This window comes from Micromonospora ureilytica (assembly GCF_015751765.1).
Classification (GTDB): Bacteria; Actinomycetota; Actinomycetes; order Mycobacteriales; family Micromonosporaceae; genus Micromonospora; species Micromonospora ureilytica.
Map to the genome: position 1 here is coordinate 4,300,541 of NZ_JADOTX010000001.1, position 57,671 is coordinate 4,358,211.

At 71.0% G+C, this 57,671-nt stretch carries 48 protein-coding genes (2 of these 48 running past the window's edge); 16 read left to right on the forward strand and 32 right to left on the reverse strand.

Annotated features, from left to right (window positions below; translation table 11 throughout):
* Positions 1-723, reverse strand: partial view of a class I SAM-dependent methyltransferase gene (locus IW248_RS19365; protein ID WP_196928119.1) — the 5' portion only. 111 nt of this gene lie to the left of the window's left edge; only the first 723 of its 834 coding nucleotides appear in the window; its start codon is at positions 721-723; the stop codon falls past the left edge of the window.
* 140 nt (positions 724-863) lie between these two features.
* Here IW248_RS19365 and IW248_RS19370 point away from each other — a divergent pair, with 140 nt between their 5' ends.
* On the forward strand, positions 864-1,943 hold the full coding sequence (locus tag IW248_RS19370) for an LCP family protein (protein WP_196928120.1): 1,080 nt from the start codon (positions 864-866) through the stop codon (positions 1,941-1,943).
* Between the two features lie 119 nt (positions 1,944-2,062).
* On the opposite strand, the gene IW248_RS19375 is transcribed toward IW248_RS19370, so the two are convergent.
* From IW248_RS19375 to IW248_RS19385, 3 genes are all read right to left on the reverse strand, one after another.
* Positions 2,063-3,520: a sugar transferase gene (locus IW248_RS19375; RefSeq protein WP_196930270.1), complete on the reverse strand. Its 1,458-nt coding sequence runs from the start codon at positions 3,518-3,520 to the stop codon at positions 2,063-2,065.
* 236 nt (positions 3,521-3,756) lie between these two features.
* A complete protein-coding gene (locus IW248_RS19380) occupies positions 3,757-4,710 on the reverse strand; it encodes a glycosyltransferase family 2 protein (RefSeq protein ID WP_196928121.1) in 954 nt (317 codons plus the stop codon).
* A gap of 502 nt (positions 4,711-5,212) precedes the next feature.
* Positions 5,213-7,189, reverse strand: coding sequence for a trypsin-like peptidase domain-containing protein (locus IW248_RS19385; RefSeq protein ID WP_196928122.1), 1,977 nt, complete (start codon positions 7,187-7,189; stop codon positions 5,213-5,215).
* Positions 7,190-7,337: 148 nt separating this feature from the next.
* Here IW248_RS19385 and IW248_RS19390 point away from each other — a divergent pair, with 148 nt between their 5' ends.
* The 6 genes from IW248_RS19390 to hutH all read left to right on the forward strand — a co-directional run bounded on the left by IW248_RS19390 (position 7,338) and on the right by hutH (position 15,386).
* Positions 7,338-8,189, forward strand: a complete 852-nt coding sequence (locus IW248_RS19390; RefSeq protein WP_124820611.1) for a MurR/RpiR family transcriptional regulator — start codon at positions 7,338-7,340, stop codon at positions 8,187-8,189.
* A 17-nt stretch (positions 8,190-8,206) separates the two neighbouring features.
* Positions 8,207-9,865 carry a urocanate hydratase gene (gene hutU, locus IW248_RS19395; RefSeq protein ID WP_196928123.1) on the forward strand — a complete coding sequence of 553 codons (1,659 nt, stop codon included), beginning with the start codon at positions 8,207-8,209 and terminating at the stop codon, positions 9,863-9,865.
* Positions 9,862-11,064, forward strand: a complete 1,203-nt coding sequence (locus tag IW248_RS19400) for an allantoate amidohydrolase (protein WP_196928124.1) — start codon at positions 9,862-9,864, stop codon at positions 11,062-11,064. The genes hutU and IW248_RS19400 overlap by 4 nt, the downstream gene beginning before the upstream one ends.
* 244 nt (positions 11,065-11,308) lie before the next feature.
* Positions 11,309-12,670 (forward strand): formimidoylglutamate deiminase, encoded by a 1,362-nt coding sequence (locus tag IW248_RS19405; RefSeq protein WP_196928125.1) that lies wholly within the window; start codon positions 11,309-11,311, stop codon positions 12,668-12,670.
* Positions 12,667-13,851: an imidazolonepropionase gene (gene hutI / locus IW248_RS19410; protein WP_196928126.1), complete on the forward strand. Its 1,185-nt coding sequence runs from the start codon at positions 12,667-12,669 to the stop codon at positions 13,849-13,851. Before IW248_RS19405 ends, hutI begins: the two co-directional genes overlap by 4 nt.
* Positions 13,848-15,386, forward strand: a complete 1,539-nt coding sequence (hutH, locus tag IW248_RS19415; RefSeq protein ID WP_196928127.1) for a histidine ammonia-lyase — start codon at positions 13,848-13,850, stop codon at positions 15,384-15,386. The genes hutI and hutH overlap by 4 nt, the downstream gene beginning before the upstream one ends.
* A gap of 34 nt (positions 15,387-15,420) precedes the next feature.
* Here the strand turns inward: hutH and IW248_RS19420 are convergent, their stop codons facing one another.
* From IW248_RS19420 to IW248_RS19500, 17 genes are all read right to left on the reverse strand, one after another.
* Positions 15,421-16,785 (reverse strand): oligosaccharide flippase family protein, encoded by a 1,365-nt coding sequence (locus IW248_RS19420; RefSeq protein ID WP_196928128.1) that lies wholly within the window; start codon positions 16,783-16,785, stop codon positions 15,421-15,423.
* Positions 16,786-16,795: 10 nt separating this feature from the next.
* Positions 16,796-17,752, reverse strand: coding sequence for a glycosyltransferase (locus IW248_RS19425; protein ID WP_196928129.1), 957 nt, complete (start codon positions 17,750-17,752; stop codon positions 16,796-16,798).
* The gene (locus tag IW248_RS19430) at positions 17,749-19,167 is read right to left on the reverse strand and encodes an O-antigen ligase family protein (protein ID WP_196928130.1); all 1,419 of its coding nucleotides are present in this window, start codon (positions 19,165-19,167) and stop codon (positions 17,749-17,751) included. The genes IW248_RS19425 and IW248_RS19430 overlap by 4 nt, the downstream gene beginning before the upstream one ends.
* Before the next feature lie 207 nt (positions 19,168-19,374).
* Complete coding sequence (locus tag IW248_RS19435; protein ID WP_196928131.1) at positions 19,375-21,435, reverse strand: acyltransferase family protein; 2,061 nt, start codon at positions 21,433-21,435, stop codon at positions 19,375-19,377.
* Between the two features lie 159 nt (positions 21,436-21,594).
* A complete protein-coding gene (locus tag IW248_RS19440) occupies positions 21,595-23,136 on the reverse strand; it encodes a glycosyltransferase family 39 protein (RefSeq protein WP_196928132.1) in 1,542 nt (513 codons plus the stop codon).
* A gap of 195 nt (positions 23,137-23,331) precedes the next feature.
* Positions 23,332-24,603 (reverse strand): alginate lyase family protein, encoded by a 1,272-nt coding sequence (locus IW248_RS19445; RefSeq protein ID WP_231396357.1) that lies wholly within the window; start codon positions 24,601-24,603, stop codon positions 23,332-23,334.
* Between the two features lie 110 nt (positions 24,604-24,713).
* Positions 24,714-25,334, reverse strand: coding sequence for an RdgB/HAM1 family non-canonical purine NTP pyrophosphatase (gene rdgB / locus IW248_RS19450; RefSeq protein ID WP_196928133.1), 621 nt, complete (start codon positions 25,332-25,334; stop codon positions 24,714-24,716).
* A gap of 106 nt (positions 25,335-25,440) precedes the next feature.
* Positions 25,441-26,169, reverse strand: coding sequence for a ribonuclease PH (gene rph, locus IW248_RS19455; protein WP_124820624.1), 729 nt, complete (start codon positions 26,167-26,169; stop codon positions 25,441-25,443).
* A 9-nt stretch (positions 26,170-26,178) separates the two neighbouring features.
* Complete coding sequence (locus IW248_RS19460; RefSeq protein WP_307788080.1) at positions 26,179-27,348, reverse strand: glycosyltransferase; 1,170 nt, start codon at positions 27,346-27,348, stop codon at positions 26,179-26,181.
* Positions 27,345-28,487 (reverse strand): glycosyltransferase family 4 protein, encoded by a 1,143-nt coding sequence (locus tag IW248_RS19465; protein ID WP_196928134.1) that lies wholly within the window; start codon positions 28,485-28,487, stop codon positions 27,345-27,347. Before IW248_RS19465 ends, IW248_RS19460 begins: the two co-directional genes overlap by 4 nt.
* 109 nt (positions 28,488-28,596) lie before the next feature.
* The gene (locus tag IW248_RS19470) at positions 28,597-29,340 is read right to left on the reverse strand and encodes an MBL fold metallo-hydrolase (protein WP_124820627.1); all 744 of its coding nucleotides are present in this window, start codon (positions 29,338-29,340) and stop codon (positions 28,597-28,599) included.
* Between the two features lie 223 nt (positions 29,341-29,563).
* On the reverse strand, positions 29,564-30,529 hold the full coding sequence (locus tag IW248_RS19475) for a PLP-dependent cysteine synthase family protein (protein WP_196928135.1): 966 nt from the start codon (positions 30,527-30,529) through the stop codon (positions 29,564-29,566).
* Between the two features lie 11 nt (positions 30,530-30,540).
* On the reverse strand, positions 30,541-30,927 hold the full coding sequence (locus tag IW248_RS19480) for a MoaD/ThiS family protein (RefSeq protein ID WP_196928136.1): 387 nt from the start codon (positions 30,925-30,927) through the stop codon (positions 30,541-30,543).
* Between the two features lie 66 nt (positions 30,928-30,993).
* Entirely contained in the window at positions 30,994-31,482 is a 489-nt protein-coding gene (locus IW248_RS19485; RefSeq protein ID WP_030487200.1) for a M67 family metallopeptidase, read from the reverse strand.
* Positions 31,483-31,534: 52 nt separating this feature from the next.
* Positions 31,535-32,035 carry a DUF2017 domain-containing protein gene (locus IW248_RS19490; RefSeq protein ID WP_124820631.1) on the reverse strand — a complete coding sequence of 167 codons (501 nt, stop codon included), beginning with the start codon at positions 32,033-32,035 and terminating at the stop codon, positions 31,535-31,537.
* Positions 32,032-32,322, reverse strand: coding sequence for an ATP-dependent Clp protease adapter ClpS (clpS, locus tag IW248_RS19495; protein WP_030331276.1), 291 nt, complete (start codon positions 32,320-32,322; stop codon positions 32,032-32,034). The genes IW248_RS19490 and clpS overlap by 4 nt, the downstream gene beginning before the upstream one ends.
* A 148-nt stretch (positions 32,323-32,470) precedes the next feature.
* The gene (locus tag IW248_RS19500) at positions 32,471-34,021 is read right to left on the reverse strand and encodes a P-loop NTPase family protein (RefSeq protein ID WP_124820632.1); all 1,551 of its coding nucleotides are present in this window, start codon (positions 34,019-34,021) and stop codon (positions 32,471-32,473) included.
* Positions 34,022-34,214: 193 nt separating this feature from the next.
* On the opposite strand from IW248_RS19500, the gene IW248_RS19505 reads away from it, so the two are divergent.
* From IW248_RS19505 to IW248_RS19520, 4 genes are read left to right on the forward strand one after another with little or no spacing between them, the layout of a single operon-like run.
* Positions 34,215-36,893 (forward strand): LuxR C-terminal-related transcriptional regulator, encoded by a 2,679-nt coding sequence (locus tag IW248_RS19505; protein ID WP_196928137.1) that lies wholly within the window; start codon positions 34,215-34,217, stop codon positions 36,891-36,893.
* A gap of 16 nt (positions 36,894-36,909) precedes the next feature.
* Positions 36,910-38,196: a nicotinate phosphoribosyltransferase gene (locus IW248_RS19510; RefSeq protein WP_124820634.1), complete on the forward strand. Its 1,287-nt coding sequence runs from the start codon at positions 36,910-36,912 to the stop codon at positions 38,194-38,196.
* Positions 38,197-38,223: 27 nt separating this feature from the next.
* Positions 38,224-38,805 (forward strand): isochorismatase family protein, encoded by a 582-nt coding sequence (locus tag IW248_RS19515; protein ID WP_196928138.1) that lies wholly within the window; start codon positions 38,224-38,226, stop codon positions 38,803-38,805.
* A 40-nt stretch (positions 38,806-38,845) separates the two neighbouring features.
* On the forward strand, positions 38,846-40,093 hold the full coding sequence (locus IW248_RS19520; RefSeq protein ID WP_196928139.1) for an MFS transporter: 1,248 nt from the start codon (positions 38,846-38,848) through the stop codon (positions 40,091-40,093).
* Positions 40,094-40,450: 357 nt separating this feature from the next.
* Here IW248_RS19520 and ctaD read toward each other — a convergent pair whose 3' ends face one another.
* A complete protein-coding gene (ctaD, locus tag IW248_RS19525) occupies positions 40,451-42,211 on the reverse strand; it encodes an aa3-type cytochrome oxidase subunit I (protein ID WP_196928140.1) in 1,761 nt (586 codons plus the stop codon).
* 130 nt (positions 42,212-42,341) lie between these two features.
* On the reverse strand, positions 42,342-43,448 hold the full coding sequence (locus IW248_RS19530; protein WP_196928141.1) for an FAD-dependent monooxygenase: 1,107 nt from the start codon (positions 43,446-43,448) through the stop codon (positions 42,342-42,344).
* 298 nt (positions 43,449-43,746) lie between these two features.
* Here IW248_RS19530 and IW248_RS19535 point away from each other — a divergent pair, with 298 nt between their 5' ends.
* A complete protein-coding gene (locus tag IW248_RS19535; protein ID WP_196928142.1) occupies positions 43,747-44,859 on the forward strand; it encodes a glycoside hydrolase family 12 protein in 1,113 nt (370 codons plus the stop codon).
* 56 nt (positions 44,860-44,915) lie between these two features.
* Here the strand turns inward: IW248_RS19535 and IW248_RS19540 are convergent, their stop codons facing one another.
* The 3 genes from IW248_RS19540 to IW248_RS19550 form a co-directional block, all read right to left on the reverse strand.
* A complete protein-coding gene (locus IW248_RS19540) occupies positions 44,916-45,803 on the reverse strand; it encodes a golvesin C-terminal-like domain-containing protein (protein ID WP_231396358.1) in 888 nt (295 codons plus the stop codon).
* Positions 45,804-45,884: 81 nt separating this feature from the next.
* Positions 45,885-46,037: a hypothetical protein gene (locus IW248_RS19545; protein WP_196928143.1), complete on the reverse strand. Its 153-nt coding sequence runs from the start codon at positions 46,035-46,037 to the stop codon at positions 45,885-45,887.
* A gap of 125 nt (positions 46,038-46,162) precedes the next feature.
* A complete protein-coding gene (locus tag IW248_RS19550; protein ID WP_196928144.1) occupies positions 46,163-46,951 on the reverse strand; it encodes an aldo/keto reductase in 789 nt (262 codons plus the stop codon).
* A 128-nt stretch (positions 46,952-47,079) separates the two neighbouring features.
* Here IW248_RS19550 and IW248_RS19555 point away from each other — a divergent pair, with 128 nt between their 5' ends.
* Positions 47,080-48,270, forward strand: coding sequence for a threonine synthase (locus tag IW248_RS19555; RefSeq protein ID WP_196928145.1), 1,191 nt, complete (start codon positions 47,080-47,082; stop codon positions 48,268-48,270).
* A 51-nt stretch (positions 48,271-48,321) separates the two neighbouring features.
* Here the strand turns inward: IW248_RS19555 and IW248_RS19560 are convergent, their stop codons facing one another.
* The 4 genes from IW248_RS19560 to IW248_RS19575 form a co-directional block, all read right to left on the reverse strand.
* Positions 48,322-49,692, reverse strand: a complete 1,371-nt coding sequence (locus tag IW248_RS19560) for a pectate lyase (protein ID WP_196928146.1) — start codon at positions 49,690-49,692, stop codon at positions 48,322-48,324.
* A gap of 257 nt (positions 49,693-49,949) precedes the next feature.
* Positions 49,950-51,749, reverse strand: a complete 1,800-nt coding sequence (locus IW248_RS19565) for a glycoside hydrolase family 15 protein (RefSeq protein ID WP_196928147.1) — start codon at positions 51,747-51,749, stop codon at positions 49,950-49,952.
* Between the two features lie 43 nt (positions 51,750-51,792).
* On the reverse strand, positions 51,793-52,185 hold the full coding sequence (locus IW248_RS19570; protein WP_091397116.1) for a cupin domain-containing protein: 393 nt from the start codon (positions 52,183-52,185) through the stop codon (positions 51,793-51,795).
* A gap of 243 nt (positions 52,186-52,428) precedes the next feature.
* Positions 52,429-53,307, reverse strand: a complete 879-nt coding sequence (locus tag IW248_RS19575) for a sulfotransferase domain-containing protein (protein WP_196928148.1) — start codon at positions 53,305-53,307, stop codon at positions 52,429-52,431.
* A gap of 91 nt (positions 53,308-53,398) precedes the next feature.
* Between IW248_RS19575 and IW248_RS19580 the strand changes: the two genes are divergently transcribed.
* Positions 53,399-54,466 carry a beta family protein gene (locus IW248_RS19580; RefSeq protein WP_196928149.1) on the forward strand — a complete coding sequence of 356 codons (1,068 nt, stop codon included), beginning with the start codon at positions 53,399-53,401 and terminating at the stop codon, positions 54,464-54,466.
* Between the two features lie 9 nt (positions 54,467-54,475).
* Here IW248_RS19580 and IW248_RS19585 read toward each other — a convergent pair whose 3' ends face one another.
* Positions 54,476-54,757 (reverse strand): adhesin, encoded by a 282-nt coding sequence (locus IW248_RS19585; protein ID WP_196928150.1) that lies wholly within the window; start codon positions 54,755-54,757, stop codon positions 54,476-54,478.
* Between the two features lie 192 nt (positions 54,758-54,949).
* Positions 54,950-56,023, reverse strand: a complete 1,074-nt coding sequence (locus IW248_RS19590) for an NAD(P)-binding domain-containing protein (RefSeq protein WP_196928151.1) — start codon at positions 56,021-56,023, stop codon at positions 54,950-54,952.
* A 109-nt stretch (positions 56,024-56,132) separates the two neighbouring features.
* On the opposite strand from IW248_RS19590, the gene IW248_RS19595 reads away from it, so the two are divergent.
* Both IW248_RS19595 and dacB read left to right on the forward strand, forming a co-directional pair.
* The gene (locus IW248_RS19595; protein ID WP_196928152.1) at positions 56,133-56,849 is read left to right on the forward strand and encodes an MIP/aquaporin family protein; all 717 of its coding nucleotides are present in this window, start codon (positions 56,133-56,135) and stop codon (positions 56,847-56,849) included.
* 66 nt (positions 56,850-56,915) lie between these two features.
* Positions 56,916-57,671 carry the beginning of a D-alanyl-D-alanine carboxypeptidase/D-alanyl-D-alanine endopeptidase gene (gene dacB, locus IW248_RS19600; RefSeq protein WP_196928153.1) on the forward strand. 828 nt of this gene lie beyond the right edge of the window, so only the first 756 of its 1,584 coding nucleotides appear in the window; the start codon lies at positions 56,916-56,918; its stop codon lies off the right edge, out of view.

The window sequence follows — 57,671 nt, forward strand, 5'->3', positions numbered from 1 at the left end:
GCTTGTGACGTTGTCGGTGAGCAGGATCGCGCCGGGGGCGAGCTTGGGCTCCACGGCGTCGAACTCGCGCTTCTCGTGGGCGCGACTGTGGTCGCTGTCGTGCAGGAACAGGTCGACCGGGCGATCCAGTGCGCCGATCGAGGCGATCGAGTCGCCGATCACCAGGTCGACGACCTCCGACCAGGGCGCGACCTGGGCGAGGTAGCCGGCCTCGGGGTTGATGTCCAGCGAGGTGACCCGGCCCGGGTGCCCCTCCTGAGCGTTGCGCAGCAGGGCGGACGCCAGAACGCAGGTGCCCAACCCCTTGTCGACGCCGGTCTCCACCACGTGCGCGGGGTGGGTGGCCCGGACGATGGCGTACCAACCGACGCGTCGGGCGTAGTGGACCTTCTTGTCGGCGAGACCACGGCGGGCCGCTGTGGCGGTGGCCTGCTCGATGTGTTGCCGCAGCACGTCGTCGGACTCGATTTCGGCGACGTAGCCACGGACCTGCTTGACCGGGAGGTCGCAGACGATGCTGACGAACCAGGTCAGGTGGTGACGACTGAGCTTGGTCAGTTCGTACGTGTAGTTGTGATGTTCTCGGGAGGTGACCAGCCACCGCGCTGAGACGCGCAGCACCTTGGCGTCGTGGCGGGCGATCCGGGCGAGCCGCTTGGGGAACGCGGCGACGGGCGCGAGCGGGCTACGGGCGATGGCTCGGCGCAGCGGGGTGGCGTCCACGGAAGGTTCATACCACCTCTGCGGGGACACCGGGAGAGAGAAGTCACGGATGGTCCGCCGCCCGATTCGGAACCCGCGTCGCGCGATGGTGGCCGGACGAGGGTACGCGGCAGGAAAGCACGTTCAGTAGCATCGCGCCCATGCCACGTCGTGAACAAACAGCGGAGCACTGGACGGAACCGAGTTACGGCGCCGCCGGCGGGCCTCAACCGACCGAGGAACCGTCGCCGGACGCCGCGCCACCGCGCCGCCGCCGCTGGCGCCGGATCGCCCTGTTCAGCCTGCTGATCGTGCTGGTACTGGGCGGCGGCGGCATGGTGGCCGGCGGTCTCTACCTGCGATCGGTCGAGTCGGGTATCGAGCGGGTCGACGCCTTCGACGGCGTGCCCGAGGAGTCCCGCCCACAGGCGGGCGTCGACGGTGCCATGAACATCATGATTTTGGGCAGCGACTCACGCGACCCGGAGAAGACGGGCGGCTCGCGTACCGACACGATCATCCTGGCCCACCTGCCGAAGGACCGGAAGAGCGCCCAGCTGATCTCGATCCCCCGTGACACCTGGGTTTCGGTGCCGAAGTCGAAGGACGGCAACAACGGTGGCCGGGACGCCAAGGTGAACGCCGCGTACGCCTGGGGTGGGGTGCCCCTGATGGTGCAGACGGTGGAGAAGTTCACGGGTGTCCGGGTGGACCACGTGACGCTGATCGACTTTGCCGGCTTCAAGGAGATCATCGACGCGCTGGATGGCATCGACATCAACTCGGAGAAGAGCTTCACCTCGATCCACGAGCCGTTCCGCAAATTCCACCAGGGCGTGCAGCGGATGGACGGCGAGGCGGCTCTGGACTACTCCCGCCAGCGCAAGCAGTTCGCCGACGGTGACTTCGCCCGGATCCGCCACCAGCAGCAGGTGATCCGCGCCATCATCGACAAGGCCTCCTCGGGGGGCATCCTCACCAACCCCGGCAAGTTGAACAGTTTCCTCAAGGCCACCTCGAACTCGGTCTCGGTGGACAAGGAGCTGTCGCTGTTCGACATGGCGAACCAGATGCGCGGCGTTCGCGGCGGGAACATGACCTTCGTGACCAGCCCCACCAAGGGCACCGGCCGGATCGGCTCGGAGAGCGTGGTGTTGGCCGACAACGCCCGAGCCAAGACGTTCTACGACGCGGTCCGTCGGGACTCCGTCGGCGAGATCGTCAGCCTCGGCAAGAAGTGACCTGGGGCCGGCGCGGGAACCGCCGGCAGTCGAAACACCAGACGGGCGGCGGCCTCACGGCCGCCGCCCGTCGTTGTAGGTAGGTGGCCCTGCCGGGGACCACCAGTGGATCGGGTCGGTCAGTACGCCCCGCGCCGGGCCAGCACCACGCTGGCCGTCTTCCAGAGGATGGCGAGGTCGTACACCAGCGACCAGTTGTCCACGTAGTGCAGGTCCAGTCGGACCGCGTCGTCCCAGGTGAGGTCGGAGCGGCCGGAGATCTGCCACAGGCCGGTGATGCCCGGCCGCACCAGCAGCCGCCGACGGACGTCACCGCGGTAGTCGTCGTCCTCAGTGGGCAGCGGACGCGGGCCGACCAGCGACATCTGCCCGCGCAGCACGTTGATCAGCTGGGGCAGTTCGTCCAGTGAGAGCGCCCGCAGGTGCCGGCCGATCGGGGTGACCCGGGGGTCGTCCTTCATCTTGAAGAGCAGGCCGTCGCTCTCGTTCCGGTGCTGCAGCGCTGCCAGCCGCTGCTCGGCGTCGGTGTACATCGTCCGGAACTTCCAGACCTTGAACGCGCGACCCTCGTGGCCGATCCGGGTCTGCCGGAACATGACCGGCCCGGGGTCGTTGAACTTGATGGCCAGGGCGATGGCGAGCAGCACCGGGCTCAGCAGCACCAACCCGACCAGCGCGGTCGCCCGGTCCAGGACGCTCTTGGCCAACAGCGAGAGACCGGAGATGGTCGGCTCGTCCACATTGAGCAGGGGAAGGCCCTCGATGGGCCGGACGTGGATGCGGGGGCCGGTGACGTCGGTGACCTGGGGGACCACCACCAGGTTCAGGCCGGTGCCCTCCAACTGCCAGGCGAGCTTGCGAAGCTCGTACGACTCCAGGCTGGCCGGGCCGCAGACCGCGATGGTGTCCGCGCCGAGTTGCTGGACCAGCGGCACCAGATCCCAGCCCACGTACACCGGCACCGGGGCGTTCACCCGCTCGCCTGGGCGGGGGTGGTGTGGCAGGTGGATGGCGACCGGGTGCAGCCCGGCCCCGTAGTTACGGGTCACCACCTCGTGCACCGCGAGCGCGTCAGCGAGACGGCCGACCAGCAGCACCTTCTGCGATGCCTGGCCGGTACGCCGGATCCGCCGCAGCACCACACGGGCGGCGAACCGAACCACCAGCGTGTAGAGCAGCAGGCAGATGATGATGGCGGCGACCGTCGCCCGGGACAGGTCCTTCTTGAAGCCGAGCGCCAGGAACGAGACCACGGCGGCCATCGCGAGGCTGGCCCGGGCGACCCGCTTGAGTTCTTCGGTGCCCAACCCGAGCGCACGCTGGTCGTACGCTCCGGCGGCGACGAGCATGATCAGCCAGCCCACCGGGACGCCGACAAAGGCCGCGAGGCTGAAGGAGCTGACGTTCCCGAGCACACGCTGGTCCCAGAAACCTGCGTCGGCGTCGGCCAGCAGGCTGACGACGGTTCGGCTGGCGGCCAGGGCCGCGAGTATGTCGAGCAGGACCAGCCAGGCCACGTAGTGGCGCCGCCAGTTGGCCCGAGGTGCGACCGGACGTGCGAACACCGACCGGGCCATGCCGTTGGAGGGGGGCGTGATCACCCCCAGGTCGGGGTCGAAACTCGGCCGCTGCTGTGACGTGACAACCGCGAGGAACTCGGTATGTGCGGACACGACCTTCCTTTCCCATGTCGCCCCCGTCGGGAGATCGCGACGTGCACCCTATGCGTCGGAAAGGCGTCCTGCCTAGTGGCGGTTCGGGTGCTCCTGCTATGGCCTGGTCAGCCGCTCCGCTGCGACTCGCCGACGGTGGATCACCGACCGGCGGCGGTGACCGCCCATTTGCCGATCTCACTCACCGCACGCACCGTCACGATGCACAGCGCGAGGCCCGGAACACGTGGGCGGACGTACCTCTTGATCATCTTGCGCCAGGCGATGAGGCCGGCGATGCGCCGCCGGCTGATGCTGCCACTGTGCCGGTGGAATCGAACGATCGGATCGTCGAGTCGTTGCAGGTGCACCCCGTTGCTGAGGGCGCGCAGCACCAGCTCGACATCCACCTTGATCGACATCTGCTCGTCGTACCCGCCGAGTTCAAGCAGCAACAGGCGGTCGATGGTCATGCCGGAGTGCTTGAAGGGCAGCCGGGGTCGGGTCAGCACCGACCAGAGCATCCGACGGGCATCGGGGAACGAGGGGAGCCTGATCACCTTCGTCGAATCGCCGACGATCTCCTCGTAGTCGGTGTAGACCCAACGTGCGCCCGTCTGAGCGAGGAACTCGTGCAGCCTGGCCAGGCCGTCGGGTGCCAGCTCGTCGTCCGAGTCGAGCACGGTGACCACTCTGCCGCGGGCGACGCGCAGGGCGGCGTTGCGCGCCGCGCTGATCCCCGTCGGGTCCTGGCGGACGACACGGATCCGACGGTCGGAGAGCAGGCCCGCGGCGGCCAGCCCGTCCCGTACGGCAACCGCCGAGCCGTCATCGACAACGATGAGCTCGAAGTCGCTGAAAGTGCCGGCGAACACACTCCGGATGGACTTGACCAGGAGCTCCGGCCGGTCCCGGACGGCGATGCACACCGAGAATGCGGGGGTCACCTGCTCCACCGCCCGCATCGTCGGGAGCGTCGCGGCGTCGACAGCCGGCATCGCCGGCACCGTCGGCCCGTCGATCATCGGCGGCTTGGTGTCCTGTTCGGACGAGAAGGTGTTGCCAGCGGAGTCATGCCGCAGGGAGGGAAGCGAGTATGCGGGGTGGTTCGTCACGGACGGAAGCCGCCGCATAGCCCGCCAGAACTGCCCAGGCCCTCCAAGAGACCGTCTCCGTCGGTCCACGTGACACGACGATTCAACACGCCCACCTTCGCCACCCCCATGAAAAGCCACCATTCGCAGCGATTTTCAGCGACGCGTTCGCAGGACCGTTCCCTCGATCGACGACAATGAAGATCCATCGCGCAACAAGACGGAGTATAGCGATCGCCGCACCGGGGCACCATCACCTGGCGGCGCCCTCGATGTCGATCGAAAACGCTGACTCAGCAAGCGGATTCGCTGGCCAACGCCTGGATTGACACAGGGTGAACACTCCGTCGAAGCCGGCAAGCCGAGTAGCACCCTCCGGTGAATCGGCTCATCCGAACATCTACTCTTTCCCCCGGTACGGATTGTTTGTTGTGGGTGAATGACCAATGAGGGCAATCACCAACGGGGAAACTTAGCGTTCTATATTCCGATGTGTCCGATCCGCGAAATTGGTGACCAATGGTCACCGGTCGCGCCGACGGATGAGCAGCACGGCGAGGATCACGAGGGCGACGAGCAACACGCCGGCGCATCCGACCAACACGAGTACGAGGGTGCTGGACTGCTGCCGCGACGCGTCCTCCAACCGCTGCCGCTCGGTGGCGTTCTGCCGGTACGCCTGCGCGAGCAGGTTGTCGGGCGTCGCGGCTGCCGCCTTCTGGAGCTGCGTGATGGCACTGGACGAGTCACCGCGGAAGTACGCGTCCAGCCCGCTGCGGTAAACCTTGTCGGCGTCGCCGAGCGTGTTCGCGACACCGGCCTCGCCCAGCAGCGCGCTGATCGTCGACGCCGGCAGGATCGCTCGGTTCGCGCGGTCTGGCGCCGCCTGGTCCTGGTAGATGAGGCCAGCGACCCGGCCGGCGGAATCGAGGGCGACACCCCCGTGCGAGGCGGGCCCCAGGTCCTCGTTGACGAGGTAGATAGAGACCGGCCCGCGCTGACTCGTTCCGGTGATCGTCACCATCGTCGACTGGGGCCGGTACGCGGCGTTACGAAAGACGACGTCGGAGGTCGCATAGGCGAGGATGCGCACCGGGGAACCCTCTGCGAGGCTCGCCGACGGATTGAGCTCCACCGCGGGCAGGTTGCCCCGGGCGAGCTTGATCAGCGCGGTGTTGCCGCTGTCTTCGGGCAGGCTCCGGACGACCTCGGCCTTGATGGCCGGCTCCTCCACCGCGTTTCCCTTGGCCCTGTTGAGCTGACCGTAGACCGCACTCGTCGGCTCGGTACCCGGCTCGACGCCCGTGAAGCGAACCTTCGGAAGGTTGGCCGCGATATACGAGGAGATCTGCGCGGCGGGAAGTTGCTTTCCCTGCACGAGCATCCTGGCCAATGCGTCGACGGCGAGCCACCGGGCGTGCCCCTCGGCGGGCTTGACGCAGGATCCGTTGGTGACGGCGTGGCCGTCCGGAGTCAGCAGGAAACCACTGCACCGACGGATGAACGATACGGGCTGGGGGTGCACCAGGGCGTTCGTCCTGGCGTCCCGGACGTACCCGGTGAAGACGGCTTCGACGAAGACCAGCGACGGCGCGGCGACGGCGAGGGCCTTCTCCTCCGGGCTGTACAGGGAGGCCTGCGCCCACGGCTTCAACGCCGGCTCGATCGGAGCGACGGTGGAGGACCCCGTGGTGGAGGCGCCGGTCGGCGGAACGTACGGATCGGGCTGCTCGTTGCCGGCGATCGCCCAGATGCCCACGCCGCTCGCCACGGCCACCACCAGCACAACCGCGGCGAGCCCTACCCAGAGCCCGGTACGCCGCGGCGGCGGCTCCGACGGCTTGATCCGCCGGACCGGGGCGCGGAACGGATCGTACGGCGGTGGATCCGCCGGAGCGGCGGACACCGGTGCGGGTGACTGGGGTGCGTCGTCGGCGGGCGGCGGCATCGGGGCGGGCGGCACGGTGGGCAGCGCGCCGGAATGCAACGCCCATGGCGCGATCGGCGCTCCGGAGGTTGGCTGCGGCGCACCAGAAACGGGCTGTGGCGCACCGGAGACGGGCTGTGGCGGCGCGGAGACCGGATGCGGCGGGCCGGACACCGACTGTGGAGGCCCGGACGGCTGACGCGGCACCCCGCTGACCGGCTCCGGGGAGTCGCCCTGCTTCGGCGAGCCAGCCTGCTCGGTCGGCACCGGGTGATATTCCTGCCCCAGCGCGCGGAACAACTTCTCGGCACCCGGGCCCGCCTCAGCGGGGTAGGCCGCCCACGGCTCGTCGGCGTAGAAGTCGGCGTACGTGAATGCCTGGCCGTCCGGCCGTTGCGACATGGCGTTGGCAGTTCCAGCGAAGGCTTCCCGCCAGCCGGGTGTGTTCGCCGCCACGGCGTTCAGCACGGCGACGGTCGCGAACCGGCCCTGCTCATCGATGGCGGCCCAGGCTTTGCCCACGGGGCAGGTGCCCAACATGTGGGTGAACCGGTACGGGCCAACCGACTGCATGCGCACTCCTCTGCTCGACCGCCGTGCGGATCCTACAGAGGGGACGCTCGCCTGGTCGCCCGCCGGTCGACCAACCGACCGCTCCGCGGATCGGGTGGCTCGACGCGAACGGTTGCCCTCTGAAAGTTTTCATGCATAGAGTCATCGCGTGAATGAAGGAGCTGTCGGGGCGTCGGTCGAGCAGGTCCTCGACCTGTTCGACGGGGTGCGGCTCACCCCGACCCAGCGCCGGATCGCGCACTGTCTGGTGCAGCACGCCCCCACCGTGGCCTACCTGTCCGCCGCCGAGGTCGCCGAGCTGGCCGGGGTCAGCCAACCGTCGGTCACCCGGTTCGCCGTCGCGCTCGGCCACGACGGCTACCCGGCGCTGCGCCGCCGCCTGCGCGACCTGACCACCGCGACGCCGGGCGGATCGACGGACGCCGGCAACGAACTCCAGCAGGCGGTACGCGCCGAAATGGGCAACCTGGACCGACTGGCCGGTCAGCTCGCCGACCGGGACCGGATCGCCGAGACCGGGCGAATACTCGCCGAGAGTCGCCCACTGCCGGTGCTCGGCCTGCGCGCCGCCGCGCCGCTGGCCGCGTACTTCGCCTACTTCGCCGCCAAGGTGCACCCGGACGTACGGGTCCTCGACGACGGCGGCAGCCTGCTCACCGACCGTTTGGAGCAGGCCGCCGAGGCCGGGGCGTCGGCCGTTCTCGCCTTCGTGCTGCCCCGCTACCCGCGGGAGACCCTGGACGCGCTGCGCGACGCCCGCGACGCCGGGTTGACAGTGGTGGCGATCACCGACTCGCCGGTCAGCCCGGCCACCGAACACGCCCACGTGGTGCTCGCCGCCGCCGTCGGCGCGCAGCTCGTCTTCGACCTGCACACCGCCCCGATGACCCTGGCCATGGTGCTGTTGCAGGCGATCTGCGATGCCGCGCCGGCCGACACCCAGCGCCGACTGGAGGCGTTCGAAGCCTCCGCGGCCCGCCGACAGTTGTTCCTCGGTTGACCGGAGGAGAACCAGAGATGACCCAGTCCATTCGTGCCGCACGGGGCAGCCAGCTCACCACCCGCGGGTGGCAGCAGGAGGGCGCCCTGCGGATGTTGATGAACAACCTCGACCCCGAGGTGGCCGAACGCCCCGACGACCTGGTGGTCTACGGCGGCACCGGCAAGGCGGCGCGGGACTGGCCGTCGTACCACGCGTTGGTCCGCACACTGACCGACCTGCGCGAGGACGAGACGATGCTGGTGCAGTCGGGCCGCCCGGTCGGGGTGATGCGCACCCACGAGTGGGCGCCCCGGGTGCTGCTGGCCAACTCGAACCTGGTCGGTGACTGGGCGACGTGGCCGGAGTTCCGCCGCCTCGAACAGCTCGGCCTGACCATGTACGGGCAGATGACGGCCGGTTCGTGGATCTACATCGGCACGCAGGGCATCCTCCAGGGCACCTACGAGACGTTCTCCGCGGTGGCCGCCAAACGGTTCGACGGCACCCTCGCCGGCACGCTGACCCTCACCGCCGGTTGCGGCGGAATGGGCGGCGCGCAGCCACTCGCTGTCACCATGAACGGCGGCGTCTGCCTGATCGTCGACGTGGACCGCAGCCGGCTCGACCGCCGGGTGCGCGACCGCTACCTGGATGAGGTCGCCGACTCCCTGGACGACGCGATCGCTCGGGTCCGCGCGGCGAAGCGGGATCGCCGGGCGCTGAGCGTGGGCGTGGTCGGCAACGCCGCCGAGGTCTTCCCGGAACTGCTGAACCGGGGCGTCGAGATCGACATCGTGACCGACCAGACCAGCGCGCACGACCCACTGGCGTACCTGCCGGTGGGGGTTGAGCTGGCCGAGGCCCGGGACTACGCCGCCGCGAAGCCGGTCGAGTTCACCGACCGGGCCCGCGCGTCGATGGCAAAGCACGTGGAGGCGATGGTCGGCTTCCTCGACGCCGGCGCAGAGGTGTTCGACTACGGCAACTCGATCCGGGGTGAGGCGCAGCTCGGCGGATACCAGCGCGCCTTCGACTTCCCGGGGTTCGTGCCCGCGTACATCCGGCCGTTGTTCTGTGAGGGTAGGGGCCCGTTCCGGTGGGCGGCGCTCTCCGGCGACCCGGCCGACATCGCGGCCACCGACCGGGCCATCCTCGACCTCTTCCCGGAGAACGAGTCGCTGGCCCGTTGGATCAAGCTGGCCGGTGAGCGGGTCGCCTTCCAGGGTCTGCCGGCCCGGATCTGCTGGCTCGGCCAGGGCGAACGGGACAGGGCTGGCGTGCGGTTCAACGACATGGTCGCCTCCGGCGAGCTCTCCGCCCCGGTGGTGATCGGCCGGGACCACCTGGACACCGGCAGCGTCGCGAGCCCGTACCGGGAGACCGAGGGGATGGCCGACGGCTCCGACGCCATCGCCGACTGGCCGCTGCTCAACGCTCTGGTCAACACGGCCAGCGGGGCTTCCTGGGTGTCCATCCACCACGGCGGAGGGGTGGGCATCGGCAGGTCGATCCACGCCGGGCAGGTGTGTGTGGCCGACGGCACCGCACTCGCCGGTCAGAAGATCGAGCGGGTGCTCACCAACGACCCGGCGATGGGCGTCATCCGGCACGTCGACGCCGGCTACGAGAGCGCCCGCGAGGTAGCCGACCGCACCGGCGTCCGGGTGCCCATGACGGAGGGGGGACCCGCATGAGCGACGAACTTTCCGCCCGGTTCCGGGCGCTGTGGGACGAGATCGCGCCGGTCGGGCGGGACGCCGACAGCGGCGGCTACCTGCGGTACGCGTTGACCGAGCCGGAGCGGGAGCTGCGCGCCTGGTTCCGCGCGCAGGCCGAGCGCCGTGCCCTGCCGGTCACCGAGGACGGCAACGGCAACCTCTTCGCCCACTGGGGCGACCCGGAGGCGTCCGACGCGGTGCTCACCGGCAGTCACTTCGACTCGGTGCCGCACGGCGGGGCGTACGACGGGCCGCTCGGCATCGTGAGCGCGTTACTCGCCGTGGACGAGCTGCGCGCCGCCGGTGTCACCCCGGGCCGGCCACTGGTGCTGGGTGCCTTCGTCGAGGAGGAGGGGGCGCGCTTCGGCGTGCCGTGTCTGGGGTCGCGGCTGCTCACCGGGGCGCTGTCGGCCGAGCGCGCGGCCGGCCTACGCGACGCGGCCGGGGTGAGCTTCGCCGAGGCGCTCGGTGACCGGCCGGCGGGCGCCCGCCCGGAGCTGCTGGGTCGGTTCGGCGCCTTCGTGGAGTTGCACGTCGAGCAGGGCCGCGCGCTCGTCGACACGGACGCGCCGGTCGCGGTGGCCAGCGCGATCTGGCCACACGGGCGGTGGCGCTTCGACGTCGTCGGCGAGGGCAACCACGCGGGCACCACCCGGATGGCCGACCGGCGCGACCCGATGCTGACCTACGCGTTCACGGTGCTGGCGGCCAACAAGGAGGCCCGGCTGCGTGGCGCGCACGCCACAGTGGGCCGGGTCGCCGTCGAGCCCAACGCCACGAACGCGATCCCGTCGAAGGTGACCGGTTGGCTGGACGCGCGGGCCGCCGATCCGGAGACGCTGACCGGGCTGGTCGACGCGGTGCGCGGCAAGCTCGCCGAGCGGGCCCGCCGCGACGGTACGACGGTGACCGTCACCGAGGAGTCGGCCACTCCGGTGGTCGCCTTCGACGACGGGCTGGCCAACCGACTGGCGACGCTGCTCGACGCTCCGGTGCTGCCCACCGGCGCGGGGCACGACGCCGGGGTGCTCGCCGCGTACCTGCCCACCGCGATGCTCTTCGTGCGCAACCCGACAGGCGTCTCGCACTCCCCCGCCGAGGCCGCCACCGACGACGACTGTGCGGCCGGGGTACGGGCGCTGGCCCGGGTGTTGGAGGAGCTGACATGCCGGTGAACGAGGTGGCGAGCCGGTCGCTGGCTGGCCCGGATCTGCGACGTCCGCGGGTGCGAGGGCTCCGGCGCGGGGGTCGACACCTCGTGCTCGCGTCCTTTGGAGCTGATGTCGTAAACGAATCAGCCGGAGCGCCCCAACTCTCGGCGTCGCCCCGACCGCCGTTGTCATCGCGACCGCCGATGTCACCTGGACCGCTGATGTCGCAGACGATTCAGCTCCAAAGGCTCCAAAGGAGGCGAGGAGCATGACCGCCACCCGCTGGCTGGCCGAGTACGCCTGGCTGCCCGAGCACGCCGAACCCACACCCGACGTGCTGATCGAGGTCGAGGGCGGCCGGATCACGGCGGTGACGCCGCTGACCCCCGGCAGCAGGCCACCGGCCGGGGTCGAGGTGTACGCCGACGCGGTCTCGCTGCCCGGCCTGACCCTGCCAGGGTTGTCGAATGTGCACTCGCATACCTTCCACCGGGCGCTGCGCGGGCGTACCCACGGCGGGCGGGGTGACTTCTGGACGTGGCGGGACCAGATGTACGCCGTCGCGGACCGGCTGGACCCGGACACCTACCTCGCCCTGGCCCGGGCCGTCTACGCCGAGATGGCGCTCGCCGGGATCACAGGTGTGGGCGAGTTCCACTACCTGCACCACAGGCCGGACGGCGGCGCGTACGACGACCCGAACGCGATGGGCGCCGCGCTGGTGGAGGCCGCCGCGCACGCCGGGATCCGACTCACACTGCTGGACACCGCCTACCTGACCTCCAGCGTGGACGGTCGGCCCCTCGCCGGGCCACAGCGCCGCTTCGGCGACGGTGACGCGGGCCGCTGGGCCGAGCGGGCGGCGGCGTTCCAGCCGACGGACTCGCACGCCCGGGTCGGCGCGGCAGTGCACTCGGTGCGGGCCGTCCCGGCCGACCAGTTGCGCACTGTCGCCGACTGGGCGCGGGAGCGGCAGGCGCCGCTGCACGTGCACCTCTCCGAGCAGCCCGCCGAGAACGACGAGTGCCGGGCCGTGCACGGGCGCTCGCCCACCGCGCTGCTCGCCGAGCACGGCGTGCTCGGGCCGCACACCACCGCAGTGCACGCCACGCACCCCACCAGCGCGGACCTGACAGTGCTCGCCGACAGCCGGACCGGTGTGTGCCTCTGCCCGACCACCGAGCGGGACCTCGCCGACGGCATCGGGCCGGCCCGGCTGATGGCCGACGCGGGCATCCGGTTGAGCCTCGGCAGCGACAGCCACGCCGTGATCGACCTGTTCGAGGAGGCTCGCGCGGTGGAGCTGGACGAGCGGCTGCGTACCCGCCGGCGCGGCCACTTCGCGCCGCTCGACCTGCTCAACGCGGCCAGCGTCACCGGGCACGCCGCGCTGGGTTGGGCCGACGCCGGCAGGATCGCGGTGGGTGCCCGCGCCGACCTGGTGACGGTACGCCTGGACAGCGCCCGCACCGCCGGGGTGCCGCCGGTGGGCGCGTTCTTCGCGGCGGGCGCGGCGGACGTCGAGCAGGTAGTGGTGGACGGCCGGGTGGTGGTGGCCGAGGGCCGACACCTGACCGTCGACGTGCCGGCCGAGCTGTCGTCCGCGATCGAGGCAGTGATCCCCTCATGAGCAGTCTGCTGGTCGGCAACATCGGGGAGCTGGTCACCAACGGTGTCGGCGAGGGCCCACTCGGCATCCGCCGCAACGCGGCCGTGCTCATCGAGGAGGGCCGGGTGGTCTGGGTCGGGCCCTCCGCGTACGCGCCGGCCGCCGACCATCACGTCGACGCCGGCGGGGCGGCCGTGCTGCCCGGTTTCGTGGACAGCCACGCCCACCTGGTCTTCGCCGGGGACCGGGCCGTCGAGTTCGCCGCCCGGATGGCCGGTCAGCCCTACACCGGCGGCGGCATCCGGACCACTGTCGGCGCCACCCGGGCCGCGACCGACGAGGAGCTGCGGGTCACCGTGCGCCGGCTGCGCGGGGAGGCCCTGCGCCAGGGCACCACGACCATGGAGATCAAGAGTGGGTACGGCCTGACCGTCGCCGACGAGGCCCGCTCACTGCGGATCGCCGCCGAGAGCAGCACCGAGACCACCTTCCTGGGCGCGCACGTGGTGCCCGCCGAGTACGCCGACCGCCCCGACGACTACGTCGGGTTGGTCTGCGGGCCGATGCTGGCCGCCGCCGCTCCGTACGCGAAGTGGATCGACGTGTTCTGCGAGCGGGGCGCCTTCGACGTGGACCACGCCCGCGCCATCCTGGCCTGCGGTCAGGCCGCCGGGCTGGGCGTCCGGTTGCACGCCAACCAGCTCGGTCCCGGCCCCGGGGTGCAGCTGGGTGTGGAGCTGGACGCGGCAAGCGTCGACCACTGCACCCACCTGAGCGACGCCGACGTGGCCGCGCTGGCCGACACGGCCCACAGCGACGGATCGGGCACCCGCACGGTGGCAACCCTGCTGCCCGGCGCCGAGTTCTCCACCCGCTCGCCGTACCCGGACGCCCGCCGGCTGCTCGACGCCGGTGTCACAGTGGCGCTGGCGACGGACTGCAACCCCGGTTCGTCGTACACCTCGTCGATGCCGTTCTGCGTCGCCCTCGCGGTCCGCGAGATGCGGATGACCCCGGCGGAGGCGGTCTGGGCCGCCACCGCCGGTGGCGCGCGGGCGCTGCGCCGCGACGACATCGGTGTCCTCACCCCCGGCGCGCGGGCCGACCTCGTGGTCCTCGACGCGCCGTCGCACCTGCACCTGGCCTACCGGCCCGGTGTCCCCCTGATTCGCCAGGTAATACGCAACGGAGTTCCGCAATGACGAACGTGACCATCCAGCCCACCGGGATCACCGCCGACGACGTTCTCGCGGTGGCCCGCGGCACCGCCACTGTCGTCCTCGCCCCGGCCACCATCGACGCGATGGCGACCAGCCGGGCCATCGTGGACGGCATCGAGTCGTCCGGCCGTCCCGTCTACGGGGTCTCCACCGGGTTCGGCGCGTTGGCCAACACCTTCATCGCCCCGGAGCGGCGGGCCGAGTTGCAACACGCGCTGATCCGTTCGCACGCCGCGGGGGTGGGCGCCCCGATGCCGCGCGAGGTGGTCCGGGCCATGATGCTGCTGCGGGTCCGATCCCTCGCCCTGGGCCGCTCCGGGGTCCGGCCGCTGGTCGCGGAGGCCCTTGTCGACCTGCTCAACCACGACATCACCCCGTGGGTGCCCGAGCACGGCTCGCTGGGCGCCTCCGGCGACCTGGCACCGCTGGCGCACTGCGCGCTGGTGCTGCTCGGCGAGGGCTGGGTGCTCGGCCCGGCCGGTGAGCGGCAGGACGCGTCCGACGCGCTGACCGCCGCCGGGCTCAAGCCGATCGAGCTGGCCGCCAAGGAGGGGCTGGCGCTGATCAACGGCACCGACGGCATGCTCGGCATGCTGCTGCTGGCCATCCACGACGCGGAGCACCTGTTCGCCATGGCCGACGTGACGGCAGCGCTGGCCATCGAGGCGATGCTCGGGTCGGAGCGGCCGTTCCTGCCCGAGCTGCACGCGATCCGGCCGCACCCCGGTCAGGCGGCGTCGGCGGCGAACATCCACCGGTTGTTGCAGGACTCCCGGGTGATGGACTCACACCGCGACGACCTGGCGCACGCCGTGCAGGACGCGTACTCGATGCGCTGCGCGCCGCAGGTGGCCGGCGCGGCCCGCGACACCCTGGACTTCGTCCGCACGGTCGCGGCCCGGGAGTTGGTGTCCGTGGTGGACAACCCGGTGGTGCTGCCGGACGGCCGGGTCGAGTCGACAGGTAACTTCCACGGCGCGCCGCTCGGCTTCGCCGCGGACTTCCTCGCCATCGCCGCCGCCGAGGTGGGCGCGATCGCCGAGCGGCGGGTGGACCGGCTGCTCGACGTCACCCGCTCCCGGGAGTTGCCGGCGTTCCTCTCCCCCGACGCCGGAGTCAACTCCGGGCTGATGATCGCCCAGTACACGGCGGCCGGGATCGTCGCCGAGAACCGTCGGCTGGCCGCCCCCGCCTCGGTGGACTCGTTGCCCACCAGCGGCATGCAGGAGGACCACGTCTCGATGGGCTGGGCGGCAACCAAGAAGCTGCTTACGGTGCTGGACAACCTGACCAGCCTGCTCGCGGTGGAGCTGCTGGCCGGCGTACGCGGCCTGCAACTGAGGGCCCCGCTGGAGCCGTCCCCGGCCGGCCGGGCGGCCGTCGCCGCGCTCGGCGCGGCAGCCGGCGAGCCGGGCCCGGACGTGTTCCTCGCTCCGGTGATGGAGGCGGCCCGCCATACGGTGTCCGACCGTGACCTGCGCACCGCAATCGAACGCGAGATCGGGCCGCTGGCCTGACCATCGGCGGCCCCGGCGCACGGCGTCGGGGCCGCTAGCTCTTGAGGACCATCCGTCGGATCTCCGCCCAGGAGGGGAGGTCGGCGCCCGCGACGACGTCACGCTTCGCTCGGGACCAGAACAGGACGAGGATGATCGCCTCGGACAACACTGTCGCCCATGCGGCGCCAGCCACGCCGAACAGTGGGATCGCGATGGCCAGCCCGGCCAGGTAGGCGAGCGAGCCCAGCCCCTGGTACAGCACCTTCTGCCGCACCAGGCCGCCGCTCATCAGGAGCGACTCGACGCTGGCCGAACCGAAGCGCAGGGGGATGGCCAGCGCGAGGACGGCCATCACCGGAACGGACGTCCGGTACTCCGCGCCGAAGATCAGCGGAATGGCGTAACGGCCGACAATCGCGACGACGGCGCCGAGGAGCAGCCCGAGACTGATCATCCCGACCGTGCCGGCACGGTACGCGATGAGGACCGCGCTGCGGTTGGACCGGGACCACCTGTGCAGTTTCGCCAGGAAGTACTGCTGGTAGACGATGCGCGGCAGAAGGTAGATCGCGGTCAGCAGCGTCATGGGCACGGCGAGCACCGCGGCGGACTCCGCGCTCAGGAACTCCGCCGAGACGACGACGCCCAACTGCATGCCGAGCTGGTAGAACAGGCTGCCCAGTAGGAACAGCCACGTCGCGGCGACGAGATGGCGCGCCCGGGGTGGCCGTGTCGACCGGCGGAGCACCGGCGGGTGACCCTCCAGCGTCGCTCGCCCGTACCAGAACGGCGCGATCACCAGGACACTCATCGCAACCGTGACGGCTGCCACGAGCGCGTACCCCAGCACCACCATGAGCGCCGACAACCCGAAGGCCAGAGTCAGGACGGCCACGAGGAGCCGACCAACCTGCGGTGCCAGCTGCAGCGCCGCGAGCCGCCCGTAGGCGCCCTGCAGTTGGAGAGCGGACCCGGACAGCGCCATGGCGACGAGCGACAGGATGATCGGGGCGAGCCCGATCCGCAGGTCGCCGCCGTGGGGGTCGTGCCGGTCGAGCAATCCCCAGACGACGAGCGCGGCGACCAGCACACCGGACGTGACGACGACCAACGCGATGGACGGGCGTACCCAACGGAACGCCCGTTCCCCCTCGCGCCCGAACCGTTGCAGCCAGAACTCGGCGACCCCGAAGATGGCCAACGGCCCGGCCAGCGTCACCAGGGAGATGACCGCCATGAAGGCGCCGAAGTCGGCCTTGGGCAGGCTACGGGCAAGCAGCACCTGGGTGAGGAACGCGAGCACGGTGACGCCGGCCTGGCTGACCCCGAGCAGTCCCAGCTGACGAAGGCGGCGGGCCATACCGCTGCCGGACCGGCCGGCGGTAGCCGTATCGGCCTGCACCTGGACTCCGGTCATCGTTCGACCGTCACGCTGTCGCTCTGGCCGGCACGTGCGACCGCAACGTCTCCAACTCGGCGTCCGTCCGCCGCATCCACGCCTCGCGGGCCGTCGCGATCCGCCCGGCCGCGGCCGGGTCCTCGGCGATGGCCTGCCGGACGCCCTCGACCAGGGCGTCGCTCTGGTTGGCGACGAGCGTGGCGAAGCTTCCGAACAGGGCCTCGGTCGTCTGGGTGCGGGACAGGACCAGCGGCCGACCCGCGCTCAGGGCCTCACAGGCGCCACTGGGCTGGGTGGCGTCCCGGTCGGTCAGTACGACGACCGCGCGCGCGGCGGCGACAGCCGCCTCGTAGTCGGGGAGGTCGAGGAAGCCCAGGGTGGTGAGGTTGGGCAGGCGCTCCGCGCGCTCACGCAGTGGCGGTGGCAACCGGTGCAGTGGTGCGGTGGTCGCGAAGGGGACGTCTGGCATGGCCTCGATCGCGTCGATGAGGACGTCCATCGGCTCGTCCGGGGCGACGGTCGCCACGACGAACACCCAGCCCCGTGGCGGTGCCGGTGGGATCTCCCGAAGTGGGTCGTGCACGACGAGCGTGCGCAGGCCCGGGAACTCCGCGCGGGCGATGGCGTCGGCCTCCGCGGTGTGGGTCAGGACCAACTGCGCGCCACGCAGGATCGAGGCGGTGCTGGGTACCCGGCGCCACCACGACTGGAACTGCCCGTTGTGCGCGTCGACGATGTACGGAACCCGGCCAAGGTAGGGCGCCAGTGCGGACAGGTGCGGCTGCGCCTGCGCGACCACGAACGATGGCCGACGCGAGCGGATCAGCTTGAGGTCGTTCCTCGTGTGGGCCACGTAGTCGAAGGGCCGGAGGATCTTCGGTGTCGCCTTGGACGGCCGCCAGGCCACCTCCGCGCCCAACGCCTCCGCAAGCACGTCGGAACGACGCTGATAACGCTTCCACGAAATGAAGAGGGGGGAACTCATCTGGGATCACCACTAGCATCGTTGGGCACACCGACCGGCGCGCTCGGAACGGGGAAGAACCTGACCAGAAGCAGGATGGAAAGGAAGAACAACCACATGAAGTACGAGTATGAGGTTGGCTTCTGCGTCAGGGCGGAGATGATCGTCAGAACGTAGAGGACCGTGAGCATCCATCGGGCTTCGACCGCGATGGCCCGCTTCGTCACGCGCCACAGGTTAACGAAGATAATCGCCATCAGGGCGAGCCCGAGCAATCCCCAGACCACGAATATCCGCAACGGGTCGGCGTGGGTGTTCCAGGGTTCGTAGCCGAGTCCGATGAGCCAGACGTCCCACGGCGCGTCCTGCCACACATCCACCACACGGAACCAGATCTGACCGCGACCGTGCAGGAACTCGTCGTTTGTGGGATTGAGCGAACCGACCTGCGTGAGCAGGAACAGCGCACGATCCCACAGATAGGCTCCCCAGCGGATCGCCGCCAGGACCATCAGAACGACGAGGACGCCGGCCCCCCAGACGGCCGTGCGGAACGGCAGGTCGGAGATCTGCCGGAGGAGTTCGGGGAGGCGGCGCAACTCGAACGCGACAATCACCAACGCCACACAGAGGATGGTGATCCGGTGCGTGCTGACGACAGCGGTCGCGGCCAGGAATGCGACGACGCCGTACCGGGCCAGCGCGCTGACCCGTAGCCGGTTACCGGCGGCGTAGAGGATGAACACCGCGAAGAGCAGGAGCCGCCCGAGCGAGGCGGGATGGAAGTAGCCTCCCGACGCGCGCCCGACCTTGCCGCTCATGAGGTTGAAGAAGTAGGTGTACGGAACGACGCCGACGACCTGCAGCCAGGCGATCACCGAGTGCGCGACGGCACCGAGAATCACGAGCAGCAGCACCCACCGCAGCAGATCGAGGGAGAACCAGTTCGGCCTGAAGAACATGACCGCCAACAACGCGATCGGCGCGAACCCGACCGCGAGTTGGGCGCCCTGCGTGATGACCCCACTCTTCGGCGCGACGTGTGGCCCGAAGATCTCGCGTACGTCGGCCGTGGCGAAGACCTGGACGAAGTCCTCCCGTGCAGATATCGCCAGGAGGCCGATGACCGAGAACAGGCCGATAATCAGCACCGCGAGGATCGAGGGCGCCAAAGTGGTCGGAAATCGCTTCGCCGCGATGATCGTGGCGACGAAAGAACCCACCATGAGGAGGGCGCCAATCACCGTCACGATCATTCCGGCGTCCACGGTGTCCGCCGCGACCTTCTCACCGAAAATGTCGAAGAATGACTTGACGCCGATAACCGCCATTGCGAGCGCGGCCATGATTTGGGCAGCGGCCCACGGATAACGCCCGAGTCGCCGGCCACTGCCCTCGGTCGGGGCCGTCGCCGCCTTTCGAGGCATTATGTCCATTTCATGATCCTCTCAGCGCTATCCCTCGGGGCACTATACGCGAGCGTCATAACCGATAGAGGCCGCCTCGGTCGGCGCCGAACCCGCCCGTTGACCTCCGGACACCGCGTCGATTTCCCCTCTTTCGCCCACCCCGCGCGGGCAGTCGCGCGACCGTTCTGGACCGTCGGCACGCGTCGCGCGGTGTGCTGCCTCGCGGGCCGCGCGTCAGGGCGCGAGACGTGCCGCGACACGCTCGACGAGATGGGGTCCAAGGGTCCGCGCGTAGGTCGCCGTCATGTGGTGCGCGTCGCGGTAGACGATGACGTTACCGATCACCAACGGACACTGGGTCTCGGTGCAGAACAGATCGGTCAGGTCGACCATCTGCACCTTGCCGTCGGTCCGCTTCGCGGCCTCCTCGAGGGCGTCCCCTGTGCCGAGCGAGCCCTTCCGGTCGACCGCGCACCGCGTCGGATCCCCGCCGTTGGCCGTGTCGTCCACCAGGCAGCCGAGGTCTGTCGCGCCGAGCGCCGGGTTGTCCACCACCACGACGATCCTGGTTCCCCGCTCCAGCACCGGACGCCACGCCTCGACGTACCTGCGGATCTGGCCGGCCGCCGCCTGGGGGTTGACGCTCATATTGCGCTTGCCGGTCACGATCACGAAGTCGTACTTCGGGCCGCCGCCGAGCCGCTCCATCATCGCCTGCCGTCGCGCATAGCACGAGTCGGACTGATCTGCCGCATCCACCTTCGCCCAGATGCAGCCACGGGCGACGTAGGTGTCGACCGCCCAGTTCCGGGAGTTGAGCTGACCCTCGATGGCGGGGATGAGCATGGCAGCGTGCGAGTCGCCCACGAGCGCGACACGGGTCGCGTCGGCCCGTTGCGAACCGACACGACACGACGTGAGCGTCGCGCCCGGCTCCTGGTCATAGCATCCGTAGGCGGAACCCGTGTCCTTCGTGAGCATCGACATCTCGGGGAACAACTCCTGGCCGAGGGCACCGTCCTCGCAACGCTGCGCCTCGACCATGGCGTTCGCACCGAGGCACGGCGTGCCCATGGCCATCAACTGTTCGAGACGCGACTTGTTCGCCTGACTGCTCTGTTCGAGCAGCTGGTTACCGGCGACGACCACGGACAGCACCAGCACCATCGACGTCGCGGCAGCCGCGTACTGCGGCCACAGCCGCCGCCCACCGCTGAACAGGCCGAACCGCACCGGGTCCTCGACGAGGCGCTTGGTCAGCGCGGCCAACACCACCACACCGGCGATGACGACGAGCTTCACCGGCCAGGTCATCTTGTCGCCGGTCGCCAGTTCGAAGATCACGATTGGCGGCCAGTGCCAGAGGTAGATGGAGTACGACCAGTCGCCGAGCTTCTGCACCGGCGTCGACGCCATCGGCCGCAGCGGAGACCAGCGCGGGCTGGGGGCGCCGGCCCAGATGGCGGCGAGCGTGCCGACGACGGGCAGCGCCGCGGCGTAGCCCGGGAACGGTGTCCCGGAATGGAGGACGAAGGCGGCGACGCCGATCAGGAGCAGCCCCAGCCAGGAGACCGCCGCCCGAGTACTGTCACTCGCCGACCGTCCGAGCCCCGGCAGGGTCGCCAGCATCGCGCCGGCCCCGAACTCCCATGCCCGGGTGGGCGTCACGAAGTAGGCCGCGGCGCTGTTCGCGGACGTCTCGTAGACGGAGTAGGCGAACGAGGCCACGAGGATCAGACCCAGCGTGACCCGGATCGCGCCGATCGGGTCCGTCCGCCGGACCCGGCGGGCGACCAGGACGGCGAGGACGATCAGGAGGGGCCAGACCAGGTAGAACTGCTCCTCCACGGACAGCGACCAGTAGTGCTGTACCGGCGACCGGACGTTCTCCGCGGCGAGGTAGTCCACGGCGTCGTGCGCCAGTTGCCAGTTCTCGACGTAGACCGTCGCTGCCGCGATCTCCCGGAGTATCTGTGGCCAGTAGAGCTGCGGCACCCAGATGAAGACGGCCCCCGCGGTGGCGACGAGCACGAGCAGAGAGGCCGGCAGCAGACGCCGGATCCGGCGCGCCCAGAAGGTACGGAGGCGGACCGAGCCGTTCTTCTCCACCTCCCGTACGAGGTGGGCGGTGATGAGGAAACCACTGATCGCGAAGAAGACGTCGACGCCGACGTATCCGCCCGGGATCCGGTGCGGCCAGAAGTGGAACAGCAGCACCAGCAGCACCGCGAGCGCCCGCAATGCCTGGATCTCCGGTCGCAGAAGCCCACTAGCGGTCTGCTTCGAATCCGTCACTGTGCCTCACCGCGTCGGTAGGGGTAAGGGTGGCGTGCAGCGGCCACACCGCCACGGGTGGTGGCGACGGCGAGGGTATACGGTTGTTGGGCCGTTCCTCTATCCGGGGATCGTCGGTCCGATGTGCGTCCCCTTCGGACACACTGTCCCCGACCGTGGTCAGACGCGTCCCGTGGGCAGCCAGAGCGACACCGTGACCCCGGTGAGCTGAACCACCCGGGCCTGCTCGAAGCCGGCCAAATGCGGCTTCAGTGACGGATGCAGGTCAACCTGGGTCGGCCCGCTGATCAGCCACAGCCGCTTGGCGGAGCTGAGGCACTCCCCGTTTCGGCAGGTCTGGGCGTACGTTGGGACGCCGCCGGGCCAAGCCGTGAAGACGGTGTCCAGTCTCGGACCTGCGGTCCGACGCAGGTAGTAGTTCACGCCGTCCTGTAGTCGGCTGGCGTATGCGGCATGGATTCCGAGCGCGTCGCCGACGGTGGCGTCCGTCGCGAGGACCGCGACCGCGCCCCGCAGATCTGGCTCGCCCGGCACGACGTTGCCTCGGTTCTCCACGTGCGTCGGCAGCGCGAAAGCGGCACACAGCAAGACCAGCATCACCGGCACCACGCGTCGCCGCCAGGGCGCCGTCGCCGCGCCGGGCGCTGCTGACGTCGCCGTATCGGACGCTGGCTGCACGTGCCGGGTCACGGCCACGACGGCCAGCAGGCACCATGCCGGCAGGGTGAACAGCACGTACCGGTGGATGAGTAGCGCCGCCACCGGCGAGATGAGGAGCAGCACGTAGAACGGCGCGACGGCCCAGGTGCCGAGCAGAGCACCGCGACGGCCGAGCGTCACTGCGCCAAGAAGGGCCAGCCCGACGATCAGCGCACTGACCGTGACGCTGCCCGTCACCCGCACGATCTCGTTGCCGGTGCTCTCCCAGGTGGCCTCCGGGATCCACGACACCTGTTGGGCCTGCTCAGACCCCTTCCAGGCGAGGGGAAGAACGGGGATGACACCTGCGGTCGCCCCCAGGAACCAGCGCACGATGACCTTCTTTTGGCGAAGGCTCAGCACGTACACCAGGTGCGCCGGCAACAACAGCAACGCGACCATGTGCAACAACCCGGCCGCGGCCACCACGAGGGCGTACGCGAGCCACCGCAACCACGTCGGCCGCTCCGTCGCGCGCAGCAGCAGCAGGGTCGCCAGCGCCACCGCCGCGGCGGCGAGAGCGTAGGGGCGCGTCTCCTGGGCGTACCGGGAGATGGTTGGCATCACGGCGACGAGCAGACCGGCGAGCAGTCCAGTCGTCGGGTCGAACAGCTTCCGGCCGATGACGGCGGCCAGCGAGGCGGTGAGCGCCACCGCGAGAACGGACGGCATCCGCAGGGACGCCTCCGATTCGCCGAACACGGCGATCCACCCGTGCATCAGAAGGTAGTAGGGGGCGATGACCGCGTCGGTCACCTCCACCAGGCCCCGCAGCCCCTCCAGGGACTTCGTTGACGCCGCCCACGTGGCGATCTCGTCACGCCAGAGCTGCCGGCGGTCGACACCGTAGAGCGCGATGAGGAACGCGGCGAGGGCGGGCACGATCGGCACCATCCAGCGCGCCACCTGATCCTGCCGGGCAGCGGGACGGCGTGCTTCCGCGCGTACCGGGTCTGCGGCGGTCACCTCCGGCGAACTGGCGAGGGGGGCCAACTCGACCATGCGTCCGGGTCCTTCGGATCGGGCTTGCCGGCACGGCGGGCGCCGTCCGGGGTGTGGCTCGCAGCTGCGTAGCCTAGACGCCCTCGGACGGGATCAGCCACGGGGTGCCGCTGGTCGACCCAGGCCGACCAGGGGGCGCGTTGACGGAGTCACAGCGATCCGAGCTGGTCGCGGTGGCGGGGATCCGCGGTGCGGTCAGTTCGGGTTTCCGGCGTGGGTCAACGTCTCCCAGGCGTAGAAGTAGGCGGGCGGTCCGGCCGGTCGGTCCGCCTCCACCACCCGCCTGGTGTTCGGCAGGTCGAGCTTCATCCTGGTGGTGTAGTGGTTCAGGGCGATCTCGGGCGAGGGCGCCAACCCCGTCACGAGCCGACCGCCGCACAGCCAGGGCGGCACCGACTTGCCCAGCTCGAACCCGGTGTGGAACTCCAAAGCACGGGTCAACCGCTCGCGCGCCTCGGCATACAGGTCGCGGCCCTGGATCCACGCCGTCTCGGCGACGTGGGCCGCCGCCGCGAGACCCCAACCGGTGTGCAGGAAGTCTCGGCAAGTCTCCTGTGCGAGCCCGTCGACGAGCGGGGTCTGCCCGCCCCAGTAGTCGGTGAGCTGCGACTTCGTGAAGGCATCACCGGGCGGCGCGTACGGCATGGGTCCGTCGCCACTCAGATAGACATACGCCCGCAGGCGCAGCCGCCACTTTTCAGTCGCCTTGAGGAACGAGGCGCGATCGTCGAGGAAGACCGAGATGCCGACCGCAGCATCGAGCATGATCAGCTCCCAGTTCCCCGCCCTGGTGCCGTTGGTGCCGGCGAGCACGGCCGGCAGGTAGACCGTCCGGAGCATCCGTTGGGCGCGGGCCAACGATGCCGGATCCCAGCCGGTGTAGGTGTGCTTGATCAGCTCTGCGGTTCGTGCGAACGTCGCCCCAGCCCAACCCGCCTGCAGCGGCGCGTTGGAGTTGGTGTGCTTCTTGAGCACGCCCGACCAGGCGTCCACGATGTCGATGGCCTTCTCCGCGTACCTGCGGTCACGGGTGAAGCACCACATCAACGCATGCGTGTACGCGGCCACCGCGTCCTCGGCCTCTGCTGTGCATCCGGCGTCCGGCTGGGAGTAGAAGCCACAGTCCACCGTGGACATGGGTCGCGGGCGCCAGGACAGCTCGGCGTACTGGCTGCGCTGCATGGCGAGCCAGGCCGATCGCCAGGGCTCCTCGCCAGCCCTGACCTTGCGGCTCACGAAGTTCAACTGCTCGCTGCTCACCAACACACCAGGATGGACGAACCCGCTGCGGGGATCGCGCGACTCGGTCAACGGTGGCGCCGGCGGAATGGGATCGACGAGCCAGGCGGCTCGCGCCGCCTCGCTCTCCGGCTCGTCGGCCGAGAAGGCCAGGAGACCACCGCTGACGGCCAGGAGGCCGAGGCCCATCAGTGCCGCCAGCACGCCGCGCCTACCGGCCCATGCCATCCCGTCTCCCCGACAAGCTGCCTACCCGGATGCTCCGGACTCCCGAGATCAGTACATGTCATCGACCGATTGCTTCGCCACCCGTCACTGACAACCGGACAAGCCCGGTCTCAGTCTGTGGACGGCGGCAGCACCTTGGCGACCAGTTTGGCCAACTCGCGCAACGCCTTGCCCCGGTGGCTGATGGCGTCCTTCTCCGCCGGGGTCAGCTCGGCGTTGGTCCGGTCCTGCCCGTCGCCCAGGAAGATCGGGTCGTAGCCGAACCCGCCGTCACCGCGCGGCGCGCGCAGCACCCGCCCGGGCTGCCGGCCGTCGACGAGGTGCTCCTTGCCTCCGGGCAGCACCAACGCCACAGTGCAGACGAACGAGGCCGCCCGCTGCTCGTCCGGCACGTCGGCGATCTGATCCAGCACCAGCTGAAGGTTGGCCCCGTCGTTGCCGTGCTGGCCGGACCAGCGGGCGCTGAACACCCCAGGCATCCCGTTGAGCGCGTCGACCGCGAGCCCGGAGTCGTCGGCTATGGTCGGCAACCCGCTCTGCCGGCAGCCCTCCCGCGCCTTGATCAGCGCGTTCTCGCCGAAGGTCAGGCCGGTCTCCGGCAGCTCGGCGTACTGCTCGACGTCGTCCAGCCCGAGCAGGGCGATCCGGTGCGCGCCGAGCGCGCCGTCCAGGATCCGCTGCAGCTCAACCAGCTTCTTCCGATTACGGGTGGCAAGCAGGACCCTGTTCATGCTAAAACACCTTTGTTCGCGACTGCGGGGCTCGCAAGCTCACTCCTCGCGCTCACCGCGACACCTTTGTTCGCGACTGCGGGGCTCGCAAGCTCACTCCTCGCGCTCACGAGGCGAGAGCCTTTCGCTGGGCTTCGGCCAACTCGGCGCAGCCGGCGACGGCCAGGTCGAGCAGGGCGTCGAGCTGGTCGCGGGCGAACACGCCCGCCTCGCCGGTGCCCTGCACCTCGACGAAGTCGCCCGCGCCGGTGCACACCACGTTCATGTCCACCTCGGCGGCGACGTCCTCCTCGTAGCAGAGGTCGAGCCGGGCCTCCCCCGCGATGATCCCCACGCTGACCGCGGCCACCGAACGGTGCATCACCTTCTCCGGCTTGCCGGCCAACGCCTTCCGGGCGGCGAGCCAGCCCACCGCGTCGTGCAACGCGACGTACGCGCCGGTGATCGCTGCCGTGCGGGTGCCGCCGTCGGCCTGGAGCACGTCGCAGTCGAGGACGACCGAGTTCTCGCCGAGCGCCTTGAGGTCGATGCTGGCCCGCAGGCTGCGGCCGATCAGCCGGGAGATCTCGTGGGTGCGGCCACCGACCCGGCCCTTGACGCTCTCCCGGTCGGAGCGGGTGTTGGTGGCCCGGGGCAGCATCGCGTACTCGGCGGTCACCCAGCCGAGCCCGGAGCCCTTGCGCCAGCGGGGCACCCCCTCGGTGACGCTCGCCGTGCAGAGCACCCGGGTGCCGCCGAACTCGACGAGCACCGAGCCCTCCGGATGGGTGCTCCAGGCACGGGTCAGGGTCACCGGTCGAAGTTGAGAGGGCCCTCGCCCGTCAGGTCGCGCCATGCCTGCACCCTATGCGGTGCGGCGATCCACCTCGCTCGGGGTGCCCCGGAGAACGTCCGCGTCGTGCACACCGAGGAACCCGGCGACCGCGGCCGGCCAGCCGAACTCCTCGGCCCGTGCCCGGGCGGCCCGCCGCCGCCCCGCCTCCGGCCGGGCCGTCAGGCGGGTCACCGCCGCCGCCATCGACACCCCCGAGCCGTACGCCGCCAGGCCGGCCGCGCCGACCACCTCGGGCAGCGCGCTGGCCGCGTTGACCACCACCGGAGTGCCGCAGGCCAGCGCCTCCAGGCCGGCGAGACCGAAGGTCTCCACCGGGCCCGGCGCCAGCACCACGTCCGCGCTGGCCAGCAACGCTGCCACCGCGGCGCGGTCTGGCAGGAAGCCGGTGAACGTGACAGGCAACCCCGCCGCCCGTCGGGCCAGCGCGCCGCGTAGCGGGCCGTCGCCGGCCAACACCAGCACCGCCGGTACGCCCGCCCGGCGCAGTTCGGCGAGGGTCTGCACGGCCAACTCCGGTCGTTTCTCCGGGGAGAGCCGCGCGCAGTGCACCAACAGCAACTCGGTGGAGTCGGCGTACCGCTCGCGGACCCGCGGGTCGGCCCGCTGCGGGGAGAAGGTGTCCAGGTCCACCCCGAGCGGCACGAGGTCCACGTTGTCGGCGCCGATCCGGTCGAACTCCTCGGCAGCCCATCGGGTCGTGCAGACGATCCGGTCGTACGCCCGACTGGTGGCCCGGTTGAGGCGGTCGGCGGTCGGGCGGCGCAGCGGGTCCGGCACGCCCCACTGGCCGAGCAGCCCGGTCAGCGACTCGTGCGACACCATCACCGACGGCACCCCGCGCGTCCGCGCCCACCGGCCCGTCCAGCGCAGCGACGACCGGTCGGAGACCTCCAACCGGTCCGGTGCCAGGTCGGCGAGGAGTCGGGCCAACCGGCGTCGGCCGGCCAGCAGCCGGTAGCCGCCACTGCCCGGCAGTTGCGGCCCGGGCACTGTGACCACCCGTCCCCACGGGTACGTCTCGTCGGCGGCCCGCTGCCCGGGTATCACCAGCACCGGATCGTGCCCGGCCGCCCGGTAGCCCGCACCGAGATGCCGCAGCGCCGTCCGCAGGCCGCCGGAGCGTTCCGTGACGAAGTTGGCGAGCCGCACGATCCGCAGCCCGCCGGCGGTACCGGTCACGACGCGGCCGGCAGGCCGACGGTGGCGGCAACTGCGCGTACCGCGTGGTAGTGCCCGATCAACTCGTCGCCGACGGCCCCCCAGCTGCGGCGACTGACCGCGACCCGGGCGGCCAGCCCGTAGGCCCGCCGCCGGTCGGCGTCGCCGGTCAGTTCGGCCACCGCCGCGGCGAGCGCGTCGCCGTCGTTCGGCGGCACCAGTAGCCCGGTCACGCCGTGGTCGACGAGGTCGACCGGGCCGCCGCTGGCCGGCGCCACGACCGGCACCCCGGAGGCCAGCGCCTCCTGGATGGTCTGGCCGAAGGTCTCGTGCGGTCCGGTGTGCACGAACAGGTCCAGGCTGGCGTAGAGCCGCGCCAGTTCCTCGCCCTGCTGCACGCCCAGGAAGGTCACCCCGGGCAGGTCCCGCGCCAACTGGCGGCGGGTCGGACCGTCGCCGGCCACCACCACCCGTACGCCGGGAAGTCGGGACGTCGCCGCCAGCAACTCCACCCGCTTCTCCGGCGCGAGCCGACCGACGTAGCCGACCAGCAGCTCACCGCCGGGCGCCAGCCGGTCCCGCAGCGCCGCGCACCGCTTGGTCGGATCGAAGCGAACGGCGTCCACGCCGCGCCGCCACAGCCAGATCCGCTGCACTCCGTTGGCGATCAGGTCGGCGGCGGCCCGGGTCGAGGGGGCGAGGGTGCGCTGCGCCGAATTGTGGATCTCGCGGATCCGGCGCCAGGCCGCCGCCTCGCCCCAACTCACCCGGTACGCCCGGGCGTACGCCGCCACATCGGTCTGGTAGACGGCCACCGTGGGCAGCCCGTGCCGGCTGGCCAGCGTGGCCGCCCGAGCACCCAGGACGAACGGACTGGCCAGGTGGACCACGTCCGGCTCGGCCGACAGCAGCGCCCCGGTCAGTCGGGCGTTGGTCGGCAGGCCCAGCCGGAAACCCTGGTAGCGGGGCAGCGGCACGCTCGGAATGCGCACCACCGGGTACGGCAGCCGCTCGATGCCCTGCCGACCGCCGGGCGGGGAGGGCGCGATGACCACCGGCTCATGGCCCCGGTCGAGCAGGTGCTCCGCCGTCCGCACCACGGAGTGCGCGACGCCGTTCACATCCGGTGGGAACGACTCGGTCACGATGGCGATCCGCATGCCCACACCGTGCGGGTGCCACTGGTGCGCCAGACGACGGTCCGCTGACCGGCCGGCGAACAGTACGGCACAACACCGCGGTCCGGCCCCGCGAACCGGACGCGTCGCGTCAGACGTCGTAGCTGGCGCCGGGCCGGACCACCTCGAGCGGGCCGGTGTACGCGGAGGCGGCCGACTCCAGCGTGTGCGCCTCGCTGCCCCAGGCGGGCACCAGGTGGGTGAGCAGCAGTCGGCCCACCGCGGCCTTGGTCGCCGCCTCGCCGGCCTCCCGACCGGTCAGGTGCAGATCCGGCGGATTGTCCATGCCGTCGAGGTAACTGGCCTCGCAGAGGAACACGTCGGCGTTCTGGGCCAGCCGCAGCAGCGCCTCACAGGGCGCGGTGTCCGACGAGTAGCACAGCGAACGGCCGTCGTGTTCCAGCCGCACGCCGTACGTCTCGACGGGGTGGTTGACCCGGTCGACGGTGATCGTGAACGGGCCGATCGGGAAGGTGCCCGGCTGGAGCGCGTAGAACTGGTACACGTCCTCCACCGAGCCGTCGTCGCCGTACGCGGCGCTGAGCCGGTCCGGCGCACCGGCGGGCGCGTACACCGGCAGCGCCGGGTAGGGGCCGTCCGGGGCGTACCGGCGCACCACCACGTACAGCACGGCGTCGAACATGTGGTCGCAGTGCAGGTGGGTCAGCAGGATCGCGTCCGGGGCGTGCAACCCCGCGTACCGCTGGAGGCTGGACAGCGACCCCGAGCCGAAGTCGACCAGGAGCCGGAAGCCGTCGGCCTCGACGAGGTAGGCCGAGCAGGGCGACTCGGGGCCAGGGAAGCTGCCGGCACTTCCCAGAACGGTCAGTCGCATCGAGTGGTCTCGCTGTCACTATCAGTAGCATCCGTGCCGGCGATGGTCCCGGCCATGATCTCTACCGACGCGTACGCCACGCTGCGCAGCCTACGCTGGCGCGCCCGGCAGCAAGAATCATCCAACGGAAGTTGTCACGAACGTGACACCTGCTCGCGGTACGCCGGGCAGCGAGCGGGCCGTCGACGAATGTCGACGGCCCGTAGTCGGGAGACCAGATCGGTCAGGCCCAGAGCTGCCCCTCCAGAGCGTCCTCGGCATCGGCGAGCGTGCCGCCGTACGCGCCGGTGGACAGGTACTTCCATCCGCCGTCGCAGACCACGAAGGCCACGTCGGCCCGCCGGCCGTCGCGAACCGCCTCATGCGCCACAGCGAGCGCAGCGTGCAGGATGGCACCTGTGGAGAACCCGGCGAAGATGCCCTCCACCTCCACCAGCTGGCGGGTACGCAACACCGCGTCCCGGGTGCCGACCGAGAACCGCCGGGAGAGCACCGAGGCGTCGTAGAGCTCCGGCACGTACCCCTCGTCGATGTTGCGCAGGCCGTAGACCACCTCGCCGTAGCGCGGCTCGGCGGCCACGACCTGAATGCCCTCGACCTTTTCCCGCAGGTAACGCCCGGTGCCCATCAGGGTGCCGGTGGTGCCGAGCCCGGCCACGAAGTGCGTGATGTTGGGCAGGTCCTGCAGCAGCTCCGGCCCGGTCGTCTCGTAGTGCGCCCGCGCGTTGGCCTCGTTGCCGTACTGGTAGAGCATCACCCAGTCGGGGTGCTCGGCGGCGATCTGCTTGGCCGTGGCGACCGCCTGGTTGGAACCACCCGCCGCCGGCGAGAAGATGATCTCGGCCCCGTACATCCGGAGCATCTGGACCCGCTCGGTGGAGACGTTCTCGGGCATCACACAGACCAGCCGGTAGCCGCGCAGCTTGGCCACCATCGCCAACGAGATGCCGGTGTTGCCACTCGTCGGTTCGAGGATGGTGTCACCCGCGCGGAGCCGGCCAGCCTCCTCCGCCGCCCGGACCATGAACAGCGCCGCGCGGTCCTTGATGCTGCCGGTGGGGTTTCGGTCCTCCAGCTTGGCCCAGAGCCGCACCGGAGGGGCTCCCTCGGGCACCGTCGGGGAGAGTCGGGGCAGGCCGACCAGCGGCGTGCCCCCGCAGGCGTCGAGCAGGCTGTCGTACCGCGCCATGGCGGCCGACCTCAGCGAGCCGCGACGGCGTCGCCGGCCACCACGGCGGCGGCGCTGTGTGAGCTGATCGCCGCTGCCGCGGCGCTGTGCGAGCTGATCGCCGCTGCCGCGGCGAAGCCGAACGCGCCGCCGGCCACGGCCGGCAGGATGGTGACGCTGTCGCCGTCGGAGAGCTTCGCGTCCAGCGCGCCGAGGAAGCGGACGTCCTCGTCGTTGACGTAGACGTTGACGAAGCGGTGCAGCGTGCCCGCGTCGGTGATCAGCCGGCCGCGCAGACCGCCGTGCCGGGAATCCAGGTCGGTGAGCAGATCGGCGAGCGTGTCGCCGGCGCCGTCGACGACCTTGGCGCCGCCGGTGTAGTTGCGCAGGATGGTGGGGATGCGAACCTCAATAGCCATGATGTCGAACTCCTCGATCGGGTGTGCCTACGGTGACGGGACGAGACGAGCTGCGGCGCTGACAGGTCAGCGGCCGGAACACTCGTAATCGACAGTCGCCGGGCTCTGCCCGAACATGTAGGACTGGACGGCGTGCGGGTCGACGCCGGCCTCGACGACACGGACCGGCTCCTCGGTGACCACGCCGTCGACGATCCGGAACGAGCGGATCTCCTCCGAGTCGGGCTCACGGGTCGAGACGAGCAGGTAGTGCGCCCCCGGCTCACCGGCGAAGGAGACGTCCGTCCGTGACGGGTACGCCTCGGTGGCGGTGTGCGAGTGGTAGATGACGACGGGCTCCTCGTCCCGGTCGTCCATCTCCCGCCACACGCGCAGGTGCTCCATCGAGTCGAACTCGTAGAAGGTCATCGACCGCGCGGCATTGTCCATCGGGATGTGCCGGGTCGGGGTGTCGCTGCCGACGGGACCGGCGACCACGCCGCACGCCTCATCGGGGTGATCCCGGCGCGCGTGGGCGACGATCGCGTCGATGATCGACCGGTCGATGCTCAGCACGTGCACCAGCCTAACGCCTGCCGAGCACGTGCCGAAGTGGTGCCGGTCACCCCTAGTCGATCAAGGCGTTGAGCAGCGACTCCTGTAGATACCCGAGATAGGCGTAGACCGACAGCTGGAACACCCGGCTGGAACCCGGGTCCTCGGCGACCGCGTCGTCCAGCTCCTCGCCCAGATCCGTGCCGTCCTTGATCTCCAGGCGGACACCCATCGCGAGCCGGGCGTCGTTCAGCGCCCGCAACCACGCCTCGGCGGCCTCGGCGTCCAGCCGCACCTCGCCGCCGGCGTCGTCCGGCAGCGCGGCCAGGATCGCCCCGGCCTGATCGATCTTCGAGGTCTTCAGGTCGCCCTCGGTGTAGCGGCGAAACTCGGCGGTGCCCGGAGCATCCTGCGGGTAGACCGCCGGAAAGAGCCGACCGACGACCGGGTCGGTGTGGTCGAAGCCATCGGTGAGCAGACCCACCACCTCGGAGGCGACCTTGCGCAGCACGCGCACCTCGTCGACGGCGAAGACGGCGACGTAGTGGCCGGCCTGGCGCCGGAACATGCTCATGATCTGTCCACCGTCGCCCACAGCCCGTACGCGTGCAGCTGCGACGCGTCGTGCTCCATCCGCTCCCGGGCGCCTGTGGAAACCACGGCACGGCCCTTGTGGTGCACGTCCAGCATCAGCTGTTCGGCCCTCTCCCGGCTGTAGCCGAAAAGCTTCTGAAAAACCCAGGTCACGTACGTCATCAGGTTGACCGGGTCGTCCCACACGATGGTCACCCACTGCCGGTCGGACGCCGGCACCTCGTCAGTGTCCGGCGTCTCGACCGGTACAACCTGCGGAGCCGCCATGCCCCCCATCGTGCCACCGGTTTCCCGGAACCGAGGAACCGGAACGCCGGCCCGGCGCGGATCGCCCACCCCGGGCACTCCCGACCCGCCCCGCACGCCATCGGAGCCGGGGTCCGGCCCGGACCCGCACCAACCGGTGGGCGCGCCGTCAGGCGAGCAGGATGCCGTGATCGACTGCATCGGAGAGCACCACGCCCAGCGAGAGGCGGATCACCTCGAACCGTCGGGAGATCTCCCTGGACAACCCCAGCTCGACCTCGCGTACCGCCCGCTGGGACCAGGCCCGCGCCGCGCTGTGGTCGGCGTTGCCGGGGGCACGCCACTGCTGCCAACACCCGCCGGAGAGCGCCACCGCGACCGGTGGGAGCACCTCGTCACGGGACGCCGACGGATAGCTGGCGGCAGCGTCGATCGCTTCCGCGCCGGTCAGCTCGGCCACGCCGGCCGTGCTGGTGATCAAGAGCACCTTGTCCAATTCGTGGCCGGGTCGGTGATCGGCCAGGCCGTACTGCACGGCAGCGGCGATGCGGCGGCGCACGCCCTCGGCCGGCGGCGCGCCCAGCACCCGGGACGCGACGTCGGTCACGATGCCGCGCACCGCCTGATCGCACTGCGCGGTCGCCAACAACGACAACGCCGCCATCTCCCGGTCGAGGAGATCCGGGAGGCCGGCACAGCCGACTCCGAACACGATCTCCTGAACGGCCCGCAGGTGGATGTTCGCCAACTCCAGGGCGAGATGCTGGCGGATCCGTTGAGCACACGAGCGGGCGTGGCGGTCGAGCCGTTCGGACCAGTCACCCGGATCGGCGACCACCGCGACGCGGCCCTGCTGGCCAGGCAGGACCGGTGGGTCGACGCTGGCCCGCTGCAACCCCTCACGCGACGCCCAACCCACCAGCGCCCGCCGCAGGTCGGCGGCGGTGTCGGCGTCGTCGACCGGGAACCACCGCGCGCCGGCCAGCGCCGGCACCGCGGCCAGGAGCGCCGCCCGATGTGCCTCCACCGTCACCGCGACCGCATCCACCTCGGTCTCCGCACCCCCGACCGGCGGGACGGACGCCCCCGCGCCCTCCGTAGTCGCCGCGCCGTCGGCCAGCGGAGCCCAACCCGCCGCGCCGGGGGTGACCGCGAAGACGACCTCCACCGAGGTCGGGGCGACTTCGGCGAGCAGGTTCAACTCGGCGGCGGTGAAAGCCTGGTCGGCGGCGATCACGAAGAGCAGCGCGCCGGCCCGGCCCGCCGCCTCCAGCAGCACCCGGGTGCCGGACACGCCAAGTGTGGCGGTGTCCGGAACGTCGATCAGGGTGAAGTGCCGCAGCAGTGGCTCGGGCACGCTCAGCTCGACACGCCGGGGCGGGCGGGCCAACGCCGGACCAGCGGCGTCCCGGTCCGCGCCGTACGAGTGCGGCAGGCGGTAACCGGGCACGAACGCCGCCCGGGTGGGCACCTTGGCGTTGCGCACCACCAACCAGCTACCGGCCGGCACGGTGAGCATGACCGGGTCGAGCCCGAGCAGGGTGGCGAGCACGGCACGCCGCTCGGCGCCGGCCGGGCCGACGGCGACCACACCGAGCGGCTCGTCCGGGGCGGGACCGGCCGCGCCGACCCGGGTGGGGAGCGGACCGCAGACGGGTAGGTCGGTCGGGCCGGTCATGTCGTCCGGCGAGTCGACCGAGGGGAGAGGGCCCTGCTTCATCAGGTGCCTCCCGTTGCAGGTGACCGAAGGTCCGGTCGCGAAAATCCCGGTGCGTGAACCGGATGTCGGAAGACTACGGCCGGGCTGGCGACCGGGCGGAACACCCAGAATACTCACCGGTAATTGTGCGACTACTCAACTTCGTACGGTGACGCTACGGGCGCGGACGGATTCCGATCGATATGCTGCGCGGATGAGTCGATGGGAGTTCGTCGGCCGCACGGATGAGCTCAACCGCCTGCTGGAGGCGGTGACCGGCGAGGCCGGCCGCGGGCTCTTCTTCAGCGGCAGCGCTGGCATCGGCAAGAGTCGGTTGCTGCGCGAGGGCGTGGGCGCGTTGCCCACCGACCGGTTCGCGATCTGGTCCATCGCCGCCAGCGCCACCACGGCGGCGCTGCCGTTCGGCGGGCTGGTCCAGGTCCTCCCCGCCGAGCAGCCCCAGGGTCTCTCCCCCGCCGGCGTGCTGCGCTGGGCGCTCAACGTGCTGCAACAGCAGGCGGCCGGCCGACGGATCGTGCTCGCCATCGACGACGCCCACCTGCTCGACCCACCCTCGGCAGCACTGGTGCACCTCGTCGCCCGCGCCGAGAACGCCACAGTGGTCGGCACCCTGCGCGACGGCGAGCAGATCCCGCTGCCGATCCGCGCACTCTGGACCGACGACCTGGTCGAGCACGTCGAGCTGACCCCGATGCCCCAGGCGGAGACCACCGACCTGCTGGCGGCGATCCTGGGCGGCCCGGTCGACGCCGGTTCCGCCGACCGGCTCGGTCGGCTGTCGGCCGGCAACCCGCTACTGCTTCGCGAGCTGGTGCACGCCGCCAACGGCAGCGCCGAGTTGAAGCGCACGTACGGGATCTGGAAGTGGACCGGGCGGCTGGAGCTGGCGCCCAGCCTGACCGACCTGATCGACACCCGGGTCGGCAAACTCACCGACGGCGTCCGCGCTGTCGTCGAGCTTGTCGCGTTCGGCGAACCACTGGGTCTGCACCTCCTGAAGCAGGCTGCCGACCAGTCGGACGTGGAGACCGCCGAGGAACGCGGGCTGATCACCGTGGTTCAGCACGACCGGCGCACAAACGTCCGGCTGGCGCACCCGCTGTACGGCGAGGTGATGCGCCGGCGCTGCCCGGTCAGCCGCACCCGCCGACTTCAGGCACACCTCGCCGAGCTGCTCGAACAGGTCGGCAAGCGCCGCCGCGACGACCTGCTGCGGGTGGCCGTCTGGCGACTCGACTCGGGCACCGCACAGGATCCGGCCCTGCTGCTGGACGCCGCGGTGCAGGCGTTCACCCGCTACGACGTGCCGCTGGCGACCCGCCTGGCGCGGGCCGCGCTGAACGCCGACGGCGGCTACGACGCGGCGGAGCTGCTGGCCACCATCCTGATGTTCGCCGACCGACCCGACGAGGCGATCGACGTCCTCGACGCGGTCACTCCCGAGCCGGGCGACGAGCGGCGGCTCTGCCGCTGGCTGACCGTACGCGGCATGGTCAGCTACTGGGGGCTGAGCCGGCAGTCCACGGTGGAGGAGATCGCGAGCCGGGTCGAGCAGCTCAGCGACTCCGCCGACCGGTCCCGGGTGCACGCCTTCGAGGCGATCATGCGCCTGCACCGACTGGACACGGCCACCGCTGTGAAGCTCAGCCGACAGGTTCTGGACCGGCCGGCGGCCGGCGTCGCCGCCCGCGAGCTGGCCCGTTCCACAATCGCGTACGTCCAGGCCGCACAGGGCGAGCTGACCCGCAGCGGTACGGCGATCGCCCAGGTGCACTCGGCCGCGGCGAGCTGGCGCACCGACATGCCGTACCTCCAGTTGGCCCTGGAGCTGGCCCGAGGCACCCGACTCATGCTCACCGGCGACCTGGTCGGGATCGACGCGATCGTGGCCGACGAGTTCGCCGACCTCGCCGGAGCCGGCGACTTCCGCCTCGGCACCGGCTACCTGGCCATCCTCCAGGCGTACGCGGCCCGGCTGCGCGGGCAGAGCGATGCGGCCATGCGGACCTCCCTGGGCGCCTGCGCGGTGCTCGCCACCAGTCGGGTCTACGCCGGTCTGGCCCAGGCCGAACGCGCCCAGTCGGCGGCGCTGCGCGGTGACGCCGCCCAGGCGGTCGCGGCGATGGCCGAAGCCGACCGCACCCACGCACCGGGCATGGCGGTGCTCTACCCGTGGCTGGAGCAGGCTCGGGGCGCGTCGCTCGCCGCGTCGGGTGACCTGCCGGGCGCGATCAAACACCTCGGCGACCTGGTGGATCGGCTGCGCTCGGACGGCTTCGCCGGGCACGAGGTGCACGTCCTGCACGACCTCGTCCGACTGGACCAGGCGGGCATGGCGGTCGGGCCCACCTGCTCCGACGGTGGCCGGCGCACCGTCGCGCAGCGCCTCGCCGAGCTCTCCGAGCGGGTCGACGGGGTGCTCCCGCCGCTACTGGCCCGGCACGCCCGCGCCGCGGTGACCGACTCCCCCACCGATCTGCTCGCGGTCGCCGACGACTACGCCACCCTGGAGTTGACCGTGTACGCCGCCGAGGCCACCTCCCAGGCCGTCCAGCGGTTGCGCCGCCAACACTCGGCTGGGGCCAACGACGCCCGGGAGCGCCTCGCCGGGTTGCTCGGGCGCTGTGACCTGATCCGGACGCCGGCACTCCAGGCCGGTGCGCCAGTGCTCACCGAGCGGGAGTGGCAGGTGGCCCGCCTCGCCGCGCACGGCGCCCCCAGCCGGGCCATCGCCGAACGGCTCTACCTGTCGGCGCGCACAGTGGAGAACCACCTCCAACGGATCTACGCCAAGCTCGGGGTCACCGGCCGCGCCGAGCTGTGGGCGGCGTTGCGCTCTATCCCGGGCCACGACGGCGGCGACGCGAGCTGAACCTTAGGCTGGGGCGGTGAGCATCCACCGCCCCGCGCTCCTGACCGACCACTACGAGCTGACCATGGTCAGCGCGGCATTGAAGGACGGCACCGCCGACCGCCGGTGTGTCTTCGAGGTGTTCAGCCGCCGGTTGCCGAGCGGCCGCCGGTACGGCGTGGTCGCCGGGACGGCCCGGCTGATCGAGTTGATCCGCGACTTCCGGTTCGACCCCGCCGAGGTCGAGTTCCTGCTCCGGACCGGGGTGGTCGACGAGACGGCGGCGGCCTGGCTTACCGACTACCGCTTCACCGGCGACGTCGACGGGTACGCCGAGGGCGAGCTGTTCTTCCCCGGTTCACCGATCCTCACCGTCTCCGGCGGTTTCGCCGAGTGTGTGGTGCTGGAGACGCTGGCGCTGTCCGTGCTCAACCACGACAGCGCGGTGGCTGCGGCGGCAGCCCGGATGGTGACAGCGGCGCGGGGCCGGGCACTTATCGAGATGGGGTCGCGGCGGGCGCACGAGGAGGCGGCGGTGGCCGCAGCGCGGGCCGCGTACCTGGCCGGGTTCCGGTTCACCTCCAACCTCGCCGCCGGTGCGCGCTACGGCATCCCGACGGCGGGCACGGCGGCGCACGCGTTCACCCTGCTGCACGACGACGAGCGCGCGGCGTTCGCCTCGCAGGTCGCCACGCTGGGCAAGGACACCACGCTTCTGGTCGACACGTACGACATCAGCCAGGGCATCCGCAACGCGATCGCGGTGGCCGGCCCGGAGCTGCGGGCGGTACGAATCGACTCCGGCGACCTCGCGGTGATCGCTCAGCAGTCCCGGGAGCTGCTCGACTCGCTGGGCGCCACCGAAACCAAGATCATCGTCTCCGGCGACCTGGACGAGTACGCGATCGCGGCGCTGGCCGCCGAACCGGTGGACATGTACGGCGCCGGCACGGCGGTGGTCACCGGCTCCGGGGCGCCGACCGCCGGGCTTGTCTACAAGCTGGTCGAGGTCGAGGGACGGCCGGTGGTGAAGCGTTCCGAGCACAAGGCGACCATCGGCGGCCGGAAGGTCGCTGTCCGCCGGCACAAGCCGACCGGCACCGCCACCGAAGAGGTCATCGTTCCGCAGGGCGTTCCGGATCGGCAGCCCAACGACCGCCTGCTCCAGCAGTCGTACGTGGTCGCCGGTGAGCCGGTGCGGCTGCCCACGCTCGACGAGTCACGGGAGCACCTGCGGGAGTGTCTGATCTCCATCCCGTGGGAGGGGCTGAAGCTCTCGGCCGGCGACCCGGCCGTGCCGGTCACCGTCGTACCCGCTGGCTGACTCGATCACCGAGAGAGGAAACCCCCGATGGCCAACGCGCTGATCATCGTGGACGTGCAGAACGACTTCTGCGAGGGCGGCTCGCTGGCCGTCGCCGGCGGCGCAGGGGTGGCCGCCGGCATCTCCCGGTCACTCGCCTCCGAGCCGGACCGGTGGGCGCACGTCGTCGCCACCAAGGACTACCACGTCGACCCGGGTGCCCACTTCGGCGATCCGCCGGACTTCGTGGAGTCCTGGCCCCGGCACTGCGTGGTCGGCACCACCGGTTCGGAATTCCACAGGGAACTGGACACCGCCCGGGTCGAGGCGATCTTCCACAAGGGCGAGCACGCGGCGGCGTACTCCGGTTTCGAGGGGCATGCCGACGACGGCGAGTGCCTGGCCGACTGGCTGCGTCGACACGACGTGGACCGGGTCGACGTGGTCGGCATCGCCACGGACCACTGCGTTCGGGCGACAGCGCTGGACGCCGCCCGGGAGGGTTTCGCCACCACCGTGCTGCTTGAGCTGACCGCCGCCGTCGCCCCGGCGACCACCGATGTGGCCGTCCGCGCGATGGACGGCGCCGGGGTGATCATGCACGGCCAGCCTGTGATCAGGGCCGCATAGGGCGCTAATTGGTTGGCCAAGGGGCTGTCGCCGGTCGAAGATGTCGCCGGAGGTACGGACCCACGTGAACATGAAGCCTTACCGGCGGGCGCTCGCCCTGCCCGGCCTGCGGTCGCTGCTGTTGGTCGCCGTCCTCGCCCGCATCCCGCTCACGGCGACGGGGGTGACGCTCACCTTCCACGTGGTGCTCGATCTTGATCGGGGCTACGGGGCGGCCGGCCTGGTGGGCGCGGCCATCACCGTGGGTGCGGCGATCGGCGGGCCGCTGCTCGGCCGACTAGTGGACCGGCGAGGACTGCGCCCGGTCCTGGTCCTCACCGGGATCGCCGAGGCGATCTTCTGGTCCGTCGCGCCCTCGCTGACGTACCCCGTGCTCCTGCCGGCCGCCTTCGTGGCCGGCTCCCTGGCCCTGCCCATCTTCTCCGTGGTCCGTCAGTCGATCGCCGCGCTGGTCCCCGAGGACCAACGCCGCCCGGCCTACGCACTGGACTCCATGTCGGTCGAGCTGTCCTTCATGATCGGCCCGGCGTTGGCGGTGGCCCTGGTCACCGCGATCTCCGCGCAGACCACCATGTATCTGGTCGGTGGCGGCATCGTCGCCGCCGGGATCGCCCTGTGGCTGGTCAACCCGCCGATCCGAGGTGCTGCCGAGCCCACCGGCCCACGGCGCCGGGTGCCACGCAGGGAGTGGCTGACACCCCGACTGCTCGCCGTGCTGGCGCTCAGCGCCGCCGCGACTCTCGTGCTCGGTGGTACCGACGTGGCGGTGGTCGCCGTCCTGCGGGCCAGCGGCGACGTCGGCTGGACCGGCGTGGTCCTGGCCATCTGGGCGGTCGCCTCACTGGTGGGTGGTTTCGCCTACGGGGCCGTCCACCGCTCGTTCTCCCCGCTGGCACTGACCGGCGCGCTGGCCCTGTGCACAATTCCGGTGGGGCTGGGCGGTGCGCACTGGTGGCTGCTGTGCCTGGCGCTGATCCCCGCCGGCGCCTTGTGCGCGCCGACCATCGCGGCCGGCTCGGACACCGTCAGCCGCCTGGTTCCGGCCGAGGTACGCGGTGAGGCCATGGGTCTGCACGGCTCCGCGGTCACCGTCGGCATCGCGGTCGGCGCGCCGCTCGCCGGCGCGGTGATCGACGCCAGCGCGCCACTCTGGGGCTTCGTGGTGACCGGTGCGCTCGGCGCGCTGGTCACCCTGGTGGTGCTCCCGATCGAGTTGCGCCGCCGCAGCAACGCCGCCGCGGCCACCCCGCCGCCCGTCGAGGCCGACCTCACCCCCGCAGCCCACTGACGGCCGCCGCCGCAGCGGAACTGATTGGTCCCCGTCCCTTGCCGGTCGCCGCACGGCGCTGTGTCCCCAGGGCAGCCGGCAGGCATACCTGTTGGTGAGCCTGATGTCTGTGAGTCATCGTGATGATTCACAGACATCACGCTCACTAGGGACATGGCTTGCCTGGAGCCGAGCAGACGCCGAGCCAGGCCGGGCCGACGCCGAGCCAGGCCGGAGCTGCGGAACACGGCCGCCGGTAGACGGCGTGGAGCGGCCGGAACGAGGCGAGACGCGGGAGTGGCAGTGGCTGGACATGGCGACGGGCGCCGCTCCCGGGTGTCCCGGGGGCGGCGCCCGTCGTACTGCTGGGCTTGAGCGTCAGTGCCGGTCGACGTCGCTCGCGGTGTCCTCGCGGTAGCTGGCTCCGCCGTCCGACTCGCTGGTGAGCGGCTTGGCGCCACCCTCCGGCGGGCCGGCCAGGCTTTGGCCACCGGCCGCCAACTCCGGGAACTTCATGTCGAACGCCGGCCGCTCGGAACGGATCCGCGGCATCCGGTCGAAGTTACGCAGCGGCGGCGGGCTGCTGGTCGCCCACTCCAGCGAGTTGCCGTGACCCCAGGGGTCGTTCACCTCGACCACCGGGCCGGTCTTGTACGACTTCCAGCAGTTGTAGATGAACGGCAGCGTGGAGATACCGGTGATGAACGCGCCGATCGTGGAGATCGTGTTCAGCGTGGTGAAGCCGTCGCTGGGCAGGTAGTCGGCGTACCGGCGGGGCATGCCCTCGTTGCCGAGCCAGTGCTGCACCAGGAAGGTGGTGTGGAAGCCGATCATGGTGAGCCAGAAGTGCACCTTGCCCAGGCGCTCGTCGAGCATCCGGCCGAACATCTTCGGGAACCAGAAGTAGATGCCCGCGAAGACCGCGAACACGATGGTGCCGAAGAGCACGTAGTGGAAGTGCGCCACCACGAAGTACGAGTCCGACACGTGGAAGTCGATCGGCGGGCTGGCCAGCAGCACACCGGTGAGACCACCGAAGAGGAAGGTGACCAGGAAGCCGACCGCCCAGAGCATGGGCGTCTCGAAGCTGATCTGGCCCCGCCACATGGTGCCGATCCAGTTGAAGAACTTCATACCGGTCGGCACGGCGATCAGGTAGCTCAGGAAACTGAAGAACGGCAGCAGCACCTGGCCGGTGGCGAACATGTGGTGCGCCCAGACGCTCATGGAGAGCGCGGCGATCGCGACGGTCGCGGCGACCAGACCCTTGTAGCCGAAGATCGGCTTGCGGGAGAAGACCGGGATGACCTCGCTGATGATGCCGAAGAACGGCAACGCCACGATGTAGACCTCGGGGTGCCCGAAGAACCAGAACAGGTGCTGCCAGAGCATCGGCCCACCGGTTGCCGGGTCGTACACGTGCGCGCCGAGGATGCGGTCCGCGGCGAGCGCGAAGAGCGCGGCGGCCAGCAGCGGGAAGACCAGGATCACCAGGAGGCTGGTGACCAGGATGTTCCACGTGAAGATCGGCATCCGGAACATGGTCATGCCGGGCGCGCGCAGGGTCAGCACGGTGGTGATCATGTTCACCGCGCCGAGGATGGTGCCCAGGCCGGAGATGGCCAGACCCATGATCCACATGTTGGCGCCGACGCCGGGCGAGTGCTCGACGCTGCTCAGCGGCGCGTACGCGAACCAGCCGAAGTCAGCGGCGCCGCCCGGGGTGAGGAACCCGGCGGTCGCCATCGTCCCGCCGAACAGGTACAGCCAGTAGGCGAAGCTGTTCAGCCGGGGGAAGGAGACGTCGGGCGCGCCGATCTGGATCGGCACGATGTAGTTCGCGAACGCGAACACGATGGGCGTCGCGAAGAACAGCAACATGATCGTGCCGTGCATCGTGAAGAGCTGGTTGTACTGCTCGGGCGACAGGAACTGCAGCCCGGGTCGGGCCAGCTCTGCCCGCATGACCAGGGCCATCAGGCCACCGATCATGAAGAACACGAACGCGGTGATCATGTACATGATCCCGATTTGTTTCGCGTCCGTGGTTCGCAGCAGCCGCGCGAAGGCCGACCCCTTGACCGGCTCCCGGACCGGCCAGGGCCGGGTCACGACCGGCTTGGGTGCGACGGTGGTCACGAGTGGCCTCCGGTTCTCGGTTGTCCCGCTCGGCACACGCTGGTTATCGGCGGGCCGTCATCCGCAAGGAGGATAGTCCCCGGCAGGTCGCAGCGCCGCGTGGGGTGGCGTGACACGATCTACAACGGGGCTACAGCGGGCCGAGCAGAAGTCGGTAGTGATCCCCGAAGATCCGGTCGCCGCGTCCGCGCAGCAGCGGGTCGCGCAGCGCCGGCGGCACGTCCCTGGTCCGGTTGCGGTCCCGGGTCCGGTCCCGCACCCATCGGGTACGCGGACGGCGCCGACTTTCGTACGCCACGAGCGCCGCGTCCACGCTGTTGGCGGCGCGCAGCGACTCGGCCAGCACCACGGCGTCCTCCAACGCCATTGCCGCACCCTGGGACAGCGTCGGCGCGGTGGCGTGCGCGGCGTCGCCGACCAGCAGGACGCGGCCCCGGTACCAGCGGCCCAACTCCACCTCGTCGGTGATCCCGACGTGCACCTCGTCGAGGGCCGCCAGCACCTCGGGCACCGGGCCGCGGTAGTCGGCGAAGAGGTCCCGCAGCCGGGCCAGCGGGTCGGCTGGTTCCTCTGTGCCGGCCTCGTCGGCGTAGAGGTGCAGCCGCCCGGCACCGATCGGCACCATGAGGAAGCCGGAGCGCTGGCCGAGCAGCGCGGTCCATTCGGTGACCGGTGGCCCGTCGCGCAGGACGGCCCGGTAGACCACCTGCCCGACCGGGCGCGGCGGCCCACCGAGCGCGGCCAGGGCACGGACCGAGGAGCGTGGCCCGTCGGCGCCGATGACCAGGTCGTACTCCGTGGTGGTGCCGTCGGTGAAGGTGACGCCGACCGCGCCCGGGAGCAGGTCCAGGGTGCGAACCTCGGCGCCGTGTCGGACGGCGCCGCCGGCGCCGCTGAGCAGCACCCGGTGCAGGTCGGCCCGGGGGAGCGCCCGGCATTCGCCGACGCCGGCCCAGAGGGTGTCGAGGTCGACCTCGCAGAGTTGCGCGCCGGCGGCGTCGAAGAACCGCTGCCGGCGGATCACCTGCCCGATCGGCCGGACCGGGTCGTGCAGGTCGAGCCGGTGTAGTGCGCGGGCGGCATTGCCGGGCAGGTAGAGACCAGTCTCGGTGGACTCCCCCGGTGGCAGCTTGTCGGTGACGTCGGGCCGGAAACCCGCCAGGCGCAGCGCCCGGGCTACGGCCAGGCCGGCGATGCCCGCGCCGACGACGAGGATGCGCAGGGGGGAGCCACCCATGGTGGTGTACGCCTCCGGAGGGGGAACGGCACGCGTTGGAGGCAACACGCTACTCGGAGCGATCCTCGCACACCAGGCCCAATCGGTCCGCACCCCGACGCCCCTCGGCGACCCGCGCCGCTTGGCCGCCGTCCGTCGGCAACCGTCCGGCGGGGCATGGCAATCCTCACAATTCACCAGTTCGACCCGGACGGTTGCGCACCAGTTTCAGACATGTAAATGTGTCGTTGAGCGTGGGAGCGCTCCCGCACTGCCCCACCACATCCGGCGCCCGGCACGCGCCGAGTCAAGGAGTGTCATGAAACGTCAACTTCGGGCCCTGGCCGCCGCCGGGCTGCTGGTCGCCAGTTCACTGGTGGCAGTGGCCCTCGGCGGCAGCGCCTCCGCCGACACCCAGATCTGCGAGCAGTACGGCTCGACAGTCATCCAGGGCCGCTACGTGGTGCAGAACAACCGCTGGGGCACCACCGCCCAGCAGTGCATCAATGCCACAAACAACGGCTTCGAGATCACCACCCTGAACGGCAGCAGCCCCACCAACGGGGCGCCGACGGCGTACCCCTCGGTGTTCTTCGGTTGTCACTACACCAACTGCTCCCCCGGCACGAACCTGCCGATCCAGGTGAGTTCGATCAGCAGCGCCACCAGCAGCATCTCCTACCGCTACGTCAGCGGCGCCACCTACAACGCGTCGTACGACATCTGGCTGGACCCGTCGCCCAAGCGCGACGGGGTGAACCAGATGGAAATCATGATCTGGCTCAACCGGCAGGGTCCGATCCAGCCCATCGGCTCGGTCGTCGGCACGACGAACCTGGCCGGCCGCACCTGGGAGGTCTGGCGGGGCAGCAACGGCTCCAACAACGTCATCTCCTACGTCGCGTCGTCGGCGATCTCCAGCCTGAACTTCAGTGTGCTGGACTTCATCAACGACACCCGTAACCGGGGCGCGATCACCAACTCCTGGTACCTGACCAGCATCCAGGCTGGCTTCGAGCCGTGGCAGGGCGGCGCCGGCCTGGCGGTGACCTCGTTCTCGGCCAACGTCAACGGTGGCGGCCAGCCGCCCACCACCCCGCCGCCGAGCGGTGGCGCGAGCTGCGCGGTGAAGTACACGGCGAACTCGTGGAACAACGGCTTCACGGCCGACGTGCAGATCACCAACACCGGCTCCAGCGCGATCAACGGCTGGACGCTCGCCTACAGCCTGCCCGGCGGGCAGCAGGTCACCGGCGCCTGGAACGCCACGGTGAGCCAGAGCGGGTCGACGGTGACCGCCCGGAACGTCGGCCACAACGGGTCGGTCGCACCCGGCGGCACGGCCAGCTTCGGCTACCAGGGGTCGCTGAGCGGGTCGTACTCGTCCCCGAGCAGCTTCTCGCTCAACGGGGCAACCTGCTCCCGCTCGTGAACTGACGGTGGGGGTGCGACCATGCGGTCGCGCCCCCACCACTCAGAAGATCAGAGTCAGACGCGGGTGAGGCGTACGGCGTCGGCGATGACCAGGCCGGTGGTGTTGCTCCACCGGCTCACGCCGACCCGGTTGGCGTCTCCCGCCGGAAGCGTGAACGTGCCGAGAACCCGCCACTGCCCGCCGGTGGCCCGTTGGTCGACCCGAACGGTCTGGTTCCCGGCGCTTGTGGCGACGACGTACGGGGCGGCGCTGTTGTAGCCCGAGTTCGCCGGCCACCAGGCCTCGACCCGGTAGCTGGCGGTGGCCGGGACGTTGAACCGGTACCACGCGACATCGCTGGCGGCGACCGGGTCCGCGTACCGGTAGTCGGCGCCGTAGCGCTGACTGGAGTACGACGACACGCCCCAGTTGGCACTGGCGGTGAACCGACCGCTTGTGGTGTTGTCCACCGTCGAGGACCAGGCCGTGCCGCCGCCGCCGGCCATTCTCGCCGCCACGTCGGCGCGCATGACGTTCAGGTCGATGAAGGATGGGTCGATCTTGCCGGTCGTGCTGGTCTCCCGGTGGCCCCGGGCGTAGCTGCTGTCCCGGCCGAGCCGGGTGAGCACGGCGGCCGTGGCGGCGAGCGACGCGCTGTACTGCGCGCTTGTCATCTCCTGGCTGACGCCGTTGTAGTCGATCTCCCACCCGATCATCAGGGTGTTGCCGTCCCCCGCCGGGATCGGCCCGCTGCCGCCGCTGACGCCGGCGTGGTTGCACCGGCCGGCGGAGATGACGTGGAAGACACCGTTGTAGTCGACGAGCGCCTGGCACAGCGGGCCCGGCAGGTCGGACCGGCCGTTGATGCAGATGCCGAGCGCCGGGTGCGGGTTGCTGGCGCTGGAGGTCGAGGCGGTGTGGTGCCAGAGCACCCCGATCGGGTCGAAGGAGCCGGGTCGCATCCCGGTTGAGCCAGTCCCCCTCGACCACGACCTGGACCCCGGCGGCGCGCAGCACGTCCACCAGCCAGGGAATCGTCGCCATCAGGCGTCCCGAAGCAGGTCGGCGAGGCACTCGGCCTTCGGCGCGGCGCTCGCGGGGGCGGGTCGGGTGACGACGGTCAGCGCGGCGACCACCAGGGCGGGGATGCCGAGCACCCCACGGCGGGGCAGACGGATGGACGGGGTTCGGGCCATGGCGATCCTCCAGCGACGGCGGGTACGAACGGATCGACGAACGTGATGACGGGACGTTATACCGTCACGTACGTCGATGTCGATACCCTTCACCACTGCGTCGATGGCTGAAGGAATTCGCCGGTTCAGACCTCGCCGAGCGCGTCGATGTCGCGCATCTCCTCGGCCGTGAGGGAGAAGTGGAAGATGTCGAAGTTGGCGGTGATCCGCTCCGGGGTCACCGACTTCGGGATCACCACGATCTCGTGGTCGATGTGCCAACGCAGCACCACCTGTGCCGGGGAGACGCCGTGCGCGCTGGCGATCCTGGTCAGCACCGGGTCACTGAGATCGCTGGTCTTGAACGGGCTGTACCCCTCCAGCACCACGCCCCGGTCCCGGTGCTCGGCGTGCCGCTGCCTGTCGTACAGCGACGGGCTCCACCGGATCTGGTTGACCGCCGGGTTCTCCTCGGTGGACTGGATCAGCTCGTCGATCTCCGCGGTGCTGTAGTTGCTCACCCCGACCGCGCGAGCGAGGTTCTCGTCGCGGGCGGCGAGCAACTCGCGCCAGAGCGGGATGCTGTCCCCCGGCGACGACGGCGGCCAGTGGATCAGCCAGAGGTCGACGTACTCGACGCCGAGCGCCTCCAGGCTGGCCTCCAGCGTCGCGCGCTCCCGGCCCACCCGGTCCGGCGGGAGCTTGGTGGTGATGAAGAGATCCTCCCGACGCAGCCCGCTCTCCCGCACCGCCCGGCCGACCTCCCGCTCGTTGCCGTACACCGTGGCGGTGTCGAGGTGCCGGTAGCCGGTGTCGAGCGCGGCCAGCACGGCGTCGTACCCGGCCTGGCCGGTGGCCTGCCAGGTGCCGAAGCCGAGCAGGGGCATCCGCACGTCACCGGGGAGCAGGGCGGTGGGCTGGTCGGTGAGGTCCATGAGGTCCGTTCTACCCCGCCGCAGCCCCGACCGCCGAGCGAACCGGACACTCCGGCACCCAGCGGCTGGTCTTGGCCGGTACGCACTGGCAGACTCCGCATCGACGCGGTGTGACGGCGAGGAGCGACGTGTACCTGACCCACCTGGACTGCCCGCGCTGCGGCAAGGAGCACGCCGCCGACCGGTTGCAGAACCTCTGCGAGTGCGGTTCGCCGCTGCTGGCCCGCTACGACCTGCCGGCCGTGGCGAAGGCGGTCACCCCGGAACGCTTTCCGCTGCGCCCGGCCGACCTGTGGCGCTACCGGGAGCTGCTGCCGGTCGCCGACCCTCGGCACGTCACGACGCTGGGCGAGGGCTGGACGCCGCTGTTGCGCACCCCGGCGTACGGCGCCGAGATCGGCATCACGGACCTGATGGTCAAGGACGAGGGGCTGATCCCGACCGGCTCGTTCAAGGCCCGGGGCGCGGCGGTCGGGGTGAGCCGGGCCCGCGAGCTGGGCGTCGAGCGGATCGCGATGCCCACCAACGGCAACGCCGGGTCGGCCTGGGCCACGTACGCCGCGCGGGCCGGGATGGGCGCGACAATCGTCATGCCGCTGGAGGCGCCGAGCATCTGCCGGCGCGAGTGCGTCGCCGCCGGCGCCGACCTGCGTCTGATCGACGGGCTGATCGGCGACGCCGGACGGCGGGTGGCCGAGCTGATCGCGGAGTCGAACGGGGCGATCTTCGACGCCGGCACGCTGCGCGAGCCCTACCGGCTGGAGGGCAAGAAGACGATGGGGTACGAGATCGTCGAGCAGCTCGGCTGGCAGACGCCGGACGTGATCATCTATCCGACCGGCGGCGGCGTCGGCCTGATCGGCATCCACAAGGCGCTGCACGAGCTGCGCGAGCTGGGCTGGATCGGTGACAAGCTGCCCCGGCTGGTGGCGGTGCAGTCCACCGGCTGCGCGCCGATCGTGCGGGCGTTCGCCGCAGGCGAGGATCGGGCGCAGCCGTGGGCGGACGCGCACACCGTGGCGTTCGGCATCACCGTGCCGGCCCCGCTGGGCGACGAGCTGATCCTGGCGGCGCTGCGGGAGTCCTCCGGCACGGCCGTCGCCGTCGACGACGCGGACATCCTGGCCGACCTGCGGGACTTCGCCGCCCGGGAGGGGTTGCTGCTCTGCCCGGAGGGGGCGGCCTGCCTCACGGCGGCACGGCAACTGCGCGCCGGCGGGTGGATCCGGGCCGGCGAGCGGGTGGTGGTGCTCAACACCGGCGCCGGGCTGAAGTATCCGGACACTGTCGACGTCTCCGGCGTACCCCTGATGGGGTGACGTGGCAGCACCCCGCGGACCGGGCGGTCCGCGGGGTGCCGCCGTGCCGGCCTACTGGTAGGAGATGTCCGAGGGCGAGTAGAGGCAGTTGACGCCGTCGGCGCCCTCGCCGATCTCGGTCGGCTCACTGCCCTTCGGCACGCCCTTGTACTTCACGCAGATCGAGGTCTCCCGGTCCGGGTCGCCGACGATGGTGATCCGGCTGAACCGGGCGGTGTCGCCCCAGTTGGTGTTGATGCCGGCGATCGCGTCGGTGTTCTGGACGGTCACGTTGTCGATCACCACGTGCCGCTGGTACGAGGTGGAGCAGTTACCGCAGGCGCGGTAGAGCTTGCCGGCGTTCTCCACCCGGAAGTTCTTGATGTAGACGGTGCCCGAGCCGTTGTGCTGGAAGACCTTGTCACTGGCGGAGCGGGCCCCGCCGCCGTCGACGGTGTACGTGGTGCCGCCGCGGAAGGTCGCCGCGTCCTCGCCGACGTCCTCCCACCAGACGTTGATCAGGGTGCAGTTGCCCTCGCAGTGCACGCCGTCGCCGGCCGGGGCCCCGATGATGACGTTGCGCAGGGTGGCGCCGGCGGCCAGCTCGAACATCGGGTCCTGGCTCTCGCTCTGCCCGCCGTCACCGATGCCGTAGTAGCGCTTGAGCCCACCGTCGAACGTGCCGGAGACCGGGATCGTGGCGTCCACCTTCTGGCTGCCGGTGGGCGTCGGCCAACCAGCCGGCGGAGGTGTGGTGGTCGGCGGCGGAGTGGTCGTCGGTGGCGGAGTGGTCGTCGGTGGCGGTGTGGTCGGGGTGCCGCCGCCGGACGAGTCGACCACCACGTCGTCGAAGCCGCCGCTGGCGTACGCGGTGACCAGGCCGATCCGGCCGGCGCCGGCCAGGCTGTTGCTGCCGGACGCGATCTGGGTGCCGTTGACGAAGCCGCGGATGGTGCTGCCGCTGGTCTCGATGCGCAGGTTGTACCAGGTGCCGGCGCCGATACCGAGCGAGGCGGAACCGATGGCCGTGACGGAGCTGCCGTTGACCGCCTGGAGTTCGGCCCGGCCGGAGCCGAGCAGGGCCAGCCGGTACATCTTGGTGCTGCTGGTGGAGCGGGCGGCGAGCCCGACCAGGGCGCTGGACGAGCCGAAGCTCGTCGGCCGGACCCGGGCCTGCACGGAGTAGTTGGTCCAACTGGTCTGTCCGGCGAACTGCCGGGCCAGCTCGCTGCCGGTGTTGGACTGGTTGAGCACGCCCGACCCGTCGACGGTCCAGGTGCCACCGGACTTGGACCAGCCGGAGGTGTTGCCGTCGGTGAAGTCGTCGCTGAAGACGGTGGCCGCGAAGGCCGAGGTCATACCGGCGGCGAGGGCGGCCACTGTCACGCCGGCACCCACCGCCAGCAGGAGTGGTCGGCGGCCGGAGAGTCGTCTTTTCTGCACAGGTGTCCTCCTTGACGCATGTGGTGGTGATCCCGCGGCGGCCGTACCGAGACGTGTCGGCACGGCGTGCTGCGCTGAACGGGATCGGTGTGCGCCCCCGCCGGACGCCCGGATCCGAAGCGGGGTGAAGCGGGACCAAAACCCTGGGGAAAGGGCTTTCCCGATACTTCGAGGCTAGGACTGCGCAACCATAAACGTCAATGCCTGGCGTTTGCAGGTCTGTTGCAGGATTCCGGCCGGGACGGAACGCCGACCGATCAGTAGCTGTCCGGCTCGGTGATCCGCCAGGCCGCGTTGATCAACCCGATGTGTGAGAGCGCCTGCGGCGTGTTGCCGAGTTGCATCCCGGTGGTCAGGTCGATCTGCTCGCTGAACAGCCCCACGTCGTTGGAGTACCCGACGACCCGCTCGAAGAGCGCCTCGGCCCGCTGCTGCTCACCCGTCATCACCAGGCACTCCACCAACCAGAACGAGCACAGCAGGAAGCCGGCCGGGTCGGTCGTCCAGCGCCGCAGCAGGCCGTCCTCGGTGCCCAACTCGCGCTCGACCATCGCGATGGTCGAGCGCATCCGCGGGTCGGTGGCCGGCAGGAAGTGCGTGACCGGCAGGGCCAGCACCGAGGCGTCCAGCTCCGCCGATCCGAACGCGCCGGTGAACGCCCCGATCCGGTCGTTCCACCCCTCCCGCAGCACTGTGTCGCGGATCTCGTCACGCACCCGGGCCCAGCGGCCCGGGTCGGCCCGATCGCCGAGCCGGTCGGCGAGCCCCACCGCCCGGTCCATCGTCAGCCAGCAGGACACCTTGGACGAGACGTAGTGGCGCTCCTCGTCGCGGGTCTCCCAGATGCCCCGGTCCGGCAGCTGCCACGTCGCGGCCACCTGCTCGGTCAGCCCGAGAACCATCTCCCGCAACTCGTCCTCGAACCTCACGCCGAGGTAGTCGCGCAGCCGCCACACCGCCGACATCACCTCACCCGGCACATCGAGCTGCCGCTGCCGCCACGCGTCGTTGCCGACCCGCACGGGTCGGCTGTCGCGGTAGCCGCGCAGGTGGTTGCAGTGGTGCTCGGAGATGTCCCGCTCGCCCTCCACCCCGAAGAGCACCGGGACCGGCTCATCGCCGAACCGGCCGATCGAGCGGGTCGCCCAGGCGAACAGCCGGGACGTCTCGTCGGGGCAGGCCGCCACCCAGAGCGCCCGCATCGTCAACGAGAAGTCCCGCAGCCAGGAGTACCGGTAGTCGTAGTTCCGGTCGCCGCCGATCTGCTCCGGCAGCGAGGACGTCAGCGCGGCGGCGACCGCGCCACTGCGGGCGTACGTGAGGCCGGTCAGGACCGTCGCGCTGTGCTTGACGAGTTCGGGGTAGCGGCCGGAGTACCCGTGCGTCTCCCGGAACGCCTGCCACGCCTCCGTGGTCTCGGCGAGGGTGGTCAGCGGGTCCACCCGGGCCGGCGGCTCGCCGTACGCCTCGCCGAACGCGAGGTCCATCCCGATCACCTGACCGGCGGAGACCTCGAACTCGTGAGTCACCCGGTCCCTGCCCGCCCGCAGGTGCAGACCCCCGGCGCGCAACATCAGCACCACCGGGCCGGCGCCGGCCAGCACCCCGCCGTCCGCCTGCTCATGCAGGTATGGCGTGAGCAGGCCGTACTCCGGGCGGGGCGCGAAGTCCAGCGCCATCCGGACCCGCCCGGACAGCCCTTCGACCACCCGGATCAGCACGGCGGGCGAGTTCTTGCCCAACTCGTGAGCGCGGGCGCCGACCTCCGCGGCCAGCGCGTCGGTGACCGCCACGCTGCCGTGCGGCGTGTGGTGCACCGTCCGCAGCACCAGCGTGTCCGGCAGGTACGCGCGCTCCACCCGGTAACCCGGGCCGCCGACCCCTACCGGCGCGAGCCGAAAGTGGCCGGCTCCCGGGTCGAGCAACCGCGCGAACACGGACGCCCCGTCGAACCGGTGCGGGCACCACCAGTCGATCGAGCCGTCCTTGCCGACCAGGGCACCCGAACGAGAGTCCGAGAGGAACCCGTAGTCGGAGATCTGCGGCTGCTGCTCCACCCGCCGGGGGTACCCGCATCGGCCCCAATCAGGCCGGAGGCGATCACTCGGTCGGTGGCTCGTCCTCGCCCGCCGCCTCGGCCGCGTCGGCCTCTTCCTTGGTCTTGTGCACGGCCTTGTCGGCGTGCTCCGGTGGCCCGTAGACCGTGTACAGCACCAGCGGGTTGGGGCCGGTGTTGACGAAGTTGTGCTTGGTGCCGGCCGGCACCACGACCAGGTCGCCCGCGACGACCTTCCGCTTGGCGCCGGCAACTCGGGCCTCGCCGACGCCGCTGACGAAGGTCAGGATCTGGTCGATGTCCTCGTGCACCTCCTCGCCGATCTCCCCATCGGCGGGGATGGTCATGATGACCAGCTGGGTGTGCTCACCGGTCCACAGCACCCGCCGGAAATCCGGGCTCTTCTCGGCGACAGTCGCGATAGTGAAATGCTCCATGTCCACGCTCATACCCCGTTGGGCGGCGTGCCACGCCGGGACTCGCGGATGGTGGAATTCCCCACGGTCAGCGGGTTTGGATCCGCGCGGACCGGGGATCGAGAAGCGGACCGGCACGAACGGCCGGTCGAGCCAGGTCCCTGCCGGCGTACCGCCGAACGGCTGCGATGGTGGGAGACGGCCAGAGCGCGGCGACGTTCCAATCACGGAGCGGCGCCGCGCGCTCTTGTGTGCCTGGCGGACCTAGCGGTGCAGCCAGGTGAGCAGGTCGGGCGGGGCCAGCGTCGCCGCCCTCGCCTCATACCGGGCCCGCGCGGCGTCGTCCAGCAGGTCGCGGCCCTGCCCCGAGCCTCCCCGGCGAAAGAATGCCTGCCGGTCACGCAGCACCCCGAGCGTGTCCGGTGCGAGCCGGTCGGCGCGCTCCCGCATCCGACCGAAGGTGGCGGCCTCCACCAACTCCGGCGCCGGGCTCGGGAGTTTCCACAGGTCGGCGAGCCGGCGCATCTCACCGCCCAGATCGGCCAGCAGGTCGTCGTAGTGCACCAACTCGACGTTCGGCTCGTGCCGGCGGGCCCACGCGTCGCTCAGGTGCAGCAGCACCCCGGGCAGCGAATCCAGCTCGGCGCGGGGATCCACCTCCTGGTCGACCCAGCTCGGCAACCAATCCCGCACCGCGGGCCGCTCTCGGGGTGGACCGGTCGGGGCGGGTTGGCCGGTCAGCTCGGCGATGCGTTCCCGGTCCAGGTTGGCGCTCTGGTGATAGAGGGAGACCGCCATGTCCAACGGGTGCCGGGCCACCACCACGTAGTGCACCCGGGGGTGGAGCGGCACGCCGTCCAGCGGTGTGTGCGTCTTGATGAACCGCCGGTGCGGCTGGGCGGCCAGCCGGTCGTACACAGTGCCCTGCGGCTCACCCAGCCAGTCCAGCCACGGCGACAGGACGGTCAGCGGCGCCGGCAGCTCCGGGGTGCCCAGCACCAGGAGCGCACAGATCATCTGCATCCAGGTGGTGCCACTCTTGGACCGGGTGCTGATCACGATGTCGCCGTCGCGGAACGGGAAATCGGTCCACCGCGCGCTGTCCTCTTCGTCGGACCGGTAACTGTGGCGTGGCGTGAGCATCGGGGGATCGTAGTCGTCGAACCGACAGCGCAGCAGCCGAATTCGGGCTTACATTCCTGGGGCATACGCGTACGTCTGGCTAGATTGAAGTATGGTGCCCGCCCACGGGGGCCGGGCGGCGGCACCGGTCTACCGCCCCATCCTCGCCAACCGACGGGGCGAGCTTGAGGCCCTGATCCACCTCGATCCCGCGTACGCCGCGCTTGTCGCCCCGATCCTGGAGGTCGGGGCGATCGATCGGTCCACGATGGATGCCATTCGCCGACTGCCCGCCGGGCTGCTGCCCGCCATCGACGTCAGCGCGCTGCCCGACATCCCCGAGGCGGAGCTGACCCGCTGGGGCGTACCTGTGGTGCCGGTTATCGGGCTCACGGAGAGCGACCACCGGCTGGTCGCGCACGGCGCGGCGGCGCGGGCGTACGGCCGGCGCGCGCTCATCCGGCTGCGGGCCGGCCAGGACCGGGCCGGGCCGGACGCGAGCACCACAGCCGTGGAACGGATCTGGCGGTTCACCGACCTCGCTCCCGAGGAGTGCGACCTGCTGGTGGACGCGGGGGACGTGTGCTGCCCGGCGGACGTGCGGACCGCCGAGCCGCGGGTACGCCACCTGCTGGACTGGGCGCGCCGACACGCCTGGCGATCGGTGACGGTCGCGGCGGGCGGCATGCCACCGACGCTGTCCCGGTTGCCCACCGACGAGCCGGTCCAGCTGGACCGTTGGGACTGGCAGCTGTGGCGACGACTGGCCGACGCCGGGGTCGACTACGGCGACTACGGCGTCCACCCGGCAGCGCCGGGCACCGGCGACCCCGGAGACCGGTTGCCGACCGTGCGATACACCGACGACGGCAGTTGGTGGGTCTACCGCTGGGCGCGACGCGGCGGCCGGGGCGACGACCGGTTCGCGGACCTGTGTCGCACGCTGGTGTCGGCGTCCCACTGGCCAACGACCGGGGCGGCCTTCTCCTGGGGTGACCATGAGCTGCTGCGCCGGGCTCGCCGGGGCGCCGGCGCCGGCTCGACCGCCAACTGGGCGGCGTGGAGCACCTCGCACCACCTGGCCCATGTGCTCACCACGCTGTTGCATCCGGCCGGCGATGGCACGCCGCGGTGGCACCCCGGGCAGGGTCCACCGCAGCGGGGGCGACCGCTGCGGTGAGGGCGGGGTCTACGGCTTCTCGGTGAAGCCGAACTGGATGATGCCCTCGTCGTCGACCGTGGCGTCCACCGACGCGTCACCGAGCAGTTCGGCGGCGTCCTCGTCCAGGAAGATCCGGGCGCCCTGGTTGTCGACCACGCGATCGCCCTGCGCCGGCTCGGGGACCAACTCGACGGTGAGCGAGCCGGCGTCGGTGTCGGCGGCGATACGCACTCCGCCGTCCTGGGCGACGTCCTGTTGGTTGGCGAGGTCACGAATGACGAGCACGGCGTTATCGGTCATGGTGAGCATTGATGGAACTCCTCGTGGATTCTCGGCTCGCGGTCGGATACCGCACGGACCGGACAGTCGGCCCGCGTACGAGCACACGCGGGAGGCGACAGAGGGGCGAACGGTCGTCGCCGTCGCATCGGATCGGGGCAGCTGACGGCCCCGTCACTCCCACCGTGCCCGCTGGCCGACCATCCGTCAAATAGAGCCAGGTCAGTGGAGAACGGCGGCCGGGGCCAGCCAGGCGCGAATCTCGTTGACCGCCGCGCGGCCGGCCCGGTTGGCCCCGATCGTGCTGGCCGAGGGGCCATACCCGACCAGGTGAACCCGCGCGTCGGCGACCACCCGGGTGCCGTCCATCGTGATACCGCCGCCCGGCGCGCGCAGGCCCAGCGGGGCGAGATGGTCGATGGCCGCCCGGAAGCCGGTGCACCAGAGGATCACGTCCGCCGGCACGAACCGCCCGTCCGACCAGGCCACCCCGTCGGGTGTGATCCGGTCGAACACGGGTAGCCGGTCGAGGACGCCGCGCTCGCGCAGTCGGCGTACCTCCGGGGTGACCGGCAGCCCGGTCACGCCCACCACGCTGCCCGGCGGTCGGCCGGCCCGGACCGCCTCGTCCACCCGGGCGACCGCGGCACGGCCCAGTTCCGGGCCGAACTCGTCGTCGTTGAACGCCGGTGGTCGGCGGGTCACCCAGGTGGTGGCCGCCGCGACTGTGGAAACCTCGCCGAGCAGTTGCACGGCCGAGGTGCCACCACCGACCACCACCACGCGAAGACCAGTGAACTCGGCCGGCCCCCGATAGTCCGCGGTGTGCAGCTGCCGTCCCCGAAACGTCGACCGGCCCGGGTAGTGCGGCCAGAACGGGCGCGTCCAGGTGCCTGTGGCGTTGATCAGAGCCCGGGCGGTCCACGTGCCCCGGTCGGTGTGCACATCCAGCCGTCCGTCGGGGCGGGAACGCACCGCCCGGACCCGCACCGGCCGCCGTACCGGCAGGTCGAAGGCCCTTTCGTACGCGGCGAAGTAGGCGCTGACCTGCTCGGATGCCGGGCGTTGCGGCTCGGCGGGCGGGAGCGGCAGCCCGGGCAGGTCGTGGAAGCCGTGCACCCGGTCGAAGACAAGCGTCGGCCAGCGGTGCTGCCAGGCGCCGCCGGGCCCGTTGTCGGCGTCGAGGATGACGAAGCCGCTGCCGGGCGCGAAGCCGGTGCGGTGCAGGTGATAGCCGACGCTCAGGCCGGCCTGCCCGGCGCCGACCACGACGACGTCCGCGGAGTGGGTGTCCACGTCGGCTACAACGCCACGAACGTCGCAGCTGTGCCCGTCCCCGACCGTCGCGCCGATCACAGACGGCCATTCCAGCTTCGACCACCTGACCTGCACTTACGCTGAGTCAATGAGCGACTTCCGTCGGTACGCGGCCGAATTCCTCGGCACCCTGCTGCTGGTGTTCTTCGGAGTGGGCAGCGCGGTCGCCGCGCGGGTCCAGGGCGGCGTGGTGGTGGTGGCGCTGGCCTTCGGGTTCGTGATGGTGGCCCTCGTCTACACGATCGGCCCGCTCTCCGGCAGCCACGTCAACCCGGCGGTGACGCTCGGTGTGCTGCTCTCCGGGAAGATCTCGGTCCTCGGTGCGGTGGCGTACTGGGTCGCGCAGTTCGTCGGCGCGACAGTTGCGGGCTTCATACTCTGGGCGCTCACCCGATGGGGTGACGTCGCGGACCAGACCGGGGCCCTGGGCACGAACGGCTACGGCGCGCACATCAACCGGGGCGGCGCCGCCGTGCTGGAAGTCGTGCTGACCTTCCTCTTCGTGCTGGTCGTGCTGGTGGTGACCAGCCGGAGCGAGAATCCGGGCACCGCCGGGTTGGCCATCGGGTTGGCCCTCGCCGCGACCCAACTGGTGGGCGTGACGCTGACCGGCGCGGCGGTCAACCCGGCCCGCGCGTTCGGTCCGGCGGTCTTCGAGGGCGGTGTGGCCCTGCGGCAGCTGTGGGTGTTCATCGTCTTCCCGTTGCTCGGCGGGGCGCTCGCCGCGCTTGTCGCACCGATGGTCATGGGGGCGCAGCGGCACTACTGGGGTGGTCACGAGAAGTCGGTCGGCGGGCCGAAATAGCCCAGACGGCAATATCTTTCGCCCGAGGGGCTTCTCGGGCGAATATCTCCGTGGCAGCATCAGCGGATGCATCGCCGTCACTTTCCCCGGGCCCTCGCGCTGCTCGTGCTGGTCGCCACCGCGGCCACCGCCGGCGCGCCCGGCGCCACGGCCGAGTCGCCCACGCCCGCGACGACCCAGCTGCGCGCCACCATCGACACGATCCTCGCCGACACCCTGCTGACCGGCGCGCAGGCATCGGTGGTGGTGGTCGACACCAGCACGGGACAGACGCTCTACGACCGCAACGGTGACCGCCGGCTGGTTCCGGCGTCCAACACCAAGCTGCTGACCTCGACCGCAGCCCTTGAGCTGCTCGGACCGGGCCACCGCTTCACCACCGACGTACGCGCCAGCGGCAAGCGCCGCGCGGGTCTGCTGTCCGGCAACCTCTACCTGCACGGCGGGGGCGACCCGACCATGCTCGCCGCCGACTACGACGCGCTCGCCGCGCGGGTCGCCGCCGACGGTGTGCGGGTGGTCACCGGGAACCTGGTCGCCGACGACACCCGCTACGACAGCACCCGACTCGGCCCCGACTGGACCTGGGACGACGAGCCCTACTACTACGCCGCCCAGGTCTCCGCGCTGACCGTCGCCCCGGACACCGACTACGACGCGGGCACCGTGATCGTGCACGCCGCGCCGGCCGACCGGGCCGGCGCCCCGCCGGTGGTCACCACCACCCCCGCCACCGGGTACGTCCGCGTCGACAACCGCGCCCAGACGGTCAGCGACGGCGAGACCTCCATCTCGATCGAGCGCGAGCACGGCGGCAACACA

Bases quoted from the DNA above. Each gene is read 5' to 3' on its own strand.
- IW248_RS19370 (WP_196928120.1), top strand. From the start codon at position 864: ATGCCACGTCGTGAACAAACAGCGGAGCACTGGACGGAACCGAGTTAC.
- IW248_RS19375 (WP_196930270.1), bottom strand. From the start codon at position 3,520: ATGGCCCGGTCGGTGTTCGCACGTCCGGTCGCACCTCGGGCCAACTGG.
- IW248_RS19385 (WP_196928122.1), bottom strand. From the start codon at position 7,189: ATGCAGTCGGTTGGCCCGTACCGGTTCACCCACATGTTGGGCACCTGC.
- hutU (WP_196928123.1), top strand. From the start codon at position 8,207: ATGACCCAGTCCATTCGTGCCGCACGGGGCAGCCAGCTCACCACCCGC.
- IW248_RS19400 (WP_196928124.1), top strand. From the start codon at position 9,862: ATGAGCGACGAACTTTCCGCCCGGTTCCGGGCGCTGTGGGACGAGATC.
- IW248_RS19405 (WP_196928125.1), top strand. From the start codon at position 11,309: ATGACCGCCACCCGCTGGCTGGCCGAGTACGCCTGGCTGCCCGAGCAC.
- hutI (WP_196928126.1), top strand. From the start codon at position 12,667: ATGAGCAGTCTGCTGGTCGGCAACATCGGGGAGCTGGTCACCAACGGT.
- hutH (WP_196928127.1), top strand. From the start codon at position 13,848: ATGACGAACGTGACCATCCAGCCCACCGGGATCACCGCCGACGACGTT.
- IW248_RS19420 (WP_196928128.1), bottom strand. From the start codon at position 16,785: ATGACCGGAGTCCAGGTGCAGGCCGATACGGCTACCGCCGGCCGGTCC.
- IW248_RS19425 (WP_196928129.1), bottom strand. From the start codon at position 17,752: ATGAGTTCCCCCCTCTTCATTTCGTGGAAGCGTTATCAGCGTCGTTCC.
- IW248_RS19430 (WP_196928130.1), bottom strand. From the start codon at position 19,167: ATGGACATAATGCCTCGAAAGGCGGCGACGGCCCCGACCGAGGGCAGT.
- IW248_RS19440 (WP_196928132.1), bottom strand. From the start codon at position 23,136: ATGGTCGAGTTGGCCCCCCTCGCCAGTTCGCCGGAGGTGACCGCCGCA.
- IW248_RS19445 (WP_231396357.1), bottom strand. From the start codon at position 24,603: ATGGCATGGGCCGGTAGGCGCGGCGTGCTGGCGGCACTGATGGGCCTC.
- rdgB (WP_196928133.1), bottom strand. From the start codon at position 25,334: ATGAACAGGGTCCTGCTTGCCACCCGTAATCGGAAGAAGCTGGTTGAG.
- rph (WP_124820624.1), bottom strand. From the start codon at position 26,169: ATGGCGCGACCTGACGGGCGAGGGCCCTCTCAACTTCGACCGGTGACC.
- IW248_RS19465 (WP_196928134.1), bottom strand. From the start codon at position 28,487: ATGCGGATCGCCATCGTGACCGAGTCGTTCCCACCGGATGTGAACGGC.
- IW248_RS19470 (WP_124820627.1), bottom strand. From the start codon at position 29,340: ATGCGACTGACCGTTCTGGGAAGTGCCGGCAGCTTCCCTGGCCCCGAG.
- IW248_RS19475 (WP_196928135.1), bottom strand. From the start codon at position 30,529: ATGGCGCGGTACGACAGCCTGCTCGACGCCTGCGGGGGCACGCCGCTG.
- IW248_RS19480 (WP_196928136.1), bottom strand. From the start codon at position 30,927: ATGGCTATTGAGGTTCGCATCCCCACCATCCTGCGCAACTACACCGGC.
- IW248_RS19490 (WP_124820631.1), bottom strand. From the start codon at position 32,035: ATGAGCATGTTCCGGCGCCAGGCCGGCCACTACGTCGCCGTCTTCGCC.
- clpS (WP_030331276.1), bottom strand. From the start codon at position 32,322: ATGGCGGCTCCGCAGGTTGTACCGGTCGAGACGCCGGACACTGACGAG.
- IW248_RS19500 (WP_124820632.1), bottom strand. From the start codon at position 34,021: ATGAAGCAGGGCCCTCTCCCCTCGGTCGACTCGCCGGACGACATGACC.
- IW248_RS19505 (WP_196928137.1), top strand. From the start codon at position 34,215: ATGAGTCGATGGGAGTTCGTCGGCCGCACGGATGAGCTCAACCGCCTG.
- IW248_RS19515 (WP_196928138.1), top strand. From the start codon at position 38,224: ATGGCCAACGCGCTGATCATCGTGGACGTGCAGAACGACTTCTGCGAG.
- IW248_RS19520 (WP_196928139.1), top strand. From the start codon at position 38,846: ATGTCGCCGGAGGTACGGACCCACGTGAACATGAAGCCTTACCGGCGG.
- IW248_RS19530 (WP_196928141.1), bottom strand. From the start codon at position 43,448: ATGGGTGGCTCCCCCCTGCGCATCCTCGTCGTCGGCGCGGGCATCGCC.
- IW248_RS19535 (WP_196928142.1), top strand. From the start codon at position 43,747: ATGAAACGTCAACTTCGGGCCCTGGCCGCCGCCGGGCTGCTGGTCGCC.
- IW248_RS19540 (WP_231396358.1), bottom strand. From the start codon at position 45,803: ATGCGACCCGGCTCCTTCGACCCGATCGGGGTGCTCTGGCACCACACC.
- IW248_RS19545 (WP_196928143.1), bottom strand. From the start codon at position 46,037: ATGGCCCGAACCCCGTCCATCCGTCTGCCCCGCCGTGGGGTGCTCGGC.
- IW248_RS19550 (WP_196928144.1), bottom strand. From the start codon at position 46,951: ATGGACCTCACCGACCAGCCCACCGCCCTGCTCCCCGGTGACGTGCGG.
- IW248_RS19570 (WP_091397116.1), bottom strand. From the start codon at position 52,185: ATGGAGCATTTCACTATCGCGACTGTCGCCGAGAAGAGCCCGGATTTC.
- IW248_RS19575 (WP_196928148.1), bottom strand. From the start codon at position 53,307: ATGCTCACGCCACGCCACAGTTACCGGTCCGACGAAGAGGACAGCGCG.
- IW248_RS19580 (WP_196928149.1), top strand. From the start codon at position 53,399: ATGGTGCCCGCCCACGGGGGCCGGGCGGCGGCACCGGTCTACCGCCCC.
- IW248_RS19585 (WP_196928150.1), bottom strand. From the start codon at position 54,757: ATGCTCACCATGACCGATAACGCCGTGCTCGTCATTCGTGACCTCGCC.
- IW248_RS19595 (WP_196928152.1), top strand. From the start codon at position 56,133: ATGAGCGACTTCCGTCGGTACGCGGCCGAATTCCTCGGCACCCTGCTG.